Origin of the sequence: Bacillus sp. 491mf, from assembly GCF_900112415.1 — a bacterium.
Classification (GTDB): domain Bacteria; phylum Bacillota; class Bacilli; order Bacillales; family Bacillaceae_G; genus Bacillus_A.
Genome location: NZ_FOLV01000004.1, coordinates 173014 through 230218, shown reverse-complemented (window position 1 = coordinate 230218; position 57205 = coordinate 173014). Strand labels below are relative to the sequence as shown.

The 57205-nt window shown below is 33.2% G+C and carries 66 protein-coding genes and 5 pseudogenes (1 of these 71 cut by a window edge); 14 read left to right on the top strand and 57 right to left on the bottom strand.

Annotated features, from left to right (window positions below):
• Both BM211_RS07080 and BM211_RS07075 read left to right on the top strand, forming a co-directional pair.
• Positions 1 to 362 (top strand): transposase (locus BM211_RS07080; protein ID WP_177206877.1); only part of this gene is annotated, 362 nt, incomplete at its 5' end.
• 136 nt (positions 363 to 498) lie between these two features.
• Positions 499 to 1824: pseudogene (locus BM211_RS07075) on the top strand (IS3 family transposase).
• 278 nt (positions 1825 to 2102) lie between these two features.
• Here BM211_RS07075 and BM211_RS07070 read toward each other — a convergent pair.
• The 16 genes from BM211_RS07070 to BM211_RS06995 form a co-directional block, all read right to left on the bottom strand.
• Positions 2103 to 2507: a hypothetical protein gene (locus BM211_RS07070; RefSeq protein ID WP_090996054.1), complete on the bottom strand. Its 405-nt coding sequence runs from the start codon at positions 2505 to 2507 to the stop codon at positions 2103 to 2105.
• A 16-nt stretch (positions 2508 to 2523) separates the two neighbouring features.
• Positions 2524 to 2796, bottom strand: a complete 273-nt coding sequence (locus BM211_RS07065; RefSeq protein WP_035429992.1) for a hypothetical protein — start codon at positions 2794 to 2796, stop codon at positions 2524 to 2526.
• 28 nt (positions 2797 to 2824) lie between these two features.
• Positions 2825 to 3322 (bottom strand): SMI1/KNR4 family protein, encoded by a 498-nt coding sequence (locus tag BM211_RS07060; RefSeq protein ID WP_090996051.1) that lies wholly within the window; start codon positions 3320 to 3322, stop codon positions 2825 to 2827.
• A 110-nt stretch (positions 3323 to 3432) separates the two neighbouring features.
• Positions 3433 to 3918, bottom strand: coding sequence for an Imm30 family immunity protein (locus BM211_RS07055; RefSeq protein WP_035429996.1), 486 nt, complete (start codon positions 3916 to 3918; stop codon positions 3433 to 3435).
• 561 nt (positions 3919 to 4479) lie between these two features.
• Positions 4480 to 7050, bottom strand: a complete 2571-nt coding sequence (gene pulA, locus BM211_RS07050; RefSeq protein ID WP_090996048.1) for a type I pullulanase — start codon at positions 7048 to 7050, stop codon at positions 4480 to 4482.
• 594 nt (positions 7051 to 7644) lie between these two features.
• A complete protein-coding gene (locus tag BM211_RS07045) occupies positions 7645 to 8157 on the bottom strand; it encodes a GNAT family N-acetyltransferase (RefSeq protein WP_305728497.1) in 513 nt (170 codons plus the stop codon).
• Between the two features lie 117 nt (positions 8158 to 8274).
• The gene (locus tag BM211_RS07040; RefSeq protein ID WP_090996042.1) at positions 8275 to 8763 is read right to left on the bottom strand and encodes an SMI1/KNR4 family protein; all 489 of its coding nucleotides are present in this window, start codon (positions 8761 to 8763) and stop codon (positions 8275 to 8277) included.
• A gap of 63 nt (positions 8764 to 8826) precedes the next feature.
• The gene (locus BM211_RS25830) at positions 8827 to 8976 is read right to left on the bottom strand and encodes a SecY-interacting protein Syd (RefSeq protein WP_141771600.1); all 150 of its coding nucleotides are present in this window, start codon (positions 8974 to 8976) and stop codon (positions 8827 to 8829) included.
• Positions 8977 to 9019: 43 nt separating this feature from the next.
• Entirely contained in the window at positions 9020 to 9400 is a 381-nt protein-coding gene (locus tag BM211_RS07035; RefSeq protein WP_051957204.1) for a C2 domain-containing protein, read from the bottom strand.
• A gap of 176 nt (positions 9401 to 9576) precedes the next feature.
• A complete protein-coding gene (locus tag BM211_RS07030) occupies positions 9577 to 10056 on the bottom strand; it encodes an SMI1/KNR4 family protein (protein ID WP_051957213.1) in 480 nt (159 codons plus the stop codon).
• Between the two features lie 377 nt (positions 10057 to 10433).
• On the bottom strand, positions 10434 to 10952 hold the full coding sequence (locus tag BM211_RS07020) for a SecY-interacting protein Syd (protein ID WP_177206894.1): 519 nt from the start codon (positions 10950 to 10952) through the stop codon (positions 10434 to 10436).
• Between the two features lie 143 nt (positions 10953 to 11095).
• Positions 11096 to 11392 (bottom strand): hypothetical protein, encoded by a 297-nt coding sequence (locus tag BM211_RS07015; RefSeq protein WP_256216969.1) that lies wholly within the window; start codon positions 11390 to 11392, stop codon positions 11096 to 11098.
• Positions 11393 to 11410: 18 nt separating this feature from the next.
• On the bottom strand, positions 11411 to 12229 hold the full coding sequence (locus BM211_RS07010; RefSeq protein WP_090996035.1) for an SPL family radical SAM protein: 819 nt from the start codon (positions 12227 to 12229) through the stop codon (positions 11411 to 11413).
• 31 nt (positions 12230 to 12260) lie between these two features.
• Positions 12261 to 12794, bottom strand: coding sequence for a methylated-DNA--[protein]-cysteine S-methyltransferase (gene adaB, locus BM211_RS07005; RefSeq protein WP_090996032.1), 534 nt, complete (start codon positions 12792 to 12794; stop codon positions 12261 to 12263).
• A complete protein-coding gene (locus BM211_RS07000; RefSeq protein WP_090996029.1) occupies positions 12778 to 13416 on the bottom strand; it encodes a bifunctional transcriptional activator/DNA repair enzyme AdaA in 639 nt (212 codons plus the stop codon). The genes adaB and BM211_RS07000 overlap by 17 nt, the downstream gene beginning before the upstream one ends.
• Positions 13417 to 13504: 88 nt before the next feature.
• A complete protein-coding gene (locus BM211_RS06995) occupies positions 13505 to 14218 on the bottom strand; it encodes a 2OG-Fe(II) oxygenase (protein ID WP_090996026.1) in 714 nt (237 codons plus the stop codon).
• Between the two features lie 207 nt (positions 14219 to 14425).
• Here BM211_RS06995 and alkA point away from each other — a divergent pair, with 207 nt between their 5' ends.
• Entirely contained in the window at positions 14426 to 15337 is a 912-nt protein-coding gene (gene alkA, locus BM211_RS06990; protein ID WP_090996023.1) for a DNA-3-methyladenine glycosidase II, read from the top strand.
• A gap of 742 nt (positions 15338 to 16079) precedes the next feature.
• Here alkA and imm47 read toward each other — a convergent pair.
• The 6 genes from imm47 to BM211_RS06965 form a co-directional block, all read right to left on the bottom strand.
• Positions 16080 to 16868 carry an Imm47 family immunity protein gene (gene imm47, locus BM211_RS06985; protein ID WP_090996020.1) on the bottom strand — a complete coding sequence of 263 codons (789 nt, stop codon included), beginning with the start codon at positions 16866 to 16868 and terminating at the stop codon, positions 16080 to 16082.
• A gap of 188 nt (positions 16869 to 17056) precedes the next feature.
• Positions 17057 to 17599, bottom strand: coding sequence for an RNA 2'-phosphotransferase (locus tag BM211_RS06980; protein WP_090996018.1), 543 nt, complete (start codon positions 17597 to 17599; stop codon positions 17057 to 17059).
• Positions 17600 to 17879: 280 nt separating this feature from the next.
• A complete protein-coding gene (locus tag BM211_RS06975; RefSeq protein ID WP_090996016.1) occupies positions 17880 to 18422 on the bottom strand; it encodes a DUF2247 family protein in 543 nt (180 codons plus the stop codon).
• Positions 18423 to 18499: 77 nt separating this feature from the next.
• Positions 18500 to 19006 carry an ankyrin repeat domain-containing protein gene (locus tag BM211_RS06970; RefSeq protein WP_090996013.1) on the bottom strand — a complete coding sequence of 169 codons (507 nt, stop codon included), beginning with the start codon at positions 19004 to 19006 and terminating at the stop codon, positions 18500 to 18502.
• Positions 19007 to 19029: 23 nt separating this feature from the next.
• Positions 19030 to 19167, bottom strand: a complete 138-nt coding sequence (locus BM211_RS26715; RefSeq protein WP_218160793.1) for a hypothetical protein — start codon at positions 19165 to 19167, stop codon at positions 19030 to 19032.
• Positions 19168 to 19695: 528 nt separating this feature from the next.
• Positions 19696 to 20409 carry a class I SAM-dependent methyltransferase gene (locus tag BM211_RS06965; protein WP_090996010.1) on the bottom strand — a complete coding sequence of 238 codons (714 nt, stop codon included), beginning with the start codon at positions 20407 to 20409 and terminating at the stop codon, positions 19696 to 19698.
• Positions 20410 to 21236: 827 nt separating this feature from the next.
• Between BM211_RS06965 and BM211_RS06955 the strand changes: the two genes are divergently transcribed.
• Entirely contained in the window at positions 21237 to 22058 is an 822-nt protein-coding gene (locus BM211_RS06955) for an alpha/beta fold hydrolase (protein ID WP_090996007.1), read from the top strand.
• Between the two features lie 53 nt (positions 22059 to 22111).
• Here the strand turns inward: BM211_RS06955 and BM211_RS06950 are convergent, their stop codons facing one another.
• The 12 genes and pseudogenes from BM211_RS06950 to BM211_RS06905 all read right to left on the bottom strand — a co-directional run bounded on the left by BM211_RS06950 (position 22112) and on the right by BM211_RS06905 (position 30772).
• A complete protein-coding gene (locus BM211_RS06950) occupies positions 22112 to 22348 on the bottom strand; it encodes a hypothetical protein (protein ID WP_256216964.1) in 237 nt (78 codons plus the stop codon).
• A gap of 452 nt (positions 22349 to 22800) precedes the next feature.
• The gene (locus BM211_RS06945; protein WP_256216963.1) at positions 22801 to 23136 is read right to left on the bottom strand and encodes a hypothetical protein; all 336 of its coding nucleotides are present in this window, start codon (positions 23134 to 23136) and stop codon (positions 22801 to 22803) included.
• 140 nt (positions 23137 to 23276) lie between these two features.
• Positions 23277 to 23672, bottom strand: a complete 396-nt coding sequence (locus tag BM211_RS06940) for an immunity 22 family protein (RefSeq protein WP_035430035.1) — start codon at positions 23670 to 23672, stop codon at positions 23277 to 23279.
• A gap of 333 nt (positions 23673 to 24005) precedes the next feature.
• Complete coding sequence (locus tag BM211_RS06935) at positions 24006 to 24410, bottom strand: Imm1 family immunity protein (RefSeq protein ID WP_035430037.1); 405 nt, start codon at positions 24408 to 24410, stop codon at positions 24006 to 24008.
• 487 nt (positions 24411 to 24897) lie between these two features.
• Complete coding sequence (locus BM211_RS06930; RefSeq protein WP_090995997.1) at positions 24898 to 25371, bottom strand: Imm30 family immunity protein; 474 nt, start codon at positions 25369 to 25371, stop codon at positions 24898 to 24900.
• Positions 25372 to 25675: 304 nt separating this feature from the next.
• A complete protein-coding gene (locus BM211_RS06925) occupies positions 25676 to 26200 on the bottom strand; it encodes a hypothetical protein (protein ID WP_035430043.1) in 525 nt (174 codons plus the stop codon).
• 47 nt (positions 26201 to 26247) lie between these two features.
• Positions 26248 to 26447, bottom strand: a pseudogene (locus tag BM211_RS27480) (IS4 family transposase); the annotation flags it as partial.
• Between the two features lie 232 nt (positions 26448 to 26679).
• Positions 26680 to 27252 (bottom strand): HAD-IA family hydrolase, encoded by a 573-nt coding sequence (locus tag BM211_RS06920; RefSeq protein ID WP_035430045.1) that lies wholly within the window; start codon positions 27250 to 27252, stop codon positions 26680 to 26682.
• Between the two features lie 97 nt (positions 27253 to 27349).
• Complete coding sequence (locus BM211_RS06915; RefSeq protein ID WP_035430047.1) at positions 27350 to 28531, bottom strand: macrolide family glycosyltransferase; 1182 nt, start codon at positions 28529 to 28531, stop codon at positions 27350 to 27352.
• The gene (locus BM211_RS26710) at positions 28528 to 28779 is read right to left on the bottom strand and encodes an AbrB/MazE/SpoVT family DNA-binding domain-containing protein (RefSeq protein WP_218160792.1); all 252 of its coding nucleotides are present in this window, start codon (positions 28777 to 28779) and stop codon (positions 28528 to 28530) included. The genes BM211_RS06915 and BM211_RS26710 overlap by 4 nt, the downstream gene beginning before the upstream one ends.
• Before the next feature lie 27 nt (positions 28780 to 28806).
• Positions 28807 to 28968, bottom strand: coding sequence for a helix-turn-helix transcriptional regulator (locus tag BM211_RS26705; RefSeq protein WP_218160791.1), 162 nt, complete (start codon positions 28966 to 28968; stop codon positions 28807 to 28809).
• Positions 28969 to 29416: 448 nt separating this feature from the next.
• Complete coding sequence (locus tag BM211_RS06905) at positions 29417 to 30772, bottom strand: erythromycin esterase family protein (RefSeq protein ID WP_035430051.1); 1356 nt, start codon at positions 30770 to 30772, stop codon at positions 29417 to 29419.
• 489 nt (positions 30773 to 31261) lie between these two features.
• Between BM211_RS06905 and BM211_RS06900 the strand changes: the two genes are divergently transcribed.
• Positions 31262 to 31822: an NADPH-dependent FMN reductase gene (locus BM211_RS06900; RefSeq protein ID WP_035430052.1), complete on the top strand. Its 561-nt coding sequence runs from the start codon at positions 31262 to 31264 to the stop codon at positions 31820 to 31822.
• A 199-nt stretch (positions 31823 to 32021) separates the two neighbouring features.
• Positions 32022 to 32657, top strand: coding sequence for an isochorismate family cysteine hydrolase YcaC (ycaC, locus tag BM211_RS06895; protein WP_035430053.1), 636 nt, complete (start codon positions 32022 to 32024; stop codon positions 32655 to 32657).
• A gap of 336 nt (positions 32658 to 32993) precedes the next feature.
• Here the strand turns inward: ycaC and BM211_RS06890 are convergent, their stop codons facing one another.
• From BM211_RS06890 to BM211_RS26695, 4 genes and pseudogenes are all read right to left on the bottom strand, one after another.
• Positions 32994 to 33269 carry a DUF1292 domain-containing protein gene (locus tag BM211_RS06890; RefSeq protein ID WP_177206891.1) on the bottom strand — a complete coding sequence of 92 codons (276 nt, stop codon included), beginning with the start codon at positions 33267 to 33269 and terminating at the stop codon, positions 32994 to 32996.
• A 634-nt stretch (positions 33270 to 33903) separates the two neighbouring features.
• Complete coding sequence (locus tag BM211_RS06880; protein ID WP_090995991.1) at positions 33904 to 34503, bottom strand: undecaprenyl-diphosphatase; 600 nt, start codon at positions 34501 to 34503, stop codon at positions 33904 to 33906.
• 375 nt (positions 34504 to 34878) lie between these two features.
• Positions 34879 to 35046: pseudogene (locus BM211_RS26700) on the bottom strand (LysR family transcriptional regulator); the annotation flags it as partial.
• A gap of 342 nt (positions 35047 to 35388) precedes the next feature.
• Positions 35389 to 35718: a zincin-like metallopeptidase domain-containing protein gene (locus tag BM211_RS26695; protein WP_218160789.1), complete on the bottom strand. Its 330-nt coding sequence runs from the start codon at positions 35716 to 35718 to the stop codon at positions 35389 to 35391.
• Positions 35719 to 35949: 231 nt separating this feature from the next.
• Between BM211_RS26695 and BM211_RS06865 the strand changes: the two genes are divergently transcribed.
• Positions 35950 to 36147, top strand: a complete 198-nt coding sequence (locus tag BM211_RS06865) for a hypothetical protein (protein ID WP_035430060.1) — start codon at positions 35950 to 35952, stop codon at positions 36145 to 36147.
• Positions 36148 to 36651: 504 nt separating this feature from the next.
• Positions 36652 to 36828 (top strand): annotated as a pseudogene (locus tag BM211_RS06860) (SDR family oxidoreductase); the annotation flags it as partial.
• Between the two features lie 231 nt (positions 36829 to 37059).
• Here the strand turns inward: BM211_RS06860 and BM211_RS06855 are convergent.
• Together BM211_RS06855 and BM211_RS06850 are read right to left on the bottom strand one after the other, a co-directional pair.
• Positions 37060 to 37491, bottom strand: coding sequence for an SMI1/KNR4 family protein (locus tag BM211_RS06855; protein WP_035430061.1), 432 nt, complete (start codon positions 37489 to 37491; stop codon positions 37060 to 37062).
• Between the two features lie 116 nt (positions 37492 to 37607).
• On the bottom strand, positions 37608 to 37916 hold the full coding sequence (locus BM211_RS06850) for a hypothetical protein (RefSeq protein WP_090995989.1): 309 nt from the start codon (positions 37914 to 37916) through the stop codon (positions 37608 to 37610).
• 519 nt (positions 37917 to 38435) lie between these two features.
• On the opposite strand from BM211_RS06850, the gene BM211_RS06845 reads away from it, so the two are divergent.
• A complete protein-coding gene (locus BM211_RS06845) occupies positions 38436 to 38972 on the top strand; it encodes a GNAT family N-acetyltransferase (RefSeq protein WP_035430064.1) in 537 nt (178 codons plus the stop codon).
• 414 nt (positions 38973 to 39386) lie between these two features.
• Here BM211_RS06845 and BM211_RS06840 read toward each other — a convergent pair whose 3' ends face one another.
• The 8 genes and pseudogenes from BM211_RS06840 to BM211_RS06805 form a co-directional block, all read right to left on the bottom strand.
• Entirely contained in the window at positions 39387 to 40058 is a 672-nt protein-coding gene (locus BM211_RS06840; protein ID WP_197059918.1) for a hypothetical protein, read from the bottom strand.
• A 261-nt stretch (positions 40059 to 40319) separates the two neighbouring features.
• A complete protein-coding gene (locus BM211_RS06835; RefSeq protein WP_035430066.1) occupies positions 40320 to 40970 on the bottom strand; it encodes an SMI1/KNR4 family protein in 651 nt (216 codons plus the stop codon).
• 288 nt (positions 40971 to 41258) lie between these two features.
• Positions 41259 to 41822 carry a GNAT family N-acetyltransferase gene (locus BM211_RS06830; RefSeq protein WP_035430068.1) on the bottom strand — a complete coding sequence of 188 codons (564 nt, stop codon included), beginning with the start codon at positions 41820 to 41822 and terminating at the stop codon, positions 41259 to 41261.
• Between the two features lie 31 nt (positions 41823 to 41853).
• Positions 41854 to 42759 carry an aminoglycoside phosphotransferase family protein gene (locus BM211_RS06825; protein ID WP_218160788.1) on the bottom strand — a complete coding sequence of 302 codons (906 nt, stop codon included), beginning with the start codon at positions 42757 to 42759 and terminating at the stop codon, positions 41854 to 41856.
• 12 nt (positions 42760 to 42771) lie between these two features.
• Positions 42772 to 43383, bottom strand: coding sequence for a bis(5'-nucleosyl)-tetraphosphatase (symmetrical) YqeK (yqeK, locus tag BM211_RS06820; RefSeq protein ID WP_090995982.1), 612 nt, complete (start codon positions 43381 to 43383; stop codon positions 42772 to 42774).
• Positions 43384 to 43703: 320 nt separating this feature from the next.
• Positions 43704 to 43901: pseudogene (locus BM211_RS06815) on the bottom strand (hypothetical protein); the annotation flags it as partial.
• Positions 43902 to 43944: 43 nt separating this feature from the next.
• On the bottom strand, positions 43945 to 44898 hold the full coding sequence (locus BM211_RS06810) for a TRM11 family SAM-dependent methyltransferase (RefSeq protein WP_035430079.1): 954 nt from the start codon (positions 44896 to 44898) through the stop codon (positions 43945 to 43947).
• A 125-nt stretch (positions 44899 to 45023) separates the two neighbouring features.
• Positions 45024 to 45404 (bottom strand): nucleotide excision repair endonuclease, encoded by a 381-nt coding sequence (locus BM211_RS06805; RefSeq protein ID WP_035430082.1) that lies wholly within the window; start codon positions 45402 to 45404, stop codon positions 45024 to 45026.
• 471 nt (positions 45405 to 45875) lie between these two features.
• Here BM211_RS06805 and BM211_RS06800 point away from each other — a divergent pair, with 471 nt between their 5' ends.
• From BM211_RS06800 to BM211_RS06780, 5 genes are all read left to right on the top strand, one after another.
• The gene (locus tag BM211_RS06800; RefSeq protein ID WP_141771599.1) at positions 45876 to 46532 is read left to right on the top strand and encodes an HAD family hydrolase; all 657 of its coding nucleotides are present in this window, start codon (positions 45876 to 45878) and stop codon (positions 46530 to 46532) included.
• Between the two features lie 73 nt (positions 46533 to 46605).
• Positions 46606 to 46743, top strand: a complete 138-nt coding sequence (locus BM211_RS06795; RefSeq protein WP_090995976.1) for an aminoglycoside 6-adenylyltransferase — start codon at positions 46606 to 46608, stop codon at positions 46741 to 46743.
• 24 nt (positions 46744 to 46767) lie between these two features.
• Entirely contained in the window at positions 46768 to 47337 is a 570-nt protein-coding gene (locus BM211_RS06790; protein ID WP_371261857.1) for an undecaprenyl-diphosphatase, read from the top strand.
• A gap of 156 nt (positions 47338 to 47493) precedes the next feature.
• Positions 47494 to 48408 (top strand): class I SAM-dependent methyltransferase, encoded by a 915-nt coding sequence (locus tag BM211_RS06785; RefSeq protein WP_090995969.1) that lies wholly within the window; start codon positions 47494 to 47496, stop codon positions 48406 to 48408.
• A gap of 239 nt (positions 48409 to 48647) precedes the next feature.
• Positions 48648 to 50129, top strand: a complete 1482-nt coding sequence (locus BM211_RS06780; RefSeq protein ID WP_177206890.1) for a C69 family dipeptidase — start codon at positions 48648 to 48650, stop codon at positions 50127 to 50129.
• 174 nt (positions 50130 to 50303) lie between these two features.
• Here BM211_RS06780 and BM211_RS06775 read toward each other — a convergent pair whose 3' ends face one another.
• The 9 genes from BM211_RS06775 to BM211_RS06735 all read right to left on the bottom strand — a co-directional run.
• The gene (locus BM211_RS06775) at positions 50304 to 50801 is read right to left on the bottom strand and encodes an 8-oxo-dGTP diphosphatase (RefSeq protein WP_035430094.1); all 498 of its coding nucleotides are present in this window, start codon (positions 50799 to 50801) and stop codon (positions 50304 to 50306) included.
• A gap of 44 nt (positions 50802 to 50845) precedes the next feature.
• Complete coding sequence (locus BM211_RS06770) at positions 50846 to 51643, bottom strand: rRNA adenine N-6-methyltransferase family protein (RefSeq protein ID WP_035430095.1); 798 nt, start codon at positions 51641 to 51643, stop codon at positions 50846 to 50848.
• A complete protein-coding gene (locus BM211_RS06765; protein ID WP_051957206.1) occupies positions 51627 to 52304 on the bottom strand; it encodes a nucleoside deaminase in 678 nt (225 codons plus the stop codon). The genes BM211_RS06770 and BM211_RS06765 overlap by 17 nt, the downstream gene beginning before the upstream one ends.
• Positions 52305 to 52344: 40 nt before the next feature.
• The gene (locus tag BM211_RS06760; RefSeq protein WP_035430098.1) at positions 52345 to 53136 is read right to left on the bottom strand and encodes a phosphotransferase family protein; all 792 of its coding nucleotides are present in this window, start codon (positions 53134 to 53136) and stop codon (positions 52345 to 52347) included.
• Between the two features lie 322 nt (positions 53137 to 53458).
• A complete protein-coding gene (locus tag BM211_RS06755; protein ID WP_090995963.1) occupies positions 53459 to 54187 on the bottom strand; it encodes a histidine phosphatase family protein in 729 nt (242 codons plus the stop codon).
• 467 nt (positions 54188 to 54654) lie between these two features.
• Positions 54655 to 55392 (bottom strand): ABC transporter permease, encoded by a 738-nt coding sequence (locus BM211_RS06750; RefSeq protein WP_035430100.1) that lies wholly within the window; start codon positions 55390 to 55392, stop codon positions 54655 to 54657.
• A 15-nt stretch (positions 55393 to 55407) separates the two neighbouring features.
• On the bottom strand, positions 55408 to 56151 hold the full coding sequence (locus BM211_RS06745) for an ABC transporter permease (RefSeq protein WP_090995960.1): 744 nt from the start codon (positions 56149 to 56151) through the stop codon (positions 55408 to 55410).
• A complete protein-coding gene (locus tag BM211_RS06740) occupies positions 56148 to 57071 on the bottom strand; it encodes an ABC transporter ATP-binding protein (protein ID WP_090995955.1) in 924 nt (307 codons plus the stop codon). The genes BM211_RS06745 and BM211_RS06740 overlap by 4 nt, the downstream gene beginning before the upstream one ends.
• Before the next feature lie 101 nt (positions 57072 to 57172).
• A protein-coding gene (locus BM211_RS06735) for a hypothetical protein (protein ID WP_035430109.1) crosses the window boundary here: on the bottom strand, positions 57173 to 57205 show its 3' portion. 168 nt of this gene lie beyond the right edge of the window; 33 of the gene's 201 nt are visible here — the last part of the coding sequence; its start codon lies beyond the right edge, outside the window — the gene reads right to left on this strand; the stop codon is at positions 57173 to 57175.

Below are 57205 nucleotides of genomic sequence, written 5' to 3'. Positions count from 1 at the left end.
GAGAAGGAAAGAAAAATACAGGTAAAAGTCAGAGAGATACCTATTACTTTGATATAGAAAAATGTAAACGATGCCCTTTTAAAGAAGGCTGTTATAAAGAAGGCGCAAAATCAAAAACGTATTCAGTCACGATCCACTCAACAGAACATAGTAAACAAAAAACTTTTCAAGAAAGCGAGCTGTTCAAAGAAAAAGCAAAAGAGCGCTATAAAATTGAAGCGAAAAATAGTGAACTCAAACATAGACATGGGTATGATGTGGCATCTTCCTCGGGTCTTATTGGCATGCGAATGCAAGGGGCGATGGCCATATTCGCAGTTAATTTAAAACGAATTATGACATTATTAAAAGGGAAACAGTAACAAAAGTATAGAGAGAAAGGCGACCTTTCGTTCAAAACTGAACGAAAGGTCGCCTTTTTTGTTTTACATATGTTTTATGAGATGAAAAACGGAAGTTTTTCAGTGGCCTCGCCCCCGACAGAGAGGTGCTTTTTATATGCAGAAATTCTCTGAATCAGAAAAATTAGCTGCTGTTCAGCGTTATGTAGATGGAAACGAATCATGCAAAGCGATCGCCAATGCACTTGGTATGGATAAAAGTGATTTACTCCTTTTTATTAAACGATATGAATATCATGGAGTAAAAGCTTTTATAAAAAACTATACAACGTATTCTATGCAATATAAACTAGACGTACTTAATTATATGAGCGAACATAGGACGTCGATCCGAGAAACAACTGCGATTTTCAATCTTTCTACAACGAAGATGATTCGAACTTGGAAAAAACAGTTTGAATCTGGTGGAATCGAGGCCCTAGAACCAAAGGAAAAGGGGCACCCATCTATGAATAAAGAAACAAATAAACAAACGAAAAAATTATTACCAGCTGAAGGATCTATTGAGGCACTACAAGTCGAATTAGAGCGTTTACGTATGGAGAATGCGTACTTAAAAAAGTTGAATGCCTTAGTTCAAAACAAGGAAAAATCACCAAACAAGACAAAGCACAAGTAGTCTATGAACTAAGGACTGAATTCCCGGTGAAAGCACTCCTACAACTCGCGGATATTCCACGTAGCACGTACTATTACTGGGTGAAAAACGCCGGGCAACCAGACAAAGATGCGGACTTGAAAACTTTAATTCAATCGATTTATGATGAGCATGAAGGACGTTATGGATACCGCCGTATTCGAGATGAGCTCGGAAATCGAGGCCAACGAGTAAACCATAAAAAAGTGCAACGTATATATGAAGGAATTGGGTTTGAAATGCCTAGTGCGTATGAAGAAATATCGTTCGTACAAAGGTACAGTCGGCAAGATTGCACCAAACATCTTAGATCGAAATTTCAAGGCGGAAAAACCAAATAAAAAATGGGTAACAGATATTACAGAGTTTAAATTATTTGGTGAAAAGCTATACCTATCACCAATTTTAGATTTGTATAATGGTGAAATTATTACGTATACAATCGGTTCACGACCAACCTATTCACTTGTATCAGAGATGTTAGAACAATCGTTTGAGCGACTTTCAGAAGATGACGAGCTTCTTCTCCATTCAGATCAAGGTTGGCACTATCAAATGAAAAAATATAGAGATGCGCTAAAAGAGCGTGGTATTACGCAAAGTATGTCACGTAAAGGCAACTGTTATGACAACGCTGTCATTGAAAATTTCTTTGGTATTATGAAATCTGAATTTCTGTATTTGAAGGAATTTGAAAGTGTAGATCAATTTAAGAGAGAACTAGTGAAATATATAGATTACTACAATCACAAACGAATTAAGGCAAAATTAAAAGGCCTGAGCTAAGTAACAATACCGAGTTCAGACCTTAACCGCCGCATAACCAAATAACCCATCAAACTTTATGGGGTCACTTCATTTAAGTGGTGGGTAGTTGACATTGTATTGAGCACATAAAAAATTTCTTACTATATTTTACACGCTTTATATACTGGTCCATTTACATTTGACAAAATTAATATCATGAAGGAAAACTTTTTTACTAATCTAACTCCCATTGTGTAAACAAATTATTATAATAAGGTACTAAAGAACATATACATTAATTTTATACTTAACCTTGTTTAAACAGTTAGTAGCACTACAAGTGATTTAAATAAGAAACTAATGGCTGATAAGATAGATAATATGAGGAACAAGTATTTCAAAAACTTCATAAGATATGCACCTGGTTTAAAATCCTTCAGTACGTATATCATATTTTTGAAAACGAAGTAACTGCAAACAAGCGCGTTAAAATTAAATCCATAACCTAAGTAAATTAAAGTTTTAGTAGGTAAACCTATAAATCCACTTGCTCCCATCATAATAAATGAGAAAAGAAATGCTAATCCATATGGAATATAAGTTACCTTTGAATCTCTTAATCTCTTTTTCTGTATTAATAGTCTTATAAACATAACAATGAACCATAATTGTAAACCTAATTCTACTAATCTAATTACATATTCTCTCCAAAATGGTAACACGCTACTCCCCCTTTCACTACTCTTTGTTTAAATTAATTTTCTTATTTTTCGTTTTTCTGCTATTTTTCACATTTTTAATAAACCATCTTACCCAAAGTACAATAAGTATGATATAACCAATTATAGCTGATGGATTTAATATGTACGTGTTTATGAATTCTGCTGTTCCGTCAAATCCTTCATTGGTAAATTCACCCCAGGTTACAAATTTCATCATTATCCACATACTTGTATTCATTATAAAACCACCAAGTAATAGAATATTATAATCGTCTCTTCCGTTATTCATATCAATGCACTACCCCTTTTATGAATGGCTATATAAGTCCATCATAAGCATCTCCGAGTGATACAAAATCACTCTGCAACCAATACCAATACTTCCCCTTATTATGTATAAATCTTTCAAGTAGATCTGCAAACGATGTTGCAATGGTTTGTGATTCCCCTACAATTCCATGACGATCAAAGAAGCTGTCATAACATTTCCCTAATCTATTTTGATGCAAATCAATTGTTACGTATTCTTCTTGTCTATCATTACATATAATATACCAATTTGAAGTTATATCATCTTCACGCAGCTCACCTATTATTACCGGATTTGCTAAAATAAATTTTTGTGGAGAGACTATATAAACTGAATACTCCTCATTCTCAAACAAAACCATTCCTCCGCAAAGACTGTAAAATTCCTTTACATCTTCAGGTAGGATATGCTTCGTCTCGTCAATTATTGGTAATCCTGCAGGCCCAAGCACACGGCAATCAGATAAAGATTCTATTTGTGCAATGAGTTGACTGATTTTTTTCATTTCTATCACTCCTAAAGTGATATTGATTATATTCTTATTAGCGAATTTGAGTACATTTTTACAGCTACCTTCATCTCATTTATTTCTACTCAAATTCCTTTTGTACAATTTCAATTCACTTCATTGATTGCCAAATGATTTAACATAAAATCAATCTTTTCCGTATATAAATCCGGCATCTCACTCTTTATATTACATAAAATATCTTTCACTATTTGTTTCGTATACTCATCAACCTGTTGTAAAGCTTTAATATATGGAAAAATTAACTCTTCTGAATTTAAAAGCGTTCGATGAATTCTATCTGCCCAAAATTCTGCCTGAGGTGCCATATTTGGTATTCCACTCACTAACTGTATAAGTCCATCTTCTAATCCATTCCGGCTTGCAATATAAAAAATAGTTTCAATTACATAATCGTCTGCAGAAGGTTCTGCTACATCATCCTCAAATATTTTACAAAGCTCTGGGATCACCTCATTTCCTGCATGAAATGATAATTCATTTAACATTTCTTCAAATTTTTCAATATCATCACCTTTATTTTCCATAAAGCGCATCTTATATAAAATAGCAAGTTGTTCTTTATAATTCACAATGTACCTCCTGATTTTATCCCGCATTAACGGGCAGTAATACTCCCACCTCAAAATTCAGCGAAAGCAAAGAAGTTAGGCGGGAGATAAACTGCCCGTAAAAGCCCGATTGGTGAGGGCTGATAATCAGTGGGGGATGAAGAAAACCCCCACTGATTAAAGTTTCACTTTATCCGCAGCGTTATTTTCAACTATTTAATCTTGTTCTACTGAATCCTCAATTCATTTTCTATACTTTATTGATACTCACTAGTCACTAGGATACGGAACATGATTTAAACAATTATTGTGTAAAAAAAACAGCAGAGTTTTTAAAATCTCTGCTGTTTTCTATTATTTAACTTCTAACTTGAACAAATTTTTGATTGAATACACCATCGATTCCCTACAATTTTTCATCTTTTTTCCACAATATCCATATTATCATATTTAGAGTTAATTTATTGATAATAATATGAATATTTCTATCTTTTACTTTATAGTCTTTAATAAGAACCCTGTTACTCTCCCGATATGGTTAGTGGATTTTTTAAGCAAGAGTTTCTTGTATATAATCTATTCTTATTTAATCGGTTTTTCTGTTTTTAAAACAAATGAACTTAATGCAGGAACCTTAATCTTATTATCATGGAAAACATAAAGCACTTTATTTCCTGCATGTTCACCATCTACTAGTACTTTCCAAGGACCTTTTGATGGAAGAGTAATTTCCACCGCTTCTCTATTCGCATTGTGAGCTACAACAAAACATTCCGTTTTATCACCATTTGCTTTGCCATCTATTGTATAAGCTACAACATTTTTTGGCGCATCAATGAATGCTAGATGTTTTTTTATTTGTTCAGCAGATGTCATGCGAAAAGCTGGATGGTTGTTACGCAACTCTATTAAGCCTTTCATATAATCCACTTCTTTACCGAATGCCACACGGCGCCCCCAATCCATCTGGTTAATAGAATCAGGAGATTTGTAGCTATTATGATCACCATATTTTGTACGCATGAACTCTTGGCCTGCATGCAAGAAGGGAATCCCTTGCGATGTTAATATGATGGAAGAAGACAGCTTGTGCATTTGTTTACGTACTTCTTCACTGTCGCCAGGATTAGTCAACGCAAGCTTATCCCATAATGTATTGTTGTCGTGTGCTTCAACATATGTCAGAACCTGCTCAGGATCCTGATAAGTAGACACTTTTTTATCATAGTCCATACCAGCTGTAATTCCTTTTTTAATGCGTTCTTCCATGTTTTGTTTTCCGTTCACAAAACCATTATCCTTATCCTCAAATACACTGCCTTTCAATCCATCACGAATATCGTCATTAAAATGAGCGATTCCTTTCATTTTCTCCGCATTTTTTTGAGTTGCCTTCAACTCAGACGCAAGAGGGGTATTTAAATCCCACCCTTCTCCGTGAATAATAATAGAAGGATCAATTTTATTAACGGCTTTACGTATCGCATTCATTGTTTCGACGTCATGAATACCCATCAAATCAAAGCGGAATCCATCTAAATTATACTCTTTTGCCCAATACGTGACGGAATCTACCATGAATTTCCTCATCATCTTTCGTTCAGAAGCCGTATCATTCCCTACGCCAGTTCCATTTGCAAGTGAACCATCCTCGTTGTAACGATAATAATAACCTGGAACCAACTTATGGAAATTGGATTCAGCCGCATTGTACATATGATTATATACCACGTCCATCACAACACGAAGATCATTATCATGAAGTGTTTGAATCATCTGCTTTAATTCAGTAATTCGAACAGTCGGCTCATAAGGATTAGTAGAATACGAGCCTTCTGGTACATTGTAATTTTTCGGATCATATCCCCAGTTATATTGTGGTTCATTTAACTTTTCTTCATTTACTGAAGCATAATCAAATATCGGTAAAAACTGAACGTGAGTGACACCAAGGTCCTTAATATGATCAAGACCTGTTTTTACACCTTCAGGTCCTCTCGTTCCTTTTTCTGTTACACCAAGATATTTTCCTTTTTGTTTAATACCACTTTCAGGTTGAATGGAAAGATCACGTACTTGTAACTCATAAACAATCGCATCTTCCGGATTTTTAAATTTTGGCTTTTTGTTACCTTTCCAATTTTTAGGATTTACTTCTTTTAAATCAATGACTGCACCTTTATCACCGTTAACAGAAGCAGCACGCACATATGGATCAACGGCCTCAGTCCATTTATCACCAATCTTCACCTTATATGTATAAAAAAGGCCTTTTTGATCACCTTTAAGCTTTGCCGTCCAAGTTCCTTTTTCACCTTGTTCCATGTTTATTTCAGTACCTTTTTCATCACTCCATTTTTTGTAAGCGACCAACTTTGCCTCACTCGCAGTAGGAGCCCACAAACGGAACTTTGTTTCCCATGGCGTATATACATTACCTAAATCATTACCATCATAATAAAATAAATGATCAAATTCCTCGCTACGAATTACTTTACCAATTTCAGTATTAGCTTCAATGGAATTTCCCATTTTGATTTTGTATGTTTTTTTAAAATCAAGATTCTTTTCTGTAATGATTTTGACCTTATTGGTCATATCTCCATTATTTGTATCATAAGGACTAACTTTCTCTATGTTAACGCCCTCAATTTCAATTTTTTGCTCCTTACTATTGAATGGAACATTGGTAGTTATAGTAATTTCATTGAAACTATCAATAGTGGCCTTCTGAATAGAAAGTTCAGAAGAAGGTTTAGAATTGTATACTTTATCATCGCCAGAAAGAACCCATACTTCAGCACGGCCATCCTTAATATTTTCAATCCAACGATCACCACCATCTTTTTCCCATTCATTCGTACGAACTATAAATCCTACACGATTATGGTTACCATCAATCTTTACCTTAGCATACTTACCAAACTCATCTTCCCCAGTAAACTCATAGGACCTGCCACTCGCATTTTCGGCCCACATCCAAAGATTCCAATCTTTTGTATTTCCAGACTTCTCCTTATAATGAATGATAATTTCAGTTGTTTTCGTATTTGAATCTGCTTTCGCAATCTGAAAAGAAAAACCAGATAATAGCATGACAATTACAGTAAGCAATAACATCGTCTTGTTTATTAATTTTTTTGTAATTTGCACTCCATTCACCCTTTCTTAAAATATTACGAACAATTGATTATGTTCATTTCAAAACTATGTGTTACTAACTAAGTAACACTGCTTAAGTTAATCTAAAAATCTCTTTTATAACACCCCCATATTGAATGTATTCGTATTTATTTCAATGATCTTTTAATAAGAAAATCAAACATGAAAAGAAATAAAGAAAATTTACGAAAACGTTTGCATTAAACCTCAAAAAAAAGATTTACTTATTCCTTGTTATATCTCTAAATATCAAAAGATCATAGAAAACCTTTTTAGGAAACCGTTTGTTACCGCTTTCAATTTTATAGTACTTTCTATAAAGGGGTCAATATATTATTAATTAACTGTTTTTATTCTGTGTACATATTTCAAATTTTGTTAACATTTAAAGTTGTAAATCCTTTAAGAGAACAATCATGGATATATTTTGACTTTGAAACTTCATTGTAGCTTCAACAACTAATACAATTACTACTCTTATTGCTAAGTTAGACTTTTTTCGGAGTGATTGCTCACTCCGATTTTTCTTTTCGTTATATCCAGTTTCGATACGATTTCAAGTATGATTTTTGAAAATTTACTACATCATAGTTCAATCCAATAACGCTGAACAATTTCGCCAGTATTAGGGGAAATTACTTCATTCTCTAAGATACCCCCAACTCTTTGAATGGTTTTGGCAGAGCCAATATTTGCCTTGTCACAAGTTATCAACACTTTCTCTAATCCTAATTTTTCCGCTTCAAATAAGGAAAGCCGAAGTTGTTCAGCAGCGTAACCCTTTCGACGTTCGTCGGGGTGCACACTATAACCGATATGTCCGCTCTCCACCAGTAATTCTGGTGTTAATCGATGGCGGATGTTGATGAAACCGACTAAATTCCCCTTTTCAATGCTCAAAAACTGAGTGGATGGAACTCGATTTGGTGGTAAATCTTCTCGTTTTTCTTGAATTTTGACTTTTTCAAGCCATTCGTCAATGGAATCAAAATGTTGTAAGGAACAACTACCATACGGTTGTTCTCTTGATATTAGGAATGCCTCTCGATAAGCCATGATTTGTTTGCTATGTTGGTGTGTTGGTTTCACTAATTTCATTGTCATCACCTTTCTCCTATATCATTTTTTACATTACAGTGTCCTACCCATTTCTCCCCACTAAGCAGCTTTCTTTCATTAGTGAATGTTAAAAGATTTTTTTATTTGTACGATCTATCAATCATGCAATTTATTTAAAAACGCAGTGAAAGTACTCGCTACATAAAACACATTTTCTCTTGCTACTTCCTCTGCCTCTTCTACTGTAATTCCTTCACTTCTCATCAACTCTTCTTTTTCCCATGCACCTTCATACTCCCAGAAAACAACTATTGGATTCTCTTCGTGATTTTTATAATCAAAACAAATTAAGTTTCCTGCAGGGTCAAAAGCAAATGAAATTAATCCAATTGGTAAGATATCATTGAAGTCATTATATACATCTACAATATACTCACCACTATTTTCATCAAAAGATAATAACGTTCCAAATACTCTTTCTATTCCTTGGACGTCAAAAAGTTCTGGTTCTACATTTGCTCCATTATTTTTCGATACACATTCAACATACTCATGAGGAAAATCAACACCTAATTCTTTTCCAACTTTCTTTACATATTCTTCACTTACAGCTTCGTCAGCAAATTGCCATTCTATTTTATTCATTTCCTTTTATCCCCTAATAAGGTAAAACATTACTATTATGTATCTCTAAAATAACTAATTTCATTACATTATTTTCATTTTCAAATTCTTTATTAATTCAACAAGTGAATTAGCAAGCGGTTCATTTTCTTCTGTTTCAAAATTCTCTATGAATACCTGCCTCGTTTCATTATCAACCGTAATAGCCCTATTTTCAGGAGAGATGAATCCCACTCGAAACCGTTCAGCAGTACTCTTCTAATCTTTTATCCTAAATCTATTTTTCGGGTAAGACATATTCTAAGTATTCCTCATCCCATACAAGCATGTGATCATCTACATTCACGTGCCACTCAGCATCTAAAATGACAGAACGAATTTGTGAAAGCAATGCATTCCAATGTTGAAACCCCTCCCATAGTGCATCATCTCTGTTGGCGGGTAACCTAGTTGAACCTGCGAAGATTTCATCGTCTTCCATTAGATTCTCTTGATTATATACAGTAAACCCTTCCCAGTCATATCCTTCACCCGTATTATGATATTTCTCAATTTCTTTATCGACGGAATATTCCAAAATCAATTTATCAATAGCTTCCTGTTCAACGGTAGTAAGCTTTTGTTTACGGTTTGCAGAATAATAAATAGAAACACTCATTTTATAACCTCACTTAATTCGTATTATTTGAGATAACTGTAAATCCCTATTTAAATTTCTCCAACACTTATGATACTTTTACTATTCTTTCTTTACATTCATCACAATTTTCATATACTTGCTTAGTATCAAGTATATGAAAATTGAAATATACAACTTAATAAAAAAATTAGTAATTAAGGGTTCTTCAACCCATTAATAAACTCCTTGAAACTGTCAGCAACTTTATACGTATTTTTTTCTTCGCTAGATTGCGGGAAATAAAAAGAGTGATCCCAATAATATATGCCATATTTATCAGCATCTGTAATGAGTACAATTAATCCTGAACCCGGATCGTCTCCTATTATTAAACTATTTGGTAACATATCTTCCTCAAATTCTTCACAGCATACACTTAAATCAAAAGGTCTCTTTACATCTATACCATACAAAACATCTAAAGGAATCTCCTGATTTAGCTCTTTAACAAAAAATTTACTATATCTAACTTTCGAAGTTCCTCCGTTATATTCACTTAAAAACTTTTTATAATCTTCTGGAAATGGAAATCCTAAGAATTCTTCTATTTCCTCAATCGATTCCTCTGTTGCTTTACCAAAAGCATTTAAATTCGTATATTCCCCCCTATTTAATAACTTCTTAGCTACTGACATTCTGCCCATATGTCGAAACCTTCTGTGCATGTCTTTATTGATATCTTGAATTGTTGCTACATTTGGATGATGGGGCTATCTGTAACTTCCCTTTAGAAATACAATTCTTTCTACTCTAGCAATCATTGACATAGTTCCATCGTTAAACATTATCCCAAAGAAACCTTTATTGGTGAGGGGGTATATAAAATTTTGGATATCACGCATAATAAGTTTAGTTACGCCCCATACTAATTCCCCACTGTTTAAATTTAGGAGTTCGTGATACAAGATAACAGAGTGTCACCTACTATGGATAGGGAGAAAATAATATACTCCTTATCGAAAAAAGACCGCCCAATAATAGACAGTATAGTTGAATAAGCGTTCCTATTAAGTTATTTCTTTACTCTCAAACTGGAAATTAGTTCATCTAAGCTATTTGCAATTCCTTCAAACGAACCCCTTTCAAAATCCGCCAATTCAATCTTTCCATCTGTGTTGTCTAGAACAACTATTAAGCCATTCCCCTCTACTCCTATAGGAATTTTATCAATCCTATTATCATGATTATCTTTATAACCTTCTAGGGTACTTTTAAAAGAATCTAGTTCAATATTTGGCAATACAGCTTCTAATTTAATATAATGATTATCAATAAAACCATCTAAATCAGCAAACCAGTAAGAATTAAAATAGTCATTAATCGAGGTATGTAGTTTAATATTTAATCTTTCTTCAATGCCCAGCAAATGATGCTTAGTATTTTTTTCAACAGGTTTCCACAAAATCTCCTCTTCATCATCCATTTCACCTTGATAAATGAATGATCCAACATCTTCATTGTATGATGTTTTAAACAGAAAATCTAACCCTTTGTCAAAGCATTCTTTTCTTAAATCAAAATATTTGTTCATAGCATCTTTCATTATCAATGAAATCACCTTCACTTTTCTATTTCTACTGGTTTAATAATAGGGTACGCATATTGTGTGAAATCTGGAAGTCAATGTCTTTAATTTTAATGCTACACAACTTAGTTACGTCCTTACAATAGATTTCAAGAAGAAAGCATCCATATGACAAACAAGAAATGTAATAAAGAGTTTTTAAAAATGGTGGCTGAATTATATCGTCCAGGACAATCTGTAAAACAATTAAATACGCGATGTTTAACGTATCCACCTTTTGCTATAGCTCTAAGCGCTGAGGGACAATCTAACCTTCCATATAATTTACTCGGTCGATACCCACCAAAAATACCCGGTGTATCACTTTGATATGAATGCATATCAGCACCCAACAGGGTGAATGTCTTTTTTCTATTTTCAGCACTTTTCTCATTATCTTTATACATGTAATCACTTCCTATTTTTTACGGCTCAAACCCAGCCTGGCTCACATAAACGTGATTTTCCGGAAAGATTTCAATAAATCGGTTATATACTTTTTTAATTACATTTGGTCCATACCATTCTTCTAAACCAAGTTGGGCATATTTTTTCTCAATACCAAGTTTTCTTGTGCGTTTTCCACCACTGCCATCGCCCATGAAATAGTCATCAATACATATCCGATCGACGAATGGCTTCAATTTCACAGGAAAATATTCCCCACTCGGTAAGATAGGGGCTATAGCAGCTTGGGTCGATATTCCCGTAGCTGCTAATTTTTCCAATGTCTTAAAGCGCGCCTGGATTGGGGGTGCCTTTGGAGTAAAATGTTTACGTATCGTTTCCGAATCTGTCTCAATTGTCATACTTACTCGAACTTTATCTTTAAAATGTTGCAGCAAATCGATATCTCGACTTACAAGTGGGCTTCTAGTCTGTACGAATAGGAAGTCAGGGGGATCTTCTACCATAACTTCTAGTAAAGATCGCGTCACTTTTTCCTTATGCTCTATTGGTTGATACGGGTCTGTACTTGATGACATAAAAATGGTTACATTCCCTTTGGCTTTGGCACGATGAAGCTCCTTTTTTAATAAATTCGCAGCTCCTTTTTTAACATCGACCCAATTTCCCCATTCCCCTTCTCGAAAAAGAGATACAGGCATTTCGCGTACATAACAATAGGAACACCCAAATGAACAGCCTGTATAAGGATTTAGTGAATGAGTATATCCAGAAAGAAAGCCAGTCCCTTTATTCAGAATGGTTTTCGGACTTTTATAGAATAATTCACTTTTCATGATGGAACCTCCATTCATTGTACGGCAATAATTACTCATTTCTAGATGAAGCTCGCTTTTCCAGATCCAGGAGCAGTGTCTTCATTTCTAATCCGCCCCGATAGCCAGTTAATGAGCCATTCTTTCCTATTACACGATGGCACGGTACAGTAATTAATACCGGATTAGCCCCAATAGCCGCGCCTACAGCACGAACAGCTGCTGGTTTATTTATATCATTTGCAATGTCGGAATAGGATTTCGTCTGTCCATAAGTAATTTCACAAAGTGCATTCCAAACTGCTAGCTGAAATTGCGTACCTACATACTCAAATGGAACAGTAAAGGTTTTCCGCTTTCCTTCTAGATACTGAGTGATTTCAACGACATAGGGTTCAAGCTTTTCATCATCTTCAACAAGAGGACTTCCTGGAAAGCGTTTCTTAGCCCATTCGAACAATTCCTCGAATGGTTTGTTCTGTGAACCTACAAACACAAGCCCCTTTGAAGTTGAAGCAATATAAAAATTCCAATCCTTAAACTTTAGTAAAGACCAATAAAGGGTTGGTTTATTCTTTTTTTCCATTGTACTTTTCCTCCATTTTACTCATTTGACGAAATTGTGTTGGTGTCTGTCTAGTTTTCTTTTTAAATAAAGTAATAAAATAAGGCGCGTTAGCCATACCCACACATATGCCGATATCTCCAATCGCTTTATTTGTCTGAATCAAATACTTTTTAGCCGCGTGTACTCTAACTTGTTGTATATACTCAACCGGCGTAATGCCTTTAATCTTTTTAAATGTTCGATGCATATGATACGTACTCCCATGACAAATATCTGCTAACGATTCTAAAGTTAATTTTTCTGTGAAATTTTCATCAATGTATTCAGTAATTAAATCAACCCACTCGCTATCAGGCAGATTTTCATTAGTGGGCTTGCAACGTTTACAAGGGCGAAAATTTGCGCGGAGAGCTTGTTCTGCGTTTGGAAAAATGCATACATTTTCTTTTTTCGGAACGCGAGATTTACAGGATGGTTTACAGAATATCCCTGTCGACTTTACAGCGTAGAAAAATTGATTATTGTACGCTGCATCATTATTTATAATTGCTTGCCACTTTTCATCTGTTATCATTTCTACATCATTCGAAATTCTATGATCATGGCTCTCTTTATGTCCATTATTGATACTATCCGGCATTTATCTCACCTCTCCTTATAATATACTCCCCATAAATTCAGAATGTACAATTCTAGGAATGGAATAGCAAGATATTGAAGTTTAATTTTTATTTAGAATTGTGAAAAATGATTCCAAGACCGTATCGTTCTCCGGAAGTAACCGTGCTTACTCCGTGACGAACCGTATTTTTGTAATATCCTTTTCTACCTAGAACAGGTCTATGGTTAGTAGGAAAGATCAGTGCACTGCCTTGTTCTAAAGTAATTACATGTCCCCTACTCTGAGCACGAGGAATTTGTTCCACTAATAGAGATTCTCCACCGCGAAAGTCTTTATCTCGTTGATTTAATACAAATACTACTTGAAACGGGAAAAATATGTCGCCATATAAATCTTGATGCAAACAATTAAACCCGCCTGTTTCATACTTTAATATTAAAGGTGTCGGTCTAGTTTGTTCATATTCTTCACAGGTGTTCAAAAAATCTTGAAGATGATCTGGAAACTGTTCTGTTTTCTTTAAATAACCCAACCATCGATTGGCTGTTTTGGCCAATTCTAGATAAAAGGACTCTCTTAAACTTTGGATGATTTCAGGTAATGGATAAGAAAAATATTTGTACTTCCCATTTCCAAAGCGATATCTCGTCATATTGATTGTCGTTCTGTATGACTCTTCCTCACAATACAATTCTATGAAGAATTCACATTCCTCTTTTGTTAAAATCGCTGGAAGCTTTGCAAATCCTTGCTCATCTAATTCATCTTGAATTGAATCCCAATTTAAGTTTTCGACACGTGTTTTTATATCTTGGACCATTTTTACCCACTCCTATTTAGCATTCTTGATAACTAACACTATAACCTCATAAATAGAAAAAAATAAGGTATTTAGAATGTAATAGCAAGATAACAAAATTAGTAAAGATTATTATGTGATAAAGTAAAATTTCAATCAGTGTAAGTTTTCTTATAATTATTTTGTAAATAATATAGAAAATCTTAATAAGATGAGGAGAGTGAAAAAGTGACATGGCATGAAGTCAATGAAGTTATTGTAATTACATTACCTGAAAATTTCGACATGAATGCTAACCTAGGCTATCTAACAAGGGAAAAAAATGAATGCATGTATGAAATAGAGAACGATATAATTACAAAAGTTATAGCCATTGGGGAAATTCGGTCCTTAGTACAGGTAAGCGTAATCAATAATAAACAAATGGTTGTTCAATTCCTAAATGATTCTAGACCTATTGAAAAGTGGAAACGGGAAGAGATTGTAAAATATATTCATGAATGGTTTGATCTTGATAACGATTTAACGCCATTTTATGAAATGGCAAAAGCAGACCCATTACTTAAAATGCCTGCCCGAAAATTCTATGGATTGCGAGTTGTCGGCATTCCCGATTTATTTGAAGCTTTATGTTGGGGAGTTTTAGGGCAACAAATTAACTTAGCCTTCGCGTACTCCTTAAAGAAGCAATTTGTAGAAGGATTTGGCGATTCCATCGAATGGAATGGTAAAAAGTATTGGGTGTTCCCACCGTACGAACGAATTGCACAATTAACACCTACCGACCTAGCAGATATTAAAATGACGGTAAAAAAAAGTGAATATATCATTGGAATTGCCAGATTAATGGAAAGTGGAGAATTATCGAGGGGAAAATTAATGAAAATGAACTTTAAAGATGCTGAAAAAAACTTAATTAAAATACGAGGAATCGGTCCTTGGACAGCCAATTATGTTCTAATGCGCTGCCTCAGGTTCCAGACAGCTTTTCCAATCGATGATGTGGGTCTTATTAATTCGATAAAAATATTACGTAATATGAATCGAAAGCCTACGAAAGATGAAATCTTAGAAATATCGTTTCCATGGAAAAACTGGGAATCATACGCTACCTTTTATTTATGGCGTGTCCTTTACTGAATAATTACAACTCAAACCGGAATGTACTCAATAAAAAGAGAATGAACTTTAAAACCTAATCCCTTCATTAATTAATCCTATATAAATATACAAGCACCTTGTTTAGGGACGACAAGTATAAGACAAACTTTTTAAAAGGTGCTGTTTGCCTTCTTTAATAGGGATTGGCTTTAACTCCTAGATTGGGGAGACCCTAGCCTATCTGGAAGACTTTGCTCTTCCAGATTATGGACCGATTGCGGAAGAAACGCTAATATTATGAAGATATGTTCTTTTAAATTAACTTGTTTAATAACATTTCACTCCTCTAGTTAGTTGATTCACTTTCTTTAAATCACCCACACTACATTGGTTCATCGGAATACTATTACTCGAACAACTTTTATATTAGAGAAATCTTTTTGAAATTGATCTACCAAGTCTATACAATTATCACAGTAAACTCGCTCAGAAACAATTTCTATTTCGTCCTAAATATTTGAAGTATCCTCATACTTAAATCTTAAATATTCAGCATTTTTTTATTCTGTATGGTTAATATAATTAGAAATAGATCCAATGTAATGATAAGCTTCTGGTTGAGATGATTTAAAGTTTCCTTTACTAAACCATTACATTATTAATAAAGAAATCCATGAAAAATCAACCCCCAAAATAAATACTCATAAGATCCAAATTAAATTTGTTATCAAAGCGGATTTTCAATCAAGTTTCTATTAGAATTTATTTTCGCATGTCAACTTTACACTACTAAATGACCGTAAAAATACTTTTCTCCAACTTTCCATTCTCTTTTTGTTAATACATCAATATATGACATCAATTCTCTATATTTTTGATCATCTATTCCCATACCATACTGAACAGGACATTTGAGCCCACTCCAAATGGATAAAATAGACGGGATTGTAATCACATCAAACGCGGTTTTTTCTCTTAAAGAAATCATTACCTTCGGAATTAATTCCTTTACCAAATTCCCTGGAAATGACAAATCATTATGATAGTAATATTTAGTGATATCATTATTTTTAATGGACTCCGAATATATTTCTCCAAATTCTTCTACTGATAATTCATAATAGTCATCGCTAACTCCAAGCATTAATGTCAGTGTATTTCTGATTGCCTTCTCAACAAAAGTATCCTCCCATTCTTCTAATAAAGCGAGAAGGTATGGAATCACATTATATGAAAGAGTATCTCCTGCACTTGCTACAAAAGTATGAACACCATCTTCAGAAGCATTTGAAAGAAATTTCAATTTATTAGTGTCTAATAGGTCATCGTGAGTAGCTATCGAGCAAAAAAGTCTTGTACATAAATTGAGAATAACCTCATCTTGGGTACTATTCATGAGTTGTACTAGCAATTCCTTTACAGAAAAATCTCCTAATTTTAACAATTCATTAAGAAGGCAAAAGCATTCTTCCTCTGTTGTAGCATTCTGAAGCTGAAATTTAAGAGTTTGAATTGTATCCTTGGGAATTTCTCCATACCAAATATCTTTTACCATATTTTCTAAATTCATAATCTCTCTCCTTATTGGGCATGTTTTTATCAGTACCCGAGGAACTCACAAAATGGTAATCTACATTAGCGTTCCTTAACCACTTTCTACTTAACATGCCCACTGTTTGCATTCGCTTTTTAGCTTGTTCTTTTTAAATTTTCTTTCTTCCCCCTTAGAATCTAGCAAAATAACATTTCAAAAACCATTCATTTTTTAATTGATATAAATTCTATTGGAATAGAATCTGAAAGCCATACCTTTTCATTTCCTAGATAAAATTTAATTCCCTTTTTTTGAGCTTCTTCTGTATCAATTATTATGATAACAGGAACAGGGGTTTTTCGTTTACCAACTAACTTAGCTGTTTCTATATCTTCTGAAAGATGAACATATTGCCTAGACATTGGTAACAAACCAAATTCGTTAATAGACTCCATAAATTTTGGTGAAGTCCCATGATATAGTTTTCTTGGGGGTATAGCTTTCTTTTTAATAATCTTCATTGGAACAGAATGACCATATAAAGCTCTAATTTTTCCATTTGATAATTCGTGCCGCTTTTTTTCTGATATTAAAATCATTTGTTCTATGTCCGCTTGCGTAATATTTTCCCATTCTTTTGATTGATGCAATGCAGTTAATAACTGATCAACTGGCACCCATCCTTCGTCATCTAATTCTAATTCATACTTCCATGGAGCATGACGAAGCGCATAAGAAATTTCTTTGCTCATTTCCTGGTAATCCATACATTTCCCTCCCACCAAAACCTCTACTTATTCAGCTACAAATGTATCCATTTTGCTATTTTCAAAGAAGATTGCAAAATGATATAAATCCCTAAAATCTAGTTCTTCTGGATTCAAATCTCCAATCTTATCTACCCATTCAGAAATTTCAATCCTTCAACTTAAAAACCTTTAAAAACAATAACCTCCCTAAGATAATGTACTTATCAATTATTCATATAAATTTTCAATCTCAGTAAACTAAAAACATCCCTTTTCTCATTAAACTCCTCTGGTGAAATCATTTTTTCACCTTTCTGTTTTGTAAGTATTGTTGTTCTTTATGTAAAAAGTCATTAAAAAAACTGATTAATCTTACTATATGTTCTTCTTCGGAGTATAGCAATGGGTTATAGCCGTCTTTAGGAGGCATATAATTAATAAACCTTTCCATATCTTCCGGATAGTCAAAGTCAGCATATACTTCAACAATTTTATTTAATAATTCTTTAGGTTCATCTTGATACATTTCTTTTAAATGCTTCAGAATACTAAACCTCCATTTTCTTTTTTCACATTTCCATAAACCAGAATCCTTTAATAAGTCTTCATCATTTATCTCTTTCAATATGTTCTCTAGTATTCTCTCATATTCAATGTCATTTTTTCCCCAAGCAAGTTCTATAATGAACGGATTATTACATTCTTGATGAGTAGATAAAAATTCCACAGCATAATTAGTTATGTCACTATTTTTAATTACACTAAGTTCTAGGCCTACATATATTGTTTTCCAGTCATATTTTATTTTGCTTTGTTTTAAAATATCTATAGAATAATCCATTATATTCACCTTTAACCTTTTGGATTTTGATTAGAAGAACCTGTAATCATGTTTCACCCGAGAACTAATAACTAGTGCTACTTTTCTTCTAATTTTTGCTTTAGATATTCAGCAATTTCTGTTTGTCCAAATTCTCTAGCATATTCATAGGCATCCAAATTGTTAATCCTTTCACCAGTATATCTAATTGAAATATCTATACCCTTTTCAACTAGAAATTCAACTATTTCTTTATGTCCGCCATAAATTGCTCCAAATAATGGGTTTCTTTTTGCTAGGCTCACATCTAATTCTGTGCCAACTTCTATTAGATATTTTACTATTCCAAAATGCCCTGCTCCTGCTGCTAAATTTAATGCAGAAGCATCAAATGTACCACCTCTAGCATCAATATCTATACCTTTTTCAATTAGATACTTAACTATTTCAAGATGTCCTTTCTTTGCTGCTACATGCAACCACGTACCAAACAAAGTCATAGTATTCAATATTTCTGTATCATTTCCTATTAATTGTTTTACCTCATTAATATCACCAAGTTTGCTTGCATTCCTTATTGCTTTGTTTATACTTTTTTTATCCAAAACAAATCCACCTTAATTTTAAATTATCTTCTACTAGCAAAAAGCTCTTCTACACTAAATTTATTATTTTGAATAGCATTTTTAAGCTTGTTTATTTTAGTAGAATTGGTATTAACTTCCTTAACTATATCATTAAAATTCTCGCTAACAAGGTTACTCATACCCTTATAATACCTTTTTCACCTTTCATTCTAAAATGCAAAAAACACTCGTTGTTTTTAATACAATCAAGTGCTTTAAGTTCATACATGTTCTAGTCTCTATGTACATTTCCGATTCTATCATTACACATTTTTCCTTCTCGAATTCAGTGTGCGATACGTAAAACGTCATCATAATTTTCATAAGTCAAATTCATATTTACTTTTCCTCGTATAAGACCTTTTATATTGGAAAAGTCTTTAAACGTGATTTTATATAATTATCATTAAAGTAGGGTAAATGTATATCTATATAACGAAAAAATGCTATTCTTTTTGTATATTTCTACAAAAAGAATAGCGTATTTTTTATTGTTTAAATACAAATTTATTTCATCTTGATAGCGATGATGTGCTATCCCATCAATATTTAATGTATTTAGAAACCTAAAAGGAACCATACAGATTTTTTTGAAGGGTTTCTTCCTTCACATAGTCTTTGCTAACAGAAAAAAATATACTTTGTTTAAGAAAACATCATTCATTTTACTACTCAGTAAGCTTTTTCATAAATAAGGCTGTCCACAGTCCAGAGACACCAAATACTTTGTTTGATTGTTTTATCTCTTTCATTCTACGTATTTCTACTTCAGAAAAGTCTCTAAAGATGGCTCTAAGTTTTTCATCTGTAAAACCTAATCCACCTTTAAGACTTTGTAGTTTGTATACTTCCCAATCTGTTATGTCCGCCCCACCTAATTCTCCGCCTTGAACAAAACAAGTGATCGCAAAATAACCGCCTGGTTTTAAAGCCTTTTTTACCAAATTTACGTAACTCATTCTTCTATGTGGAGCAATATGATGAAAACATCCTGAATCATACACAATATCGTATGTACCTTCTTCAATTTGTAAATCAAAGATATTGTTATAAATAAAATTCACATTTACATTTTTTTCTTTTGCTCGTTCTGTTGCCCATTGAATGGATTCCTGTGATAAATCTACTGCATCAACTAAGCATCCGTTTTCAGCAAAGTAAATTGCATTCCTGCCTGGACCACACCCAAGTTCAAGAACTTTTCCTGGATTAAGTAATTTTTTTTCAAAATAACTAACTAGGTTCTCATCCGGTTTATTAGTGAAAAAGGGAATCTCTTTTTCACGATTAGAATAAAAATCATCCCAAAATTGAGTTGGTTCGCGCAATAATGAGTCTAACATATTCAATAAATCTTCATAACTACTAATTGTTTCTTTCACATTAACCCCTTCTTTCCACTTAAATCTTACATTCTAATTGTACTAATAATTAGAATGATTCGTGTTTCACCGGGGTTAAAAACACTTTAAATTCAAATAAGTAAAAACTCTCTACGCATTCTTATTTATGCTAATTTAACACGCATAAAGGTACCTAATTTTCGTTTTATATTGCTTTAAAAGTATTTACCTTACTCTTTGTCAAAATCCAATCAAACAATTGGAAACACCCTTAGAATTAGAATTTAATTTCGATTTTTCAGAATTATCATTACAATCGTTACGGTAATGTTACAAATGGAGTAGCTATACATTCTCATTAAATAAAAATATTTCTTTGACAATTTATATAAAAATATACTTTAAGTTGAGGGATATGCGGCGCTATCCCTTGTAATAATCAGACTTTGTCAAACCATAAACAACAGTATCTTCATAAACTCCCCAGTACAAACAGCTCTGCTTAAATGTCCCTTCATGTTTCAATCCTAATATAATGAAGGGATTTTCTATTCCATCAAGACAATTAATGACATTAAATAAACAGGCCTTAGAAGCATTAAAAATTTTTTTATATAATATGTATCGCCTATATCATTCAGAAATTATACTGAATCCCACACTATTTCAACGTAACAATTTCATTGTTTCGTCGAGACATGGTGAGTTTGTTTCTTAGTTAATTTCTGCATTTTATATAATTCGCCAATCATATAAAGTAAAGAGGACTAGTGATTTATGGATATAACCATAGTTAAAAGTAATAAAAATTGGAACCCCTTATTAAAACTTTCATAGTGAATAAGAAGAAAGGAGTAAGTTTATCAATGATTGTAGTAAAGAATGAAACATTGCAAGTACCTGGAGCAAGCATCTACTATGAAGTACGCGGAAATGGCCCTGTACTTCTTTTCATTCATGGCGGTGGTGGTGACGCTGACAAATTCTTTAATGTCGCTGACCATCTTGCTGATCGGTATACAGTTGTTACTTACGACCGCCGGGGCCATTCCCGCAGCAATCTCGCCAATCGAACTGAAGATTACTCCGTGGAAACACACAGTAACGACGCTCATCGCCTCATAGCCAAATTGACCGATGAACCGGCGTACGTATTCGGAAGCAGTTCCGGTGCTGTCATCGGACTTAATCTATGCATACACCATCCGGAGCAAGTAAAGCTACTGATCCCTCATGAACCAGTCTTATTGCAGCTTTTATTCGGTGAGGAACAGATCCAAGCCAGAAAATTTATGGAAGACCTTAAGAAGAATCATCGAAGTGAGGTCGTAAAGTTATTATCAAATTTAGGAGTAGACACTAACAATACCGAGCACCCAAAGGATATGCAAACAGAGCAGGGTTTGAGTAATTCAACATATTTCGTTAAGTATGAAATCCCTGGAATACTTAATCATTCGCTTGATATAGATGCTTTAAAGACTACATTAAAATCATCATCAATGCAGGTGCTTCCAGCTGGTGGAAGTGCCTCACGGGATTTTTTCGCTTATCGCTGCACAGTCGCATTAACGGAACAACTCGGAACAGAGATCGTGGAGTTTCCTGGACATCATGGGGGCTATAACACAAGTCATCATAAAGAGTTTGCTGAGAAATTACACGAGATTTGTTCTTCACGTTTATAAGGACAAATAAAAACTAGCACATTTCATTTTGCTAGTTTTTATTTATTTCAGAGCTACGATTCATCCAAGTCATCCCCAAACATTAAATTATCGATTTCTTCTATGTCCTTTGCAATGCCTTCTATTGTCTCAATTAAATTCCTTACCATTTCAAGTGTAATCACTTCTTCATCTTCATAAATTTTTATACTTGCTCCCATTGAAAGTAACTCCTCAGCAGATTTTACTAAAGATTTCAATTGATCTACATCATTATAATCACTTTCAATTACAGGCTTTTCCGTTTCCATATCTTGTTTTATTTCACTTATCGATTTAGATGTTTTCTTTCTTAACAAAGGAAGATATTTATTAAAATTCGAATCATTAAGGACTACTAAATTAACCGTGCCCAACTCTACCATTCCCCCCATAATGAAAATGCTATTATCTCTTTAATTGGATTTCCTGAATCTTAATACATCTTTTGTAGAAGTTTTTGCTCCTATAACTTTCCCTTTAACCTAATTTTGTAGCATATATTAATCCTGATTCAATCTGCAGATCTCCATTTGACATGACTCATCTAATTCCCTCTCTCCCAAAAAACATTTCCATTTATACGATTTTTTCTCTAATTCCTAGAAACGACTCAGTACACCTAAACTAGTAAGCACATCAGGTAAGCCTTCTTCCCCAATTCCTAACGTTATATATATATGACAAGAACTTATATTTTTAGAGCTATATATTATACAGATTTTCATTTTTTATCCTCTTCAATTTCCTGTATAATACTCAAATCAACACCGTCTTCTAACTCATTTGCAAGTTCTTCTAGTAACTTAAACTCTTCTTGTTCAATACCGGCGTCATATCCATAAACCTCAAAATATCTTTTTTTATATTTTGTATACCAATAATATTTACTATACATTATCTTATGTTTAGTTTCCTTCGCCATTAAATTTGCTACATTTCTACTTAAAAAATCATAGTAATCACAAAATCCCTTTAGCATCTCATCACTAGTTATCTTACTAATAATCTTATTCCCTTTATCTAGTTCAATTAATTTTTTCAATTCAAATTCATTCATTATTTCCATCATGTTATTCCTTTCCGTTCTGGATCGTGTTTATTATCACTAATAACAAAAGGAAACCAATTGATTAAACGGAATTAAACTACATAATCCTTTTCCTACTTTATTATTTTTCTACTCTTTCATTTAGTCCTTTACCACCTATCATCAACAATTACAGTATATTGAGCAACACCGATGCATTCCAATTCGTTATTTTTATATGTAATCCTTGTTTTTCTAGCATCATATTCAAAATTATAAACTAGAATCACAGTATTAAATTCTTTTTTTAGATTAATGTTATCAAATTGTTCAGAAAATTGATCAGAAAATGAAAAACTCTGCAATAAATCTTGAATATTATTCACCGATGTTTGGCCAGTCCATTTCTTTTCAACTAAATCACGGTCGTAATAACCTAAGTCGAAATTTCGTTCGAATATTGAGGGTATGCTATCTCCATCTTCCGTATATTTAATATTTGTATAGTTTTCAAGCTCATCATTGCTCTCAAAATTCCCAATCCATACTGTTACTTTTTCATTCATCTTATACTCTCCTTTAATCCTTTTGCCAAGATGATTTTTCTGTTTTATAATCTATCTCCTTTATCAACATACTTACTATTTCTTATGAACCATAGTAGACTCTCATGCTGTACCATGAACTCCAGCTTTGCAAATGCTTTCTTCTACACTTTCTAAAAGTTCCTTTAAATAAAGTTTTATCCCTTCTCCACCTCAGACCGGGATAGAGTTAAGATTTAAAAACATTATATTACGTCTTTTGACTATTTTCCCTACAAAAAAGCACTTGTTGCCTATCATAGATAACCTCATGCATTTTCTGTTATGAGTTTTTGATCTAAATATGAATATTACTTAAAATCCATGCTCAAAATCTATATCATATAGATCAACCCATTCTATACATTTTGGTACTGACTTATTTGTGATAAACTCCTCTATTATACGATACGCCATTTCACGGTCCACATAACTACAGGTGGGTATCTTCATCGGTTCTCCTCCTACTAAATGTCCAACTGTTTCTATTTCACGATTTTTATTAAATGTTACTAAATAATCTGGATGTCGCATGATAAAAAAACCACACGGTTCATCATAAAATAGAACTAATCGGCCCTCACACCCTTCGATTTCAAAACACGAATCCCCACTACCTTGGTTCCAATAGCTCTCATCCTTATCAAATATTACATCCCTTATAAAACTTTCACTTGGATTTTCAACGGGTTCTCCAACTGTTCCATTATATATAATCATTATTAGCTCCCTTTAATTTATAACTTTTATTATTGGCTTTGTATTTCCACTAATAAAAACCTCTAACTCATCCGTACCTAATCTTTTCAATAAAGCTAGCAATCTCTCTCAACGTATCATGCGCATTTTCCGGTCAACATACATGATAACTTTTTTAGATAAAGTGAAACTTTAATCAGTGGGGGTTTTCTTCATCCCCCACTGATTATCAGCCCTCACCAATCGGGCTTTTACGGGCAGTTTATCTCCCGCCTAACTTCTTTGCTTCCGCTGAATTTTGAGGCGGGAGTATTACTGTCCGTTAATGCGGGATAAATTTTAAAGATTCTTTCTTTTTGTTTTTTATTCTTTCTTCACTTGGTATTTCTACTATGTCAAGGTATTATCGTTAAATCACCTTTCCTGTATACTAGTATGAAACAAATAATCCATAAAATTATAACCATGGAATCATGATTCAACTACTTTTCTCATTATCCCAAATGACTTAACAACTAACTTCCTTAAGTATAAAATTAACTTTGTCGGAGTATTGTTTTGGATGTTTATCACTTATTTCTTTCAAAATCATAATTACTTCTGCTTTCTTGGAAGGTGTAACATTTCTTAAGGCATTTATATATGGAACAAATAAATCTTCTGTATCTAAAACACTTTTATACAACCTTTTAGCACAATATCTAGCCTGTGGTAAAACGCGGCTTATTCCTTTAATTAATTCACTTAACCCCTCTTCAATTCTATTTTGTTCCATAATATAAAAAATGGTTTCAATCAAATCACCAATCATTGAAGGTTCATCTATCTCATCATGAAATACACTACACAGATCAATAATGACTTTAGTGTCAGCAGTTTGTGCTATTTCATTTAGAGTTTCCTCAAATACTTCTATACTATCATCTTCATGCTCAAAAAAACGTATCCTTTTTAAAGTTACTATCATATTCCCTAGAGACATTCTTTCCCCTCCACCCTATTTTTCTTACTAGATAAGACCATTATACAAAGTATTTCATACTCCCTATTTATTTGTTAAACTATATAAATTTTCCTATGTTTTATTTAATTTTAATTCGTATACTCTTACATCAAACCACAGTTTTATAAATCAAATCCTTCTTTAGTTCACATTCTCTCCATTCATAAATTGATGTTTTTAGTAACCCTTCCGTCCTTTACTCCATTTTGAAAAAAGATTGATTAAAATGGAGTCTTTGTTACGTTAAGTACGTTTCTTCACAATCTTAGTAGTCGTAATAATTCTAATCATATATTCCCCATTCAAACAAAAAGTAATGGCTATCAGATTGTCCGAATATATAATCATAAATATCCCCTTTTTGTACTTGTATTGTTTCAATATGATTTAACCTAATTAAAAGTTCTTTAACAACTGATTCTGGTGCATTCACATCAGCTAAACCTCTTTTAAATCTACTTATAAAACCATCTTTGTTTACTAACTCTATGCAAGCACATACTCTTGTATAATATGCATTAATCCAGATATCTTTTAGTGCTGTTATCCATTGTTCATCTGAAGGGTCTGGCTCATCACTAATATCCCATTCCTCTCCATCGAACAATTCCTTTTTAAATAGTGCGGAAAATGCCCCTTGAATGTTATTAAATTGACTTTTTCTAGCGAATATTAAGTCTACTTGCATTGCATATTCATCTTTAAATTCATACACATCAAATAATAAATTTGATAATCTTACGTTTGCAATTTGTCTGGCAAATAAATTGAGATCGTCAAACAACTCTTGAATTTCTTTATTCAGCATAATACCCCCTCTTCTTCCTAAAGTTCCGGTATTTTGATTATTGATGTTTAACTAAGCTTACGTGGTTGGTTCAATAAGAAAAACGAAATATAAGTAATTCCGGGTAAACTTTTTTCAATACGGGTTTTCTCATATTGATGAGATTTCCGTCCATTCTTCTGTAGGAGGTGGAACAGTTGGATTAGAATCTTTGTTATTTCTTTGGTTTTTGTTGTATAACTTGATACAACAGATGTAAATGATCTTGCGTCGAGAAATTTATAAAAAACGTCATCCTTTCTAATCCAGTTTGTTTAGAAAGAATAACGTTTTTTTGTATGTAAGAGTATTAAAATCTCTTAAGTTGATAGGCATGTAAGGTGACGACTAATTAAAAAAATCTTTAAAAATAAAGACTCTGTTAAAGAATTATGTTGATAATCAAAAAATAAGAAAAGCGAGATTGAATCCTTTTACAGTAGTTATTAGTAACTGAACACTCATTTCGCTAATGGAATATCCGTATTAAAAAATTCCGTGTAGTCCTGTAAATGATAATCAGCTACATCACATTGACCTTGAAACATGCACGTTGCAATTCCTAATTCTTTTGCAGGTAATAAATCTAATTCTCTGTCTCCAATAACTAGATCGATTCCATGTTTTGTGTGCAAATGAATGTATGCTAATGAATTAGGTTTACGAGGGAAACCATCGTCAATCGTAACCATATCCACAAAGTATTTATCCCATCCATAGTATTTTAAGATTGCTAAAACTCCGTCCCTATGCTTGTGTGTCATAATTACATTTTTATTTGCAAATTTTAAGATTTCTTCTACACCATCAAATGGTTTCATATCTTTTGGAGATAATGTTTTCTTTAATCTTTTTATCTCTTCTTCTTGATTGCTGGAAATGTTATAGTAATTAATTGCATGCGAATACGAAATTTTTAGCTTTTCATAGATTCCCAGTTTATCTACTGCTTCTCCCAATACCAAAGAGAGTATGTTTGTATATGCAGGATACGTATCAAACAATGTTCCATCAAAATCCCATAAAATATTCAAGTAGACCACCCTTTTATAATTATATCAATTAAAGCACATGATTGTTGTAGTTTTATTCCAATATGATAGTCTATTTTCACAAAGAATTATCAAGCCATTAAGATTTCTCCCCAATTTTAGTCAAAATCACATTAGCTGCTTCTACTGCACCACCAGTATTCTGAAAGGTTTCTGACAGCTTCTGCGCATTTTCCTGATATGTTCGATTCGCCAACACCTCAGCTACCGCTGTTGCCAAATATTTTGGCTTCTTCCCTTTCAGTTTTAATCCTGCACCCAGTTCTGCAACCCGATCAGCCACTAATCTTTGTTCGCTATGTTGCGGAAATAAAACCATTGGAACTCCAAAATACAGGCTTTCATTCGCACTATTCATGCCGCAATGGGTAATAAATACATCTGCTGTCTGTAGTACCGATATCTGATCCACGACATTTTTCACTGTGAAATTTCCTGGTATGTTGCCAAGAGAAGAAATTTCAGTTTTTCCACCAACTGACATCACAACATTATAGTCCGTATTTGCAAATGCTTGGATAAGTTTTTGGTAAAAATCCTGGTTTTGATTAAGTATAGTTCCAAGGGAAACGTAGATTACTTTTCTATCTTTTTTATTATTCTGTACCGGCAAAGACTGCCTGATGGATGGTCCGACAAAAGCATATCGGTCAGAAAAGGTATCTGCCATCGGTTGGAATTCTTTCGAAGTATAAACAATGGTGCCTGTTTCATTATCATTTTGAACAATCGATACAAAATTCTCTATTTCATATCCATATGCCCTTAACAACTGAATTTTTTTGTTCATTCGTGGCAAGCCCACAATCATTTTCCATAGTTCCGTGAAACTCCGCTTCAACAATTTTGCTGTATACTGATTAAAAGCAAAGGAAGTAGTCGAACAAATATATGGGATTCCTAGTTTGTTGGCAAATAATTTTCCCCAAAAGCATAAAGAGTCGAATACAATGCAATCCGGCTGAATTTCCTTTAATTCCTTACATACCTTTCCATCCAAAGCAATGGTCGTATCGGCAACCATTTCAATCAATGCCGCAAAATCTTTGCCATTCTTACGATCCAATTCTTTTTGTGATAGCTGGGGCAAGAATTTATCACAAGCAATAAATGTAGCACCAGCGCCTTCTATTTTCTCTTGAAATTCTAGAAAAGAATAATACCAAACTTGATGGCCTCTATTTACTAACTCAGTTACCACCGGAATGGTCGGATTGGTATGACCATGTGCGGGCATCGAAAAAAATATGATTTTGCTCATTCTGTCTCATCTTCCCTCAGTTCAGCTCTTCGGATCATCTCTACAAATTCTATGAAATTCTCACTTTTTAAGAAAGCAATTCCTTTTGTCGCATCTTCTCCTAAAAGAACCAGCTTATCACCAGCTTGAATTTGATACATTTTGCGTGCTTCTTTTGGAATCACAATCTGCCCCCGATCTCCTACCTTCACAACACCAAAGAACTGCTTCCCCTTGGGACCGAGCTGACTTGCCTCTTCTTCACTCATATTACAAGATAATTAATCTAAAGTTATTTAAAAAATATCAGCCAGTATCTTGTATTTAAAAATATCGGGCAAGGCCTCCCCGTTTTCCCACTTTGCTACGGTCTGTCGCGATACATTTACCTTCTCAGCCAATTGTTCCTGACTCATTTTATTCTTTTTACGCAAAATACGAATATTCATACCAATCATGTTTTTCATCTCCTTATACGTTTAAATATATAAAAGGTATAAGGGAAAATCCACCAACAGTTTGCCATATTTTTTGTTAAAAATTGTGGCAATGTACACATACATTTGGTACAGCTTGCCAAGCGAAAAACTTAGAAAATGGACAGGTCACTTCTTCAAAAAAAGATCGTATGCACTTTATCTATAATTACCTACTCGCATTGTGGTTTATAGATATACGGAGGAGTAAAAACAGAAACGCCTACGTGATCGAGCTATTCGCGAAAAGAAAAAAGGGATTACATATACAGAGCTTACGAAAATTTTACCTTCTTACAGTTATTTATAAGAATTCGTCTCACTTTTTTCGTTTTGGGGAACAATTAATTTCTTAAGTTGATGGCGATGTATGGTGTGATCCCTATAAAACAAAAAGCGCACCATCTATTGTATTGGTGCGCCTTTTGTTTTATTTAATTCGTGAAGGGCTAATATGTTCTAGCCATAGAATCCCATCATATTGTTGGTTAGGAATCATGATTTCATCTATAAATCCCCAATACTGCCCGATAATAGGCATATACATCCAGGAGGTTTCAGGATGATTTTCCTCACCTTTTAAATTTACAAATACTTGCGGATGTTGTGCAGCTTTTAAAATTTCTTCGACACTATTGGCTTGATGCGTTTCCTTTACAAGCCAAAGCTTATGATTATCCGAACCTAAACTGCTACCACTATATGCAAATAAACCGACTGTGTACACTTGATTTTTCAAATACTGTGGTATCATGTCCATCATATTTGGGAATGGGAGTCGGAGTGGGGATATAGCTTGAATCATATTAGAATTTTGTTTTCTAATATGATAATTGTGTCCCCACACAATCATTTTTTTATTCTTAAATTGCATCTCGCTTAACCATGCTAAATTTTGTGCCATCCTTTGATCTCGAATGTAAAATGAGTAATCATCTGGATATTTTTCAGGTGGAATATTTTTCTGCTCTTTCACTTCATTTGGAATATATGTTTTAAGCGTATCGATTCGAATCTTGATTGACTTTTCTAGAAGATTTACATCATAGGATGCTTTAGGCGCTACTTGTTGCAATTCATTTTTATGTTGTTCGATAAACTCTTTTATGTTTTCGTATTTGTCCAAAAGGGATGCCTGCATTGCTTCAAATTCCTTATAAGAAGAGACAGAACGGTATTTCACGATTTCTCCTTCTGCTTCTAGAAATAATTTACCTATCTCAGGATCTAGTTTCCCAATCCATTCATTTGTAGATGTTGCAAATGTAGCAATAGCAGCATTCCCAGGTACTTGTATATCAAATCCCGTTAAAATAAGAGGTGTTCCTTTTTCTTTTTGTTCTTTTATGTATTGAAATAATTCTTCCACATCTTCTGTATGCCAAACTCCAAAAACAGCTTTTTTCATGGCTTGTTCAGCTGTTAAATTATCTATATTTTGATATACAGCATTCGCTTCCGCAAAGCCTGATTCAAATGCAATCACATCATAACCCATTTCTTCATGCAAATACTTAATGATACGAACCTTTGATTGATTCATTTCTGTTGAACCATGAGTAGACTCACCTAGTGAAACAATACGTTTGCCCTGTAAGGTTTGTTTCAAAAATGATAAATCTTCATTCGAACTAGCAGTTGGCTCTTGTAATTTAACTGCATGTTCACGAACCCATTTCTGCCATTTTTGTTGAGCCGCAGGTAGCTCTTCAGCAGATGCTACTGTCGAAAATGTTGTGAGTGCAAATAAAGTAGTTACGAATCCTTTTTTCCATTTTGAAAACACACATATCCCTCCTATTTTTTATAAACTTTATCAAATAAACCTAATTATTTATCATTAAATTGAAAAAATGGTAATAACTAGATTTATATGTTTATACTAGAGGGAGGGTTTTATAAAAATCAAGCAAAAAGTATAATAGTCCCATAAATTTTAAATATTACTGAAATAATTCTCCTTCCTCAAGGAATAAGAAAAGAGAAGCTATTTTTTTTCAGGATAATTCTGAATCCTTAAGTTGATGAGCATGTTTTATTACTTTTTTATGGAGTTTTTCTCGTAAGAGTCTTAAATTATTGAAGTTTTTTTGATTTAAGTTCCAAACATAATTAGAAATCTATACATATTAACTATCTTTGTTGAGAAATAAATTCATCACTTACTAATAAAAGGAAAATAATTGTACAATGGACTTGTACGTATTCTATTATAGGAGTGATGAAATAGGACATAGTATCTTGAAAGGTGAGTGCAAACAAGGAGGAAATCTGTATGCCCAAAACCATTGGCCTTATTTGTGGAAGTTTACGAGAAAATTCTTATAATCGAATCATTGCCCAATCATTGACAGATATGAGTAATACTGCTCAATTTCGCTGGATTGAAATAAACGCTCTTCCCTTGTTTAACGAAGATTTAGAAATTGGCGGTGCTCTAGAAACAATAACATCATTTAAATCTGCTATTCAGGATGTTGACGGTATCATTATCGTAAGTCCAGAGTACAATTCTGGAATTCCAGGCGCACTAAAAAATGCATTGGACTGGGCATCAAGACCTCGGGAATCCTCCGTTCTTAATAGAAAACCGGTTGGCTTAATTGGAGCAACTCCTGGGGGCTTAGGGACTGCCTTTGCTCAAATCCAAATCAGACAAATACTAGAAGCCATGCAAGCTCATGTTCTTCCATTTCAAAAAGTACTGATTTCGCAAGTACATGAAAAGATTGACTCCGATCAGAAAGTGCTTACTGACGAAAAAACAAAACAATATCTTCAGCATTATTTACAAAAATTTATTCATTGGATCGACCACACTCCTGTTCTAGATTAACTAAAAAATACCGCATTAAGTATTTTTTATGATGATTTTTCATTGTTAAAAATACTATTGACACTTTATAAATTTATAGATAAACCAATGTCAACAATCCATTTAATCATAAACGAATTGTAACAAACAAAGGAGTTTAACGTAAATTTCCCGATATATAAACTTTCTTCTATTACATGAATTAAAGGAGGATTATAAAATGTCTGATCTCTATTCTCGTCTTTCCCAAAATGATGCCGCCGTTCTTCTAGTAGATCATCAAACTGGTCTTATTTCCGGCCTAGTGCGTGACTATGGTGTTGATGAATTCAAAAATAATGTTTTGGCTCTTGCTAATATCGCTAAGTTTTTTGATTTACCAGTTATTTTAACAACAAGTTTTGAAGACGGACCTAATGGCCCACTAATGCAAGAATTGGTTGAGCTCTTTCCTGGCGCGCCAAAAATAGCTCGGCCTGGACAAATTAACGCATGGGACAATGAAGAATTTGTTAAAGCCATTGAAGCAACAGGTAAAAAACAACTAATTATCGCAGGAGTTGTTATTGATGTTTGTGTTGCGTTCCCAGCACTATCTGCTGTAAGCGCGGGGTATGAGGTGTTCGTTGTAACCGATGCATCAGGAACTTTTAATAAACAAGTTGCAGATGCTGCCCTTATGCGTATGGCTCATGGAGGGGTCCAATTAATGAACTGGTTTAGCGTTGCAGCAGAATTACAGCGTGACTGGCGAAATGACGTCGAAGGCTTTGGAGCCTTACTTGCTAAACATCTTCCTGGTTATCAAAATATCATCGGAAGCTATAGAGGAGCTCAAAGAGAGCTTAGCAAGTAAGATAACTTAATATGAATTTATAGACTCATTTTCTGAAAAACGCTTTAAAATCAAATCTCCAACATACTTAGACATATAGTATATTGGAGATTTATTCATTATATAGATTTGTTCTGTTTTTTAAAAAATAGAGGTCCTGCCGTATACCCATCAAGCTAATATTTTGATACATCCCCCATAACGAAACTTTACCTTTTTACAGCTATTCATGAGAATTAGGCTCATTTTTTCGTTTTAGGAAACAATTAATTTCTTAAGTTGATAGGTGCGGGGGCGGTACCCCTATATACAAAAACAGAGGGCAGATATGCATCCGCCTCTTGTGTCCAACCAATATTATTCTTGTTCGTCCATAATTTTCTCAAACGCAGCTGATACTTTTTCAAATTCCCCGTCACTCTCAATGTATGCGAATTCACCATCTTCTTCTACTTTTAAAAAGAAGATATCAATGTCTTCCTCTGTTTCCGTTTGAATGTCTTCTACAAAGCCAACAGCAATGTATTCTGCTCCTTCGACATTCATCGTTCCGAGCACTTCAACTTCCTGCTCTTCATTACTCTCATCGCTAAGGGTAAAGATTTCGCCTACTTCAATTTCCGACATATTCATTCTCCTCCTGTTATACTCTAAAAAATAGAACGTTCAAATCGTATACTTACTAGTATATCTTTCCATAAAAAATCAAATTAATGCTCAAAGAACAACAATTTCTTGCTGCTTCAGCGTAAGAATCCAACTAAAAGGATATCATCTGTGAATATGAATGAATGCATTTTGAACTCTCGTCACATGCCCATCAACTTTAGAAATAGGTTGCCCTAAAACGAAAAAAATGAGTTGAACTCTCATAATTAACTGTAAAATAATAAAATTTTCGTTTTGGGGACATTTCAATGCTTTAGCTTGATGGGCATGAGACCCCGCCAACAAAACGCGCAAAACATACGTTAAGATTCTTTCAACATAAAGATTGTTGATAACTTGTACGTGTCAGTAATACCATCTAGCTGTAGAGTGCCGAAAAAAAGTGAAGCAAACAAAAAATAACTCCAAAATCAACTTTTATTGTATATTTTGGAGTTACTTGACGTTTACTTTGCAACGAAAGAGAACCGCAACACTGCCTAAAACCTGGGCGCTTATCACATCCACAAACACAAAAAATTAAAGAGCAACATGAATACATTCCATATATATGTCGTCAGCATCTGTATCTTTCACGCTAACTTTTATACTTGTATACTCAAAATCCCTTTGATTTGTTTTTGGATGGTAAAACATGTTTCTCTACTCTTTCATATAGAGTAAGCAATTGCTTGATAAAAGAAAATTTTGGTACTAACCAATACGAAAATAACGCTGAAGCACATCCTATTAAAGCCCCTATTGCAACATCAAAAGGATAATGAACCCCTACCCAAATACGAGAGATCGCTACACAAAATGCAAGTATAAGCCATAACCATCCAGTCTTTTTACGAACAAGCCAAAACGAAAAACAAATCGAAAAAAAGAGAATCGTATGGTCACTAGGAAATGAATTATCTACAGCATGGTCGACAAGTTTATTAACATCAGGCAATACTGCAAACGGTTGATAATTCAAATGAAATTTCCCTGCTATTTTTCCAATCACCTCAGCAATCACAAAAGCAACCATCGCTTGAATAACCATCATCCTACTTTTTCTGGACCCGGTAAACCAATAAGCTATAATAATTAAACCAAAAATATATACCATATATTCTGCCAAAAATACCATGGCTGAGTTTAGGAATGAATATTTTTTACCTAAATCATTAATTGCTCGAAAAATATCAATATTGAATTGAGAAAAAGACATTTTCAAATCCCTCCTTTATAGTAAGGTGTTTAACTGATTGCCATATACCTTCATTACATGAATAGTTTTGATTATTGTACTCATCTAAAAATACCAACCTTCTTGTACGCTTATAATTTTATTATGGGAAAAAAGGTTTAAATGGGACTTAACTACTTCTTAACTATGTGAATGTACTGTTTCTTCCTCTAACATGACGTTTTCACTTAAAAAATAAGCGGCATACGTACGTATATTTCGACTAACGTTTTTAAACGCGAGCTGAGAAAACGTCATCTTCTTTCTTCTTTTTCACTATAATAAAAAAAGAAAAAGGAAAACATCGAACTTTCTTACATACATTCGTGCATTCTTACAGTTTTGTCATTTTTCTCGTCATTTTGTAAATGTGTTCATCGCCTTGCCTTTCGCTATTTTCAAAAACTCTTGTAACTCTAGGTTTATATTCGTCTTTCGGTATGCAACGGCTAGTTTCGCAACAATTTTAGAATCACATATTTCTTTGTAGACAACTTCTGATTGATATAATTTATTTGCAGACACCTATCCGCTGTTAATTAAATAAGAAAAATTATATGTTTCTAATACATGTTTTTGATCGAGCTTTAATTTAAACCTACAAAGAATTAAGGAAAGTACCCAAAACGGCCGTTTATGGGACTTTACTTATTTCTACCCAAATAGAGAAAAATACTATTCAAATTCAGTTTCAAAACTCATTACCAAAAATAAAAGCTCCTAACATATTAGTCATATATAATATGTTAGGGGCTTGATATTTTAAGTGTTTTTTGGAATTAGGTCTTGATAACGTATGCTAAGGAATAATAAAATTAAACAGACTTATTTTCGTTTTTCTTTATGTCAATACCTAATTGATCTACTTCAAAGCCTTTTCAATCCTATAAACGTATATTTACATTTTATTTTCCCGATATATAAGTAACCGCTATACAGAATACAACACGACCTGTACTTGCTTTCTCTCTTTATTTTAACCCTTGCACTTAGCAGGCATTTCGTATTCGCTTCGTTATAGCTAACTCCTAAAATATAATCTACTGCTTTCTGTGCTTGACTGGCTGCTTTAACGATTACTGTTTTATCATCTCTTAAATTTCGTAACCAAAACTGTATATAAGCCGCTGAGTTATCAAATGTTATATCTACGAACCCTGCTAATCCAGTTAACATACTCGCTCCAATTTTTATCAAGACCTAAATAGCAAAAAATCATAAAAGATAAAGGGTGATACATATTAGTCATGTATAATATGTATCACCCTTTTTCACTTGCACAACTTTCATCATTGTCTTTTTTATTTGGCTATGTTAAATAGCGTTGTTAATACTTTCCGTTCTCTGTCGAAGAAACTTATGATAAACTTAAATTATCAATTTTTACCAAATTCGCATGTGTTATTAATGGATAGAGGAGGTTATGGGATGAAGGAAAATTTAAAGGTAGCATGGATACTTTCGTGGTTTGCCCTTTTAGGTCAGTTGGTATTTTTTATAGGAGTATCGTTACTCACTGAAGATTGGCGGTATGTAATGTGGAGTTTTATGGTCAGTATGATTGTAGGAGTTCCAAGTATAATTCGCACTTATAAGTCCCAAAAAATTGCTGATACAAAAAAGTAGAAGGTTCAGTTACACCTATCCTTCTATTATATCAGCTAAGGAGTTCCCTCACTGTTCAATATACAGAGTCTTTAATGGAATAAGAAAAGAAACTTCTGGAAAAATTAGAGTTGTTCGTTTAAAAAAATGTATTAGACTCAACATTATTACTACAACAGCTTTGCATCGCCTAAAGACCGGTAATCTATACAATAATAGTTTTAGATTAAGTACCGTCATACTTACCTTTAGCTATATAAAAAACAAAAGAAGTATTAGACTAGGAATTGTATTCTTGCAACGGGAACCTGTAAAAAACACTTCCCTCCAGTCTAATACTTTCTTTTAATAGTCTAAAACATTTTTTAAAGGGGTGCTGCCGCATCGCCATCAACTTAAGAAATTAATTGTTCCCCAAAACGAAATTATCCCTATATGCAATTTATCATTTAAAAACTACGCAAATTATCTCCTAAAGTTACAAGTATGAAAGAAAGATTTTCTCTTTTAACCAAAAACGGTCGTATACCTTCAAGTTTTCCAGCTGAACAAATGATGAGTTTTGGATATGGGACACCAATGAAGCGAGCTGGTCAGCCGTATGAACTTGTCCCAGCGTATGTATACTTAGCCAGTGATGATTCAAGTTATGTCACTGGTCAAATAATCCATGTCAATGGGGGAATGAGAATAAGCAGTTAAAGACGCCATAAAAGGATGATGGAAGCCGTTTCCTAATTGAACGAGCCGACCTCCCCTTAAACCGCCATAAGTATACTGCAGAGGAAAAATTCACCTTATGGGGCACACTTTCGGTGGTTTACCAAAGAGGGTCTCCCTTTTCAATGAGATTACGTTTTCAAACTGTAATCATTCCAACTCTTCTGCTTGACATTAAGATTTTTCATCATTCTTTATAGCTGACATATCTCCTTAATAAGGTATTATCTTCTCTACTCCTACATTGTTAATCAATAAATCATGAATTGATGGTGCTACAAATACAGTTTCGTCAACATCTAAATCATTAAAATCAACTATATATAATCCAAACCCATTTTTCCCATTAAAATATATTAACGTTCTACCACCTTCATCATCACCAATTGCAAGAGAGTTTGGAATATACTTTTGAATAAAATAAGCTTCATTCAATTCTACACAACCCGAAGCTCCCCAAATACGAATATACATTTCATTATCTATATTAATTTCTATATCTGAACCTACACGAATTATATCTATATATTCTATAGGTATATCTATTGTTGAAAATTCCTGAAGTTCCTTAATTTCTTCTTCTGTAGATGCAGCTCTACTAACATCAATCCTATACATGCTACTCATATTAGCCAATACATTCATTAAAAATCAATCTTCCCCTTTCACTTCAATTATCCTACTAGCCTCACGGTCTTCCCCTGAACCACCATTCCCTTTTCTCATCGCAAGTGAAGCCTTAAGCTCCTTGATCTCATCATTTATTTTTCATCGTAATAATATTTTAAAAAATCCCCATTATTCCCTCTTTTAGCATATCCACTTATTTTTCCAGTTTCGAAATTATATTCTAACGTTTTAGTTTCATATTCAAATCTCATTACTATTGAAACTTTATTATTATCTTTCCATGAAATTTTATAACGATTTGAATGATTAGACTCTATATAGTTAGCTATACTTACTTTTGTTGTTTTTACTCCCCCTTCCTTTTCCTTAAAGTAAATTTTCACTTCTGTATTACCCGAAATATGTCCGTATGCGATTCCTCTAATGTCTAATTGATTCAATTAGTTTGGTGATGTATCTTTAAAGTTGTTTAGTTCTTATTGGCCTACGGTGCAGGTTAGTTGAAAATGCTTTTTTGATTGGAACATATATACAAAATTCATATTCATTTAAAAGTGGAATGAAAAGCAATACTAACCCAGCATAAATTGAAAAAATGTATATTCAAAGCAATTATTAATAGCATTAACAAGAAATTTGGTGGTGCATTTTGTTATGTATAAAAGTTTTATTATTTGTTTTAGGTATATCATAGCATTATAAGGTTCATGTAATATCGAAGTAAGATTCATATATTTTAAGCAATACATAAAATAACAATTTGGAGGAGATTTATATGATTAAAGGAGGGACTGAATACTTACGTGTTGCTGTAAAACAAAGTTAAGCTGCTTTAAAAAGTCGTACCGTTAATCGAAGAAAGTTTGACTGTTTATAAAAAAAGATGTAGTAGAACTTTTATTCCATTAAGATTAAGAATATTTATACGTGTTATTACTAGGATTAAGGAGAAAGTTAAAATGAGACTAGAGAGTGAGAGGATTTATTTAAGATCTCTTTGTGAGTTAGATGCACCCACTATATTAGAAATCACAATGGATGAAGAAATACGTTATATGACTGGAACCAAGCCTAATTTTTCATTAGAGCAAATTAAGACACATATAGACAATATAAATAATGATTCAAGTCGCTATGATTTCGCTATTTGTTTAAAAGGCACTGACGAAATGATCGGAGAGTTATCGGTTTTGGATATCGATGAGGAGAATCAAAGAGCAGGATTCAGAATATCGATGGCTTCCATTTCATTAACAGGAAAAGGATACGGAACTGAAGCGATCAAAAGAGTTCTAAGTTTTGTTTTTGAACAACTCAAATTAAATCGTTTACAGTTAGAAGTATTTAGTCATAATTTACGTGGAATTAGAGCGTATGAAAAGGTTGGGTTTGTAAAAGAAGGAACCTTACGCCAATCCTTATATTATAATGATGAGTACTCGGATGAAATTATTATGGCAATACTTAAAAGTGATTATAAAAATATGCAATTGTAATAGTCTTTTTTGTGAATGAATGTACTTAAACTATCTATCAGGTGCTTTAGTCGAATAAGAATTAAACAACTTTAAAGAGTCTTACTACAATAAAATGTAATAAGACTCTTATTTTTTCATGTCAAAATTAAATAACTTTGTTATCACTTTACCTCATAAGCTGTTTTATGTTTCATCATGCCATAGATACATTTGTATTATCTACCACACATTTATAAAAGCAGTTAGAACAACATAAGGCTGTATGACTTATGTTGAATTCTATTGACTCTTTCATATATCGGTCATAATCTTGAGGGAACATAACTACGAATATACGAAATACAAAATCACCATCAAATTCACGTCCGTTTTAATATTCTTTACCAACGTTTAATAGGAAAAGGTGAATTTCACTGTAGGTTTATGAATAATTCATCGTACTGATGACATATATCGGTTATATAAGTTAGAACATTCTTTCATACAATCCCAATATATATTTCTAATTTCCTCATTTGGACATAATTTTAGATAACCTTCATTTTCTAATATGGAAATAACAGGTCTCATCTCATAATAATATCCATAATTTTCTCCTTGTGTTAAAAGTTTTTTGTAGCCTTCCAATATTTTAATATAATTGTTATCTATCAAACGATAGTTACATTTTGCTAACTCTGAATAATAAAACCTATTAATTTCCCCTGACATATATGTAGAAAGAGATTTTTCGTCATTTCCGAAATAGGCAGAACTGGCTTGAGAATAGTAACAATATCTACCATCTCTATGTAACGTTTTAAATATTCGGAATTTATTCCATTTTTTTACTTCTTCATAACGAAATCCTAATGCGTTATAGTCATTTGAAATCATAACAGGTCTTTGCTTCAATACATAATCGAGAATAGCAACATTCAATTCACTTACATCAAGATGGGTAATCGAAGCCCAACAAATATAATTATTATCCATTCTCCCTATCATACACACTTCTTTATCAGGACTAACATAAATGTCAAAGGAAACTTCTTTATCATCTATTTTATAATTAGGTTTCATACAATTATTTCGATTAACTAAATTATATTCTTCCATATCCAATATCCAAACCTTCCTGAAAAACTTTTGACCCATCGAGATTTAACTCAGTAAATTCTTTTCAACCTAAAAATAATCTTTCAACTTCAATAATTTCTTGTTCATCTAAAGATTCATCTGAAAAAAGCCACTTTTTTAATCCCATAAAATCTCCTTTCTCCTAAACGTATTTTGGTAATACAACCTTTTAATTTAACAATACAACACGTTTCATCGGTAATAACAAACCATATGAATCCATTTTGATTTTTCGACATATAACTGTTAATCAACATTAGCGATTCTTAATACCTCTCCTAATTCACCTAACTGTTTTAAGTTTTTTATAGCCAACTCAACAGGAATGTCCTTCATCAACACAAATGGTAACTGTTTTGATCCCTTTAACAAATCAAATAACCCTCTTTTAATGTGAAATACCTCCTGTATCTTCTTTAAATCCACAACTCCTCCAATTGGTGAACGAATTAATATAAGATTGCAAAGCTTTTCTTTGTGCATTTCTTGCTTTTCATTCACAAATTCAACATCTATCGCTCCATCATTTATCCACTTTACAAAACTCTCGCTAACTGTGGTAGCAAAAGCTGGATTCATTACCGCAGAATCAACCTGTAATAATTCGGTTGTGTCCTCGTTTGCTTCCATTAATAAAAACTTTCCTCCGCCTTTACTTCCTACAGCAATATACCCTTCTGCATATTCACGTACCTCATATGTTGTATTTCTTTCATTAATTATATCAATACCAAATATAATCACACCCTCGTCAGTTACAAACCCATTCGTGTACTGTAGCAACTGTTTATAAGAGCTCGGTATTATTAACCCCATTCGTTCTTCAGTCTTTTCAATCTCAGCTTCATCAACCGCAGGAAATAATTCGAAAGTTGATAATTTTTGAAAGTCTACCATTTAAATCCTCCTAATCCAGTGAACTACCCGCCACTTAACACTGAACTGTACCCCTAATCATGGACTTTTTTAAGTGTCCACGATTCGGGTACAGTTCAAGGATGTCAAACAGAGAAACTTTTTATTTCAAAAAGGAAATCATAATTCCCTCTAATTTTTTTGATCTTCTGGTACTAAATGTTCAGGCTTCCCTACAGCACTTATCTTTTTATCAATAAATTACTCCCACCTAAAATTATATACATTTAGGTTAATGGTGATGTAGCACTACCTCAAAATACACCCTACTCATTTATTAAATATTATTGGCACATCATCAATACATCTCTTCCAAATCATATGATCATACCCATCCCCCCAATAATCCTTCAGCAAATAATCAGGCTCTCCAAATTTCTTCTTCCATACCTTCTGTGCATTTGTATATCCACTATCTAAACAAAATTCTTTAATTCCCCTGCTTAACAAAGTAAGAAACATTGCATTTAAAAGTAAATTTCCAATACCACGTCTTTGGTAATTAGGGTGTACAAACACAGTTCCTATCTCAGGTGAATCTTTTAATTCTTTATTCGTACAGTTGTTAATTAGTTCACTAGGTGGACCATATTCAATTGTACTGATAATTTTATTACAGTTTGTATCTACTGCTATCAAAAAGTATCGATTTTTCCCGTTGCTATTCATATCACATTTCAAATATTCTTTCTTAATTTCAATTTCATTTTCTATAGCATCAAGTAGTTCTGATAAACCTTCTCTAGCAAACGTATCTTTAATCGTTGTAACAAAAAATTGATTTATCTCTTCAATGTCCTCATTGCGCGGTCTCCTTATCTCAACAGTGCACACCGAAAATCACTCCCCATTCTTTGTTTCGCTTTTATTTCAAACTAACTCTTAATTCATTAAACCAGCGAGCACAAGCAATTGTTTCTTTAGCTACTCGTCCATGACTTTCAAAGTACCACCAAGATGAAAGAATACAATGCGATAGCCCCCACGATAGAATTCTTTCTTTGTCTAGTTGAAGTTCTTCTGCTAATTGTTGCACACGATTTGCTAATACCTTCTTAGGATTTGTTTTATTAAATAAGTGATTTCTTAAGTACGCAATTGTTTCATATTCCGCTTCACCGATAACACCTTTTGGATCAATTGCAACCCACCGATCCTCTCCCATACATAAAACGTTGTCATGATGCAAATCACCATGAAGCAAAAGCGGCTTAGAAATTGTTTTGATTAATTGTGGAAATAAGTCTTCTGCTTTTTCGACTAGATCTTTTGGTAAGGGCCCCGTTTCACCATCAAAATGTACTCGTAACCGCTGCAATCCATTTGCCCATTGTTCAATAGAAGGGAATGTATGCTGAGCAGGAACTGGTTTCCAAAGTTTTTTCATCGTTTTCCCTATAATATTCGTTGCTTTTTCTTCATTATCTATATGTGCAAGTGACATGCCAGGCTTTAAATATTCTAATAGAATAAATCCAAGCTCAAGATCTGAATCAAGTAATGTCACTGTTCCCTCTCCTTGAAAATAAAAGAGCGCTTCTATTTCGTTCTTCAAATCCTCACTCGGAACACCGAGTTTTAACACAACATCTTGTCCATTTTCTTTTTGTGCTAGACTAACATAGTTATAAGATAGATTGGAAAACGGCTGAATGATTTGTAGTGATAATTTTTCTTCAATCTCTTGAATCGTAATCGGAAATTTTTCGATCCATTGCTGTCCTCGTTCTCCGTGAACATCTTGTATAGTCGTTTTAAAAGATGAAGGCATGCATAACATTATTTATTCAACTCCTAAATTCTCTTTTAGATCAAAATACGCATCCCGTAGCCATGGATGAATAACTTTTAGGCTCTCCTTCTGCTCCCATAAAAATGAAATATAAGCAAAACTAGCGTGTTCTAATGATAATTCTAACGCTTCTTTAATTTCTGTAATATATGAAGGCGTTCCACTTTGGTCCCATTCAATTTTATCTGCAACAAATAACACCATATCTAAAGGTGTCGCATTTTTCCTTAATGTTGTATGAAAGCCAATTGCGTCTAATATCGTTTCGTTTTCCACCTTAAAAATGTCATTTGCAATTCTTTTTGATAGTTTTTGATGAATAATCATTGGGAAAATTCTTTCTTCTTGTAATACTTCAATTTGCATTTGCTCAGCTACTTGAATACGCTGATCATTTGGGATAATGGCGCTAATATCATGGAGATAACCAGCAATTGCTGCTGCTGCTTCATCTAATTCAAATCTTTTGGCGATTCTTTTTGCTTCATTTGCAACCCTTACAGAGTGCTCATATGTGTGAGGTTTATTATATTGTTCTAGCAGTCGTTGAATGTCTAGCTCCCAATCTCCTGTTAATGAAATAGTATTGATCATTTGGTTCATTCTCTACTCCCCCTAAAAACACTTATAGTTTCTTATTTTTTATTCTAGAAATATAGAAAGAATCCTTTTCATTACGTTACATGAAATTTTTAAATACAAATTTTGTAAAGGTGTGTACACACTAACAAATGTACTTTTCTTTTTATTTACTACAAAAAATACAACTCTTATGTCATTTATTTTTACATTCTGTCCTTTAAACAAGAATCAGCAATTGATATGATGGAAAAATAAGGTGCCGTCAGAGAAATGCGAAATGTTGGCGGTACCCCTATTTAAAGTATCGTATACGTAGCTTTCACTGTATTTCAATAACAGCTAGGGGACGCTTCAATCGTTTGCAGTAAAGCAAGCGCAAATAATAATGAAGATAGTGACTCCTCTCCTCCGGATACACCGCTTCCGACCTTGCCGCCTCGGCCTTTTGTGCTAATATCCTCCATTTTGCCGCGATTATTTGTGTCCATATCCCACTCTACCTTACCCTCAAAGGGAAATTGTACCATTAAAAATAAAAAGTAAAAAAAAGACCAATGCACCCATTGGTCTTCCCTTACTTCCCTATTCACAAACAAGAATTTGCCGAGAAAAGTTTCCTTTTTTTGTTACGCAGCGGTCTGTAATTTCAAATCCAATTTCTTCGATCATGTGATCCATTGTTTCGCTTGTTACAACTACTACTTTTTTTGCAATACGGCGCGCATGTTTTAAAATCGAGAATTGATCTTCTGGTGTTGCGCACGTAAATAGATTGTACGGCATATCGATAATTGCTACATCGTAGTTTGTCTGAATGTCTTCGATAGGTCCTACCGTTACGTCTCCTTCAAAACCAAAATGCGCGATGTTTTCTCTTGATCCGATTACGACAAGCGGGTTAATATCACGGCCAACGATGTCAATGCCCATAGAGAGTGCTTCTACCACTACCGTTCCAATACCACAGCATGGATCGATCGCTTTGACTCCATCAGGATTTGGCACAGCGATATTCGCAACAGCTCTCGCTACACGTGTGCTTAGTGACGTAGAATAGCTGCGTGGTTTTTTCACGTGATGGAACCAAACAGCCTCGCTTTCCATATATGTTCCGAAGTACCAACGTCCGCCAATGATTACAATGCCAAATACACGCTCTGGATGATGCACATCGGCTTCACCTTCAATATGCATGCCGATATCTCGCTCAATAAGGCGGCGTTCTCCGTATTCTACTTTTTTCGATTTATCAAGATCATTAATTTTAACGAAGATGACTTTGAACGTGGATCCAGACAAATCAATCTGTTCGACCTGCTTCAAAATATCTGACAGTTCATCTCCTTCATACATTACGTCAATCCGTTCTTTAATAAACGGGCTTCGGCTCGGATCAATTTTGATTGTGCTTTTCAATATATTAGAGTGCGATTCCGTTCCAAAAAGTGAGCGCATCTCCATATAACATAAAGAACGTTCCTCTTCGCGAAATGCATACGTATATATATACGCCGGTGTTTGGCTATGATTATCCAATCTATTCCCATCCTTTATCATATCAAATTGTTCTTTCTCTCAAATAATATCCGTATCATTGTGCAATGTAATGTTGCAAGCGGTAAAAAAGGACTAATAAGCCGAGGCAAAGTTGTCTTATTTTATTAGTCCTTTTTATGAGCTTTTACTTCTTTAAAGAACACTTTGTCTACATTATATTTCGACTTTTGTTTATTAGCGATATATGTTTCATAAATTTCTCTTTCCATCGCGTTTTCTACAAGACAAACATCAATTTTGATTACTTCATCTCTATGGTCTTTGATTACTGATACAGTATCTTCAAAATGTTTTTTTATTCTTGGTCTTAACTTTCTTGCCTTACCAACAAACATTAGTTCATTCTTGTTGTTATAAAACATAAAGATTCCACCTTTATCTCTAGGAATTAGGTGAAAATCAGTAAACCCATACATATTACTTAGTTCCGGATCTTTCTGTTTCGTAATTGTAATATCGGGTCTAGGCGCTTTAATTGTAATCACGATTGCTCACGTCCTCTTTCTATATAAAGTAAAATGATATCACAGGCTTCAAGTAAAATCTATTGTAGCTTCCCTCTTCATTGTTGGCAGGACCCCTTATTAATCATTGGGGTATGTGAAATTATTATATTGATAATAAAAAAGCTCCCTGTATGGCCATGCCCATCAACTTAAGAATTCAGAATTACCCCAAAACGATAAAAATGAACGGTCTTGTAATAAAAAACAAATCCGTAATACTAGGAGATTCCTTTTCAATGGCTATATTGAGAAATATGTGTATAAAACAGTATTTAAATTTAAGTATGATACGATTATAGCAAGGGTTTTGAGAACATAAAAAAGGAGTACCTCCCAAAATTCTTGTATAATGGTAGTTACGACACAAACCAAACCAAGAAAAGAGGTTGGCTCCCTATGTCTATTATACGACAAGAAAGGCTGTGAAGTTATTTGAGAGGTTATAAAGCAATGCTATTTGATTTAGATGATACCTTACTTAATAGGGATAAGGCAGTAGATAAAATGTTTTTAATTATTTTAGAGAAATGTTATGGAGATGTTAAACATTCAGCGAAAAACAAAATGCTGCAAAAATTCAAAGAATACGATAAAAGAAGCTATGGCGATAGTAATAAAATAATAGTTTTGGAATCATTTTTTGATGAGTTTCCACCAAAATATAGATTGCCACGCAATTACCTTCAAGATTTTTGGAATAGTAATTTCCCTCTTTGTTTTTCTATAAACCAAAATACTATAAATATCGTAAATGCTATAAAGATGCATGTTAAAGTTGCCATTATAACAAACGGATCAACTCAGAGACAAACAGCTAAAATAATTAACACTCATTTAAATAGTTGTTTTGATATAATAATTATTTCTGAAGAAGTGGGATTTAGTAAACCTGACAAACGCATATTTGAATTAGCATTAAATAAGCTTAATGTGCAACCAGAATCTGCATTATTCGTTGGAGATGACATAGAAAAGGATATTGGTGGTTGTCAAAATGCAAATATAAAGGGCATATGGTTCAACCCTCATATGATCAAGAATGATACCGAAATAAAACCATATGCTGAGATTAATTCTTTTGATAGATTATTAAGTTATTTTACATAATAAGTAGAATCAGACGTTGTTTTATTTCACAATATTTTTATAATGAGTAAAAATATTTCGGGTCTAATTGCAAATGTTTGAATTTGCAATTAGACCCGAAATGGATAAAATAGTTTCATGGTGGATTGGGTTTCAACATGATTTCCAAGTATCAGTGGGTAAAATGGGGAAATATTTCAAACAGCATCTTCCTGATGCTACTCCAAAATGAACAAAAGCTTAAATATATGTTAGGATGTGTTTTTATTCAATGGTTTTACAGTCTATCGATTATGAAATATTCCAGTGGATCAGCTCGAATGTTTATAAATACCCTTTACTAGATAAAATGATGATTTTTTTCGCTGAGTATGCTCAGTACATTTTGATCGTTACATTATTCGTTTTATGGATTACAAATATAGAAAATAGAGTGACTGTATTTCAATCTTTATTTGCCTGTTCCTTAGCATTTACTATTAATCAAGTGATTGAATTGTTTTTCTATCGCGATCGACCATTCGTCTCGCATCATATCAACCAATTAGTTGATCACGCTGTAAATTCTTCTTTCCCGAGTGATCATGCTACAGCTGCTTTAGTAATTACAGTAACAATTTGGCTATGTAGTAAAGGAAAATCATTTATGTGGATCATTTTTGGAATGTGTATTGCTTTTTCAAGAATTTGGGTTGGTGTTCATTATCCTTTTGATGTATTGGCAGGGGTAATTCTAGGATTATGTACCGCATTACTTGTCCATTATCGAATCATGAAATTGAATCTTATGAACAAAATAACGAAATATCACTTATTCCAAAAATAGAAGCAGTTAAAATATTTCAAATAGACACAATCATAATAATTGACTAAATAATTTATCTGTGCTATAATTTAATTTTTCGTTTTTAAATTATATAATAGGATTCTCCTGGCCAGGGGAATCCTATTTTTTTGTCCTGAAATGAAGGAGTGTGTTTGCATGAAAAAAAGTGAATCAAGTTTAACTTCATTAATTTCAGCTTTTGGCAGAGCTTATCATAGTCAATTTGATACTCCTAAAATCTTTAATGACTATATAGCTAAAGATTTAATCTCACAAAAAGAATTTAATGACATCAAAGAGAATATGGTTCAAGGCATACATTTCTTCAATGAAAATATCGCGCAAAAGTTTAAGGGGAATGCAGAAGAAATATTAAAATGGATTACACAGGTCCAACTTTCTCCAACACCCTTGGCACGTGCTGCGTATTGTGAAAAAGTATTACTTCATGAAATTATGTTAGGGTTAAAACAATATGTCATACTTGGCGCCGGGTTAGATACTTTTAGTTTCCGACACTCAGAATTAGAAAACAACGTAGAAATATTTGAAATTGATCACCCTGCTACACAGGAATTGAAAAAGAAAAGATTGGATGAGGCTAATTTTAAAATTCCAAGTAATCTTCATTTTGTTTCTATGGACTTCACCAAAAAGTTTTCCTATCAAAATCTAATAAATGAAGAGTTCAATAACAAAAAAACTTTTTTTAGTCTTTTAGGTGTTACTTATTATTTAACTAAAGAGGAAATTTCAAGTTTAATAGATCATCTATTCACCAAGGTCTCACCAGGAAGTTCCATAGTTTTTGATTATGCCGACGAAAACTTGTTTAAAGAAAAAGGTATCTCTAATAGAGTTGAAAACATGGTAAAAATAGCTTCAGCAAGCGGAGAACCAATGAAATCAGGTTTTTCTTATTTTGAAATTGAGAAAATGTTAGAAAAATCAGGTTTATTGATTTATGAACATGTATCACCGGCTCAAATTAATAAACTTTATTTTGAAAATCGAAACGATTACCTATCAGCTTTTGAAACCATTCATTATCTTCATGCTGTAAAAAGATAAAAAAATTCCAAACCAGATCGAAGGAAAAACAGGATAGACGCCTGGTAACCCTTCGATCTTTTTTATAAAGGAAATAGGAGAAAAGCGAGGGATGAAACTGGATAATTCATTCCTCTGAACATATGATTTCGGACTAACTTTTTTCTATATGAACAATATGTGAAAGCGCTCACAAAATCGTTATATTATGTTAGAATAATTATGAAATAAATCCAGAAATGTTAGAGGAGGAAGGCAAAATGAAGTTACATGGTATCAAAAAAGCATGTGTAGCAGCCGCCGTTACTACCTTAATAGTTGGAGGATTTGCTATTCCCGCAAGCGCTTGTACATCGGTTTTTGCAGGAAAAAAAGCAACCGCAGATGATTCGGTCATGGTTGCACGAAATGAGGACGTATCTAGTGCATGGTCGAAACATGTCAAAGTATTCCCTCGTAAAACACATAAATCAGGGGAAAAACTAAAATTTGTAACTGGACTAACAGTAGATCAACCAAAGGTATCCTATAAGTATATTGCAATACCAGACTGGGATCCTTCAAAAGGGCCTTTTGAAGAAGCAGGGATAAATGAATACGGAGTAGCTATTTCTGCTACAAATAGTGCTTATGCAAATAAAAAAGCAGAAGCATCTGACCCATTTGTGAAAAAAGGTGTTAGCGAATCAGTTATTCCAACCTTGATTTTACCACGTGCTAAAACAGCCCGTGAAGGTGCTGAATTACTCGGACAGTACATTGAAAAGTATGGTTCTGCTGAAGCAAATGGCGTTGCGATCGCAGATAAGAATGAAATTTGGTACTTTGAGGTTGGAACAGGACATCAATGGGTAGCAGAAAGAGTACCTGATAATGCTTATTTAATTGTTGCGAACGGATTAAGAATCGATAATGTGAATCTTTCCGACACGAAAAACTTTATGGGCTCTAAAACATTAATTTCTCATGCAGTTGAAAAAGGCTTAATACCAAACAATGACAAAGATAATAATCAAAAATTTGATTTTGCTGGAACTTACGGTGATATTGGTCAAAAATACAATACACGTAGAGAATGGTGGGGACAAAAGACATTTACTCCATCTATAAACCAAGATGCTGAATTAACACGTTATCCATTATTTATGATTCCGGATCAGAAAATTACGCCAAAACAAGTGATGAAATTCTTGGGCTCTCATTATGAAGGTACTTCATATGATCCTTCTACAAGTACAGGTAAAGATGAGCGTGCTGTTGGTGTAGATCGCACAGTGGAATCCCATGTTATTCAGCTAAGATCTAATATGCCTGCTGATATTGCCAATGTTATGTGGCTTAGCCTAGCAAACCCGGAATATAGTGTTTATTTACCATTCTATCAAGGAATGTATGACACACCAACTGCTTTTAAACATGGTAATGACAAATATGATGATCAATCAGCTTACTGGGCTTTTCGTGCACCAGCTGCTTTAGCTGCAACAAACCCAGACACACTTGGGGTAGGTTTGAAAAACTATTGGGGTAAATACGAGGATCAGTTATTTACAAAACAAAGTTCGGTTGAAAACAAGGCTTCGGAGCTTTATAAGGAAGACAAACAAAAAGCAATTAAGTATTTAAATAAATATAGTAATGACACGGCTACAGATGCATTTATAAAAGCAAAACAATTAAGAAATGAATTAATTACGGATATTGCAAAAAAATCAAAAGACGTCTTCAATCCGGATCTATAATCTATAAGAAATGAAGAAACTTCGGGGTCAGTCCTCACAGCTTTTAAATTGCGGGGCTGCCCCTTTTTGATTGATTAATTCAGTCAATTATATAATAAGTCTATTTCCAATATTCACCAATGGACTATCTCCCATCTTAGAAAGACGCTTAGAATGAGAAGTTTTCATAAAGATTTACACTTCATGTAGCAGTGAATGTTTATAATGTTTTTCCACTCTATTTAAAGTAATATCCCGCTCTTTGTCCCATACCGAATGCCACTCAAATGTTCCCGGTTCAAAAAATAACGGAAACCTTTTTTTAAACCAATCTTGCATCGGTAAATTTAATGCATCCTTTATATCCACCCATACTAACTCTCCTTCGGGCGGCTCTTCAAGTAGCTTCCCTTCAAAAGATGTTGCCAAATAATTAAATACCATATATCGTAACTTTGTGTTTGGCTCACAAAATTCGGTGATTCCTTTAAAGATAATATCTTTTACGATTAAACCTGTTTCTTCACGTACTTCTCGGATCGCTCCGTCTACAATACTTTCTGGAAAGTCGACTTTCCCACCAGGAGCAATGTACCCAGGAAAACTTAAACGATCTGGACGATTCATAAGTAAAACTTTGTCCCCATCTTGTACCATACACATCGTTAACATTTTACATTCAAAATTACTCATCAAACATTTCCTCCCTTTTGTAGATTCGTTGTTGAAAATATATTTTAAAATATTTCTTTTTTTCTTGCTAAATACAACGCAACAAACTGTGGTTTTTCAATTTTCCCACCATGATTTTCAATTACGTTATGAATACTATAAAACAATTTCTCTTTTACCTCTTTTGAAAGCAAACGATGGGCAGATTGCGTATGTAATAATGCAATGTATTCATCACTCGTATAGGTATCAGTCCAATTATAAGTTTTTACAACTAAATCTTGGAACAAATCATGCTGCATTGTAAGAGTTTTTCTTTCTTCAATTAATTCTTCTGGAGTTGGTAATTGATTTGGATGTAAATGCGGTGCATACTCTTCATAGCAATCGCCAATCTCTCGAAAAATATCAGTATTTGGTTGTATATGATATGTCCAAAAGAAGGCCATTGTCCCATGTTTGCGCAGTAAATTCGCTACTTTCGGATAGCCAATTTCAGGCTTAATAAAATGAAACGCTGTTGCTGAAACAGCAAGTGAGTATAAATCATCCTGCTGATTCCAAGTTTCAAAATTCCCTTGATACACGTGTATACCATTCTCATTTTGAAATTTAGAAGCTGTAAATTGAGCTAATCGTTCTCCTAGCTCAATACAATCAATCTGCTTATATCCAAATCCAACGAGTCCTTCCGTTGCTTTACCCGTACCGCAACCAATTTCAAGAATTTGATCTTCCTTTTCAATATTTGCATACGTGAACAAATCTTGAAAAAGTTCCTTTGGATATGTCGGTCTTATTTTCTCGTATTCTTCGGCAATATCATCAAAAGTATATTTTCTTTCCTCAAAATTTACATCCATTCTTTTCTTCCACCTCTTCTATAAAAATTTCTACTTCACTTATAATTTCATCTACAATAATTGAAATATCTTTCTTTTCTTGTTTCGCTTGTACTAGCTTATTTGACTCATGCCATTTTCGACCTATAGCCATACCAATCGGACAATCTTGCTCCCATGTTTGTAGTAATCGGTCGACAGCATGTCCTCTTCGCAATACAAAATCTGTCTTCAAAACAAATTGTACGATTTCAAGTTCTTTATGCGGACCTGAAACCTTCATATTTTTCCCTTGTAAATAAGCATTTCCGGCTTTCAAATTGGTTGCTCCGACCAGCTTATCTCTCGCAGCATAGTGAATATTTGTGATTCCAGACATGACAATAGCACCAAAACATAAAGGGCACGGTTCCATCGTAGAATACAGTTCATATTCCTTGCGCGTTGCGTTTGTTTCTAAATTATTTATTTTTAATATTGCATTAATTTCTGCATGAGCAATTTTGTTATTACATATTTCATTTGGCAGCGCTTCCGTCTCGTAAACTGTATTTCTACCTTTTGAAATGATATTCCCACTTTCATCTACAATTACAGCACCAATGGGAAATGAACCGTTACAATACGATAACCAAGCTTGGTTGAAACATTCTTTCCATGGTTCAGATAATGTATTCCACATATCAGATTGTGCTCTCCCTTCATAAATTTTTAATTGAGGTTTAAAGAAGAGAAATGACTTGCTTATACAAATCGTCTTTCTCCTCTTCAGGTATTCCTTCTATTAATCTTGCTGCCATAATAGGTAAAAACCATGATTCTATGTCTTTCCACGTACCTTTTGATAAAGTTAAATACTCATTTACGTACTCCTCACAAAATGCATGGCGCAGCGCTATAATACCTTGTTTCACTGATTCTGGTATACTTGCCGGTAGATAGGCATGTTTTAAAATAATAACCGTACGTGCTACATCGGCAAATGGATTACCGAAGCCTGCTGTCATCCAATCGATCACAACTGGTCCCCGCTCTGAGATTAAAATATTATCAGGATGAAAATCCATATGACACACTGCTTGATTCGTTGGTAATGCTTCCATATAAGTTGCGATGTTTTCTTTTTGCTCTGACGTAAAACGATCACAATGATTTATATGCGAAATTAAAGTTTCACGAATATCCGAAAATGCATTAGATTTCTGGCTATGAATTTGAAAATGAAACTCAGCAAACCTTTTTGCTTCTTTCTTTACATTCATCGGATTTTTAGCTAATTGCTCGGTTAAAGTCACGCCATCAATTTTCTCATAAATAATCCCCGTTCTATCTTGATAAGAGATCTTATCCCCTACTTTAGGCGCGGGTAATCCAAGGTTTTGGACTTCTTTACTTGCAAAAAATTCCTTTTCAATAAGCGATTCCTGAATGTGGTTATGAAATAGTTTTACAATTTCTTTGTCATTCCATAAATAAATCTCTGCAGTAATTCCTGCCCCCATTTTTTCTTTCATTGATTCGTCCTACTTTCATTAATTTGTTATACATCTTCTATTTATTTCCTTTTCGCGGACTACTTTTCCTTCTTTATTCGACAAAATTCACACAATAAAGGCGGATGTCTTGTTAGAAATCCACCTTTTTCTGATTCTATTACTTTTTATATAAATTCATTTTAATCTTTCAACATATAAATCACTGCTATGCAGAAGAAAATATGGCAACAACTATTGTTTGAAAATTTGCGTGTGGTAGAAAAAATCCCAAACCGGTTCTACGCACAGCCAGATGCTCTTGCCCATCTAAAAGAAAAGAAGTTTTTATGTCTATTACATATTATACTTTTGCACTTTCCTTCCCCTTCTCAACATAACTCATATCCCCAACGGATTCGATTGTATACTTCCCATCTTTATAGATAATTTTAGTTACACTTGCATTTTCTAGTCCAAGTATTATTTTACTACTATCAATCATGTCTACTAATGATGTGATTGTAATTCCATGAGAAACTACTAAAACGTTCCCTCCACCATTTTGGGCAGTCTCTTCACTAATGTTATCAAGTTCTCTTTTTATTCGGGTAGAAAATGTTTTCCAATCTTCAGCTTGTTTTGTATCGTCTGCCTGTACAATGAAATTCACAATTTCTTCAATAGAGAACCTCACTAATTCTTCTGCTGATTTCACGCCAGCAACAACACCGATCATTTTTTGCATATTTTCATTCTTATCGCCTTCAAAAATCCCAAAATTTAATTCTCGCAAATCTTTCCTTTGTTGTAGATTTATCGTTGATTGTTCGTTACATTTTAATACCAAATTAGCAGTTTCAATAGCACGACCACTATCACTACTATATGCATCAACAAAATGAATATCTTTTAAGCCTTTCCCTAAATTTTTAGCTACCTCAACACCAGTTTCTACTAATGGAGAGTCTGCCCAGCCTTGCACACGCTCATTAGCATTTAACATTGTTTTACCGTGTCTAGTAATATATAACGTAACTATATTATCTTTGTTTTCATTTAATGTACTACTGCCTTTTTCCATCACGTTCATGAATTTCTCTCCTTCAGAATATAATCTACCTAATTTAATTATTGGATTTAGTGAACACGTATAAATAAACCTAAGCTTCTTCTTTAATCGAGTTCTATATTGCTTGAGAAGTTTTATTATCAATACCGTCATGCCCTCACTTACGATTATATCATTCTTCGATATATTGAAATAGTGATAGGTTTGCTATTGCGTATATATTACTTCTCCTTTCAAGGATGATGAGATGATGAGATTGTTAACTTAAAATAAAGTGAAATTTCCATCCGTATTTTTTTCATCTCTCTTCCAAATCGGGCTATTTCTAGTTTACCGCCTTATAATCTAATATCTCTTGTGACATACTCGCAACAAGAGATATTAATCACTAAATTCCATATATCATATTGATCTTCAAATGATTGTCCTTATCACTGAAAAAACTCCAGATAAACAATAAAGAGTCCATCATACTAGATGAACTCTTTTTATACTGTCTTTCTCAATGATTTTAAATAACGTGTTGTAATTAAAATCATACCAATGGTAAATGCAACTATTGCTACCAAAAATATAGCAATAGATAATATACCTTGATCAACTAATTCTATAGACTTGAATGGTAAAGACCATAAATGTCCAAATCCCCACTTTTCTTCTGAAAAAAGAAATAAACCGATTAAAGACAGGATTATATTAACAAATGTAAAAGTGATAGATGTTTTTATAAATAAGAATAATAGGAGTTGCACTATTATAAGAGGAAATGTCGCAACAACAGAAATTAAAAATACTTTAATCATAAATTCTAAAGGAAATGGATCTGTAAAATCAAAATACATTCCTGATACATACAAGCTCATTAAAACTATTAAGTGTATTGCAGAAAATAATAACACACTAGATACAAATTTCGATAAAACAATTTTAAAATTAGTATTTGGAGATAGATGCATTATTTTCCAATTGGTTTTGTTTTCAAACTGACACAAGAAGGCTGTTACCATCCCTGAAATGACAGGGAGAAAAAAACCAACATAGAAAAAAGATATAAACATCCATACGCCCATCCATGAATTATCCAAACCGTGGTTATACTCTCCTACCACGAATTTAGTATACATAATCATTGAATATATAATCGGACAAAGTGCTAAGATGAAAAATGTAATTTGTTGAGGGTGTTTTCTTATTTTTATCCAATCGGAATAAATTAAATTTATCATTTGAGATCTCCTTTGTTAGTTTTTATTATTCATTTTAATAAATAAGATGTATCCAATTCCTAAAATAAGAATAGTAATAGGAATTCCTGCTAGCATGTACCATTTATCGTATGACCATAATGTATTAAAAACATCTAGATTATTCACATAATTGATTGGAAAATATAATATTTGATATGAAATAGGAAACCACCAAAGCTTAGTTGAGCTTAATATATCGCCGAAAAGATACGAAACTAGAGCTAGTGCAACAATCACTGATTGATTCGATAAATTAATGGATATAATGAACGCCAAAGCGCAAAATGGAATGCTAATAAGAAATGGATATAACGTAAAAACAAACACATGCTGCATTGAAACCATATCTAAAGAAATACCTAAACATGGAAGTAACAACACTGTACAAATCATATGTATTACGGTTGTAATAATAAGAGCAACCATAACAACAAGGAATTTATTTACATACACACTAAATTTCTGTACTGGATACGTAAATGTTCTTTTCCACGTAGAATTTTTATATTCGACATTGTTTACACTAGCTATAATAAACACAATAAAAAAGTTTAAGATGTATTTTAAAAGTTGCAAATTTATACCGAATATAGTTTCTAATTTAATAGTATGAGAATGACTATAGTAATTTAATCCAACAAATTCACCTAATGCAAGTATAATAGGTCCTAAGATAACCAAAAACCAAAAATGACTTTTTCTATATTTTATATACTCAGTGGCTAATACATTTCTCATACACTTACAGCACCTTGTTCTACAATATCTAAATATGCTTCCTCTAAATTCTGCTTTTTAGTTTGGAAAGATTGAATAAAAATTTGATTCGTTACTAATAGTTGTTGAATATTATTCAGTGATTTTTCATCATAATATTCAATACTAAAGATGTTGTTATTTACATTGAATGTGTAATTGGATTGTTTAAGTAATTTATCAGTAAGAGTTATATTATTAACACTAACTTCAACAATATTTAATGATTGTTTATTTTGTAGAGAAGATAATAAACCTTGGTACTTTATTTCTCCATGATGAATAATCCCGATATGATCAGCCATTTGTTCCACTTCACTTAAAATATGACTTGAAAGGATTATAGTAGAATTAAACATTTTTGGAGCTTTTTTTATTAATTCTTTCACTTCATAAACTCCCTGTGGATCTAAGCCATTAGTAGGCTCATCTAATATTAATAATTCAGGGTTATTTATGAACGCAGCAGCTAATCCTAAACGTTGTTTCATACCAAGAGAATATTTTTTAAAAGCACGATTTCGATCCTCATATAGTTTAAATAAATTCAAAAGTTCTTTTATATGTTCTTTATCATGAACATTTTTCAGTTTAGAAGCAATTACTAAGTTTTCGTATCCGGATAAATGCTCGTAAAAGGTTGGAGCTTCAATTAATGAACCTGTTTTAGATAAGATTTCTATTCTATTCTTTTGTATATCCATTCCCAATATTTCTACAGTTCCCTCATCAGATTCTATTAATCCTAAAATGATTTTAAAAAATGTAGATTTACCAGCTCCATTCGGGCCTAATAATCCAAATATTTCACCCTTTTTTATATTTAAATCAATGCCTTTTAAAACATGTTTGTCTTTATATTTTTTATGCAGACCTTTAATGTTTAAAACTTGGTTATTCATAATATCAACCACCTGACGTTAGAGTTTAAAATCCATTATCTGATTGAATTTATATTTGTAGGAATAAGCATTTGAGAAATAGATCTCAAATGCTTGTTAAATTATTTACCACTATTTTTTCTTTCAGGAATAAA

What these genes read in the sequence shown, in the direction of transcription:
- BM211_RS06745 (WP_090995960.1), bottom strand. Translation starts at nt 56,151, where the DNA reads ATGAGAAATGTATTAGCCACTGAGTATATAAAATATAGAAAAAGTCAT.
- BM211_RS06775 (WP_035430094.1), bottom strand. Translation starts at nt 50,801, where the DNA reads ATGAGTAATTTTGAATGTAAAATGTTAACGATGTGTATGGTACAAGAT.
- BM211_RS06955 (WP_090996007.1), top strand. Translation starts at nt 21,237, where the DNA reads ATGATTGTAGTAAAGAATGAAACATTGCAAGTACCTGGAGCAAGCATC.
- ycaC (WP_035430053.1), top strand. Translation starts at nt 32,022, where the DNA reads ATGTCTGATCTCTATTCTCGTCTTTCCCAAAATGATGCCGCCGTTCTT.
- BM211_RS06825 (WP_218160788.1), bottom strand. Translation starts at nt 42,759, where the DNA reads ATGCCTTCATCTTTTAAAACGACTATACAAGATGTTCACGGAGAACGA.
- BM211_RS07030 (WP_051957213.1), bottom strand. Translation starts at nt 10,056, where the DNA reads ATGTCAGTAGCTAAGAAGTTATTAAATAGGGGGGAATATACGAATTTA.
- BM211_RS26705 (WP_218160791.1), bottom strand. Translation starts at nt 28,968, where the DNA reads ATGATTGGTATGAATATTCGTATTTTGCGTAAAAAGAATAAAATGAGT.
- BM211_RS06855 (WP_035430061.1), bottom strand. Translation starts at nt 37,491, where the DNA reads ATGAATGTATTGGCTAATATGAGTAGCATGTATAGGATTGATGTTAGT.
- BM211_RS06780 (WP_177206890.1), top strand. Translation starts at nt 48,648, where the DNA reads ATGAAGTTACATGGTATCAAAAAAGCATGTGTAGCAGCCGCCGTTACT.
- BM211_RS06835 (WP_035430066.1), bottom strand. Translation starts at nt 40,970, where the DNA reads ATGGTAGACTTTCAAAAATTATCAACTTTCGAATTATTTCCTGCGGTT.
- BM211_RS06935 (WP_035430037.1), bottom strand. Translation starts at nt 24,410, where the DNA reads ATGATTATATATAATGGAACAGTTGGAGAACCCGTTGAAAATCCAAGT.
- BM211_RS07065 (WP_035429992.1), bottom strand. Translation starts at nt 2,796, where the DNA reads ATGAATAACGGAAGAGACGATTATAATATTCTATTACTTGGTGGTTTT.
- BM211_RS06940 (WP_035430035.1), bottom strand. Translation starts at nt 23,672, where the DNA reads ATGAATGAAAAAGTAACAGTATGGATTGGGAATTTTGAGAGCAATGAT.
- BM211_RS26715 (WP_218160793.1), bottom strand. Translation starts at nt 19,167, where the DNA reads ATGAGTAACCTTGTTAGCGAGAATTTTAATGATATAGTTAAGGAAGTT.
- BM211_RS06995 (WP_090996026.1), bottom strand. Translation starts at nt 14,218, where the DNA reads ATGGTCCAAGATATAAAAACACGTGTCGAAAACTTAAATTGGGATTCA.
- BM211_RS26710 (WP_218160792.1), bottom strand. Translation starts at nt 28,779, where the DNA reads ATGAGTGAAGAAGAGGCAAGTCAGCTCGGTCCCAAGGGGAAGCAGTTC.
- BM211_RS06790 (WP_371261857.1), top strand. Translation starts at nt 46,768, where the DNA reads ATGTGTTTTTATTCAATGGTTTTACAGTCTATCGATTATGAAATATTC.
- BM211_RS06770 (WP_035430095.1), bottom strand. Translation starts at nt 51,643, where the DNA reads ATGGATGTAAATTTTGAGGAAAGAAAATATACTTTTGATGATATTGCC.
- BM211_RS06785 (WP_090995969.1), top strand. Translation starts at nt 47,494, where the DNA reads ATGAAAAAAAGTGAATCAAGTTTAACTTCATTAATTTCAGCTTTTGGC.
- BM211_RS06930 (WP_090995997.1), bottom strand. Translation starts at nt 25,371, where the DNA reads ATGTCTCTAGGGAATATGATAGTAACTTTAAAAAGGATACGTTTTTTT.
- BM211_RS07035 (WP_051957204.1), bottom strand. Translation starts at nt 9,400, where the DNA reads ATGAGTGTTTCTATTTATTATTCTGCAAACCGTAAACAAAAGCTTACT.
- BM211_RS06765 (WP_051957206.1), bottom strand. Translation starts at nt 52,304, where the DNA reads ATGTGGAATACATTATCTGAACCATGGAAAGAATGTTTCAACCAAGCT.
- BM211_RS06950 (WP_256216964.1), bottom strand. Translation starts at nt 22,348, where the DNA reads ATGGAAACGGAAAAGCCTGTAATTGAAAGTGATTATAATGATGTAGAT.
- BM211_RS07015 (WP_256216969.1), bottom strand. Translation starts at nt 11,392, where the DNA reads ATGTATAAAGATAATGAGAAAAGTGCTGAAAATAGAAAAAAGACATTC.
- BM211_RS06760 (WP_035430098.1), bottom strand. Translation starts at nt 53,136, where the DNA reads ATGAAAGAAAAAATGGGGGCAGGAATTACTGCAGAGATTTATTTATGG.
- BM211_RS06750 (WP_035430100.1), bottom strand. Translation starts at nt 55,392, where the DNA reads ATGATAAATTTAATTTATTCCGATTGGATAAAAATAAGAAAACACCCT.
- BM211_RS06925 (WP_035430043.1), bottom strand. Translation starts at nt 26,200, where the DNA reads ATGCTGAATAAAGAAATTCAAGAGTTGTTTGACGATCTCAATTTATTT.
- BM211_RS06915 (WP_035430047.1), bottom strand. Translation starts at nt 28,531, where the DNA reads ATGAGCAAAATCATATTTTTTTCGATGCCCGCACATGGTCATACCAAT.
- BM211_RS07010 (WP_090996035.1), bottom strand. Translation starts at nt 12,229, where the DNA reads ATGAAAAGTGAATTATTCTATAAAAGTCCGAAAACCATTCTGAATAAA.
- BM211_RS07045 (WP_305728497.1), bottom strand. Translation starts at nt 8,157, where the DNA reads ATGAAATTAGTGAAACCAACACACCAACATAGCAAACAAATCATGGCT.
- yqeK (WP_090995982.1), bottom strand. Translation starts at nt 43,383, where the DNA reads ATGAACCAAATGATCAATACTATTTCATTAACAGGAGATTGGGAGCTA.
- BM211_RS06845 (WP_035430064.1), top strand. Translation starts at nt 38,436, where the DNA reads ATGAGACTAGAGAGTGAGAGGATTTATTTAAGATCTCTTTGTGAGTTA.
- BM211_RS07000 (WP_090996029.1), bottom strand. Translation starts at nt 13,416, where the DNA reads ATGCCGGATAGTATCAATAATGGACATAAAGAGAGCCATGATCATAGA.
- BM211_RS06900 (WP_035430052.1), top strand. Translation starts at nt 31,262, where the DNA reads ATGCCCAAAACCATTGGCCTTATTTGTGGAAGTTTACGAGAAAATTCT.
- adaB (WP_090996032.1), bottom strand. Translation starts at nt 12,794, where the DNA reads ATGGAAAAAAAGAATAAACCAACCCTTTATTGGTCTTTACTAAAGTTT.
- BM211_RS06800 (WP_141771599.1), top strand. Translation starts at nt 45,876, where the DNA reads ATGCTATTTGATTTAGATGATACCTTACTTAATAGGGATAAGGCAGTA.
- BM211_RS06890 (WP_177206891.1), bottom strand. Translation starts at nt 33,269, where the DNA reads ATGAATATGTCGGAAATTGAAGTAGGCGAAATCTTTACCCTTAGCGAT.
- BM211_RS06880 (WP_090995991.1), bottom strand. Translation starts at nt 34,503, where the DNA reads ATGTCTTTTTCTCAATTCAATATTGATATTTTTCGAGCAATTAATGAT.
- BM211_RS07060 (WP_090996051.1), bottom strand. Translation starts at nt 3,322, where the DNA reads ATGAAAAAAATCAGTCAACTCATTGCACAAATAGAATCTTTATCTGAT.
- BM211_RS06975 (WP_090996016.1), bottom strand. Translation starts at nt 18,422, where the DNA reads ATGGATTATTCTATAGATATTTTAAAACAAAGCAAAATAAAATATGAC.
- BM211_RS06865 (WP_035430060.1), top strand. Translation starts at nt 35,950, where the DNA reads ATGAAGGAAAATTTAAAGGTAGCATGGATACTTTCGTGGTTTGCCCTT.
- BM211_RS07020 (WP_177206894.1), bottom strand. Translation starts at nt 10,952, where the DNA reads ATGAACAAATATTTTGATTTAAGAAAAGAATGCTTTGACAAAGGGTTA.
- BM211_RS07040 (WP_090996042.1), bottom strand. Translation starts at nt 8,763, where the DNA reads ATGAATAAAATAGAATGGCAATTTGCTGACGAAGCTGTAAGTGAAGAA.
- BM211_RS06795 (WP_090995976.1), top strand. Translation starts at nt 46,606, where the DNA reads ATGTTTGAATTTGCAATTAGACCCGAAATGGATAAAATAGTTTCATGG.
- BM211_RS06945 (WP_256216963.1), bottom strand. Translation starts at nt 23,136, where the DNA reads ATGAATGAATTTGAATTGAAAAAATTAATTGAACTAGATAAAGGGAAT.
- BM211_RS06740 (WP_090995955.1), bottom strand. Translation starts at nt 57,071, where the DNA reads ATGAATAACCAAGTTTTAAACATTAAAGGTCTGCATAAAAAATATAAA.
- BM211_RS06980 (WP_090996018.1), bottom strand. Translation starts at nt 17,599, where the DNA reads ATGGATTACCAGGAAATGAGCAAAGAAATTTCTTATGCGCTTCGTCAT.
- imm47 (WP_090996020.1), bottom strand. Translation starts at nt 16,868, where the DNA reads ATGAATTTAGAAAATATGGTAAAAGATATTTGGTATGGAGAAATTCCC.
- BM211_RS06755 (WP_090995963.1), bottom strand. Translation starts at nt 54,187, where the DNA reads ATGAACGTGATGGAAAAAGGCAGTAGTACATTAAATGAAAACAAAGAT.